The 55,257-nt window shown below is 43.2% G+C and carries 51 protein-coding genes; 46 read left to right on the top strand and 5 right to left on the bottom strand.

Annotation, left to right across the window (positions count from 1 at the left end; genetic code table 11):
* Positions 1-426: 426 nt before the first annotated feature.
* The 11 genes from KHB02_RS17415 (at position 427) to KHB02_RS17365 (ending at position 11,652) form a co-directional block, all read left to right on the top strand.
* Positions 427-912 (top strand): SRPBCC family protein, encoded by a 486-nt coding sequence (locus KHB02_RS17415; RefSeq protein WP_213143957.1) that lies wholly within the window; start codon positions 427-429, stop codon positions 910-912.
* Positions 913-947: 35 nt separating this feature from the next.
* Positions 948-1,334: an FxsA family protein gene (locus KHB02_RS17410; protein WP_213143958.1), complete on the top strand. Its 387-nt coding sequence runs from the start codon at positions 948-950 to the stop codon at positions 1,332-1,334.
* 336 nt (positions 1,335-1,670) lie between these two features.
* A complete protein-coding gene (locus KHB02_RS17405) occupies positions 1,671-2,588 on the top strand; it encodes a DMT family transporter (RefSeq protein ID WP_213143959.1) in 918 nt (305 codons plus the stop codon).
* A gap of 281 nt (positions 2,589-2,869) precedes the next feature.
* Positions 2,870-4,927, top strand: a complete 2,058-nt coding sequence (locus tag KHB02_RS17400; protein ID WP_213143960.1) for a helix-turn-helix domain-containing protein — start codon at positions 2,870-2,872, stop codon at positions 4,925-4,927.
* Positions 4,928-5,149: 222 nt separating this feature from the next.
* Positions 5,150-5,596 (top strand): MaoC family dehydratase N-terminal domain-containing protein, encoded by a 447-nt coding sequence (locus tag KHB02_RS17395; protein WP_277398282.1) that lies wholly within the window; start codon positions 5,150-5,152, stop codon positions 5,594-5,596.
* A gap of 17 nt (positions 5,597-5,613) precedes the next feature.
* Entirely contained in the window at positions 5,614-6,030 is a 417-nt protein-coding gene (locus KHB02_RS17390) for a MaoC/PaaZ C-terminal domain-containing protein (RefSeq protein ID WP_241113924.1), read from the top strand.
* Between the two features lie 36 nt (positions 6,031-6,066).
* On the top strand, positions 6,067-7,230 hold the full coding sequence (locus KHB02_RS17385) for a thiolase C-terminal domain-containing protein (RefSeq protein ID WP_213143962.1): 1,164 nt from the start codon (positions 6,067-6,069) through the stop codon (positions 7,228-7,230).
* An 11-nt stretch (positions 7,231-7,241) separates the two neighbouring features.
* The gene (locus KHB02_RS17380; protein ID WP_213143963.1) at positions 7,242-7,658 is read left to right on the top strand and encodes a Zn-ribbon domain-containing OB-fold protein; all 417 of its coding nucleotides are present in this window, start codon (positions 7,242-7,244) and stop codon (positions 7,656-7,658) included.
* A gap of 31 nt (positions 7,659-7,689) precedes the next feature.
* Positions 7,690-8,883, top strand: coding sequence for an acyl-CoA dehydrogenase family protein (locus tag KHB02_RS17375; protein WP_213143964.1), 1,194 nt, complete (start codon positions 7,690-7,692; stop codon positions 8,881-8,883).
* 23 nt (positions 8,884-8,906) lie between these two features.
* A complete protein-coding gene (locus tag KHB02_RS17370; protein WP_213143965.1) occupies positions 8,907-10,043 on the top strand; it encodes an acyl-CoA dehydrogenase family protein in 1,137 nt (378 codons plus the stop codon).
* Between the two features lie 46 nt (positions 10,044-10,089).
* Positions 10,090-11,652, top strand: a complete 1,563-nt coding sequence (locus KHB02_RS17365) for a class I adenylate-forming enzyme family protein (protein WP_213143966.1) — start codon at positions 10,090-10,092, stop codon at positions 11,650-11,652.
* A gap of 48 nt (positions 11,653-11,700) precedes the next feature.
* On the opposite strand, the gene KHB02_RS17360 is transcribed toward KHB02_RS17365, so the two are convergent.
* Together KHB02_RS17360 and KHB02_RS17355 are read right to left on the bottom strand one after the other, a co-directional pair.
* Positions 11,701-13,317 (bottom strand): MFS transporter, encoded by a 1,617-nt coding sequence (locus KHB02_RS17360; protein WP_213143967.1) that lies wholly within the window; start codon positions 13,315-13,317, stop codon positions 11,701-11,703.
* 315 nt (positions 13,318-13,632) lie between these two features.
* The gene (locus KHB02_RS17355; protein WP_213143968.1) at positions 13,633-14,256 is read right to left on the bottom strand and encodes a TetR/AcrR family transcriptional regulator; all 624 of its coding nucleotides are present in this window, start codon (positions 14,254-14,256) and stop codon (positions 13,633-13,635) included.
* A 252-nt stretch (positions 14,257-14,508) separates the two neighbouring features.
* Between KHB02_RS17355 and KHB02_RS17350 the strand changes: the two genes are divergently transcribed.
* From KHB02_RS17350 to KHB02_RS17285, 13 genes are all read left to right on the top strand, one after another.
* A complete protein-coding gene (locus KHB02_RS17350) occupies positions 14,509-16,080 on the top strand; it encodes a class I adenylate-forming enzyme family protein (protein WP_213143969.1) in 1,572 nt (523 codons plus the stop codon).
* 100 nt (positions 16,081-16,180) lie between these two features.
* Complete coding sequence (locus KHB02_RS17345) at positions 16,181-17,347, top strand: acyl-CoA dehydrogenase family protein (protein WP_241113923.1); 1,167 nt, start codon at positions 16,181-16,183, stop codon at positions 17,345-17,347.
* Between the two features lie 58 nt (positions 17,348-17,405).
* The gene (locus KHB02_RS17340; protein WP_241113922.1) at positions 17,406-17,921 is read left to right on the top strand and encodes a MaoC family dehydratase; all 516 of its coding nucleotides are present in this window, start codon (positions 17,406-17,408) and stop codon (positions 17,919-17,921) included.
* Positions 17,922-17,933: 12 nt separating this feature from the next.
* Positions 17,934-18,374: a hotdog family protein gene (locus KHB02_RS17335; RefSeq protein WP_213143972.1), complete on the top strand. Its 441-nt coding sequence runs from the start codon at positions 17,934-17,936 to the stop codon at positions 18,372-18,374.
* 4 nt (positions 18,375-18,378) lie between these two features.
* Positions 18,379-19,545, top strand: coding sequence for a thiolase C-terminal domain-containing protein (locus tag KHB02_RS17330; protein WP_213143973.1), 1,167 nt, complete (start codon positions 18,379-18,381; stop codon positions 19,543-19,545).
* Positions 19,546-19,548: 3 nt separating this feature from the next.
* Positions 19,549-19,974, top strand: a complete 426-nt coding sequence (locus tag KHB02_RS17325) for a Zn-ribbon domain-containing OB-fold protein (RefSeq protein WP_213143974.1) — start codon at positions 19,549-19,551, stop codon at positions 19,972-19,974.
* 16 nt (positions 19,975-19,990) lie between these two features.
* Complete coding sequence (locus KHB02_RS17320) at positions 19,991-21,166, top strand: acyl-CoA dehydrogenase family protein (RefSeq protein WP_213143975.1); 1,176 nt, start codon at positions 19,991-19,993, stop codon at positions 21,164-21,166.
* Positions 21,167-21,253: 87 nt separating this feature from the next.
* Positions 21,254-22,456 carry a CaiB/BaiF CoA transferase family protein gene (locus tag KHB02_RS17315; RefSeq protein ID WP_213143976.1) on the top strand — a complete coding sequence of 401 codons (1,203 nt, stop codon included), beginning with the start codon at positions 21,254-21,256 and terminating at the stop codon, positions 22,454-22,456.
* Between the two features lie 32 nt (positions 22,457-22,488).
* Positions 22,489-23,724, top strand: a complete 1,236-nt coding sequence (locus tag KHB02_RS17310) for a CaiB/BaiF CoA transferase family protein (RefSeq protein ID WP_213143977.1) — start codon at positions 22,489-22,491, stop codon at positions 23,722-23,724.
* 232 nt (positions 23,725-23,956) lie between these two features.
* Positions 23,957-24,100 carry a hypothetical protein gene (locus tag KHB02_RS17300; RefSeq protein WP_213143979.1) on the top strand — a complete coding sequence of 48 codons (144 nt, stop codon included), beginning with the start codon at positions 23,957-23,959 and terminating at the stop codon, positions 24,098-24,100.
* Between the two features lie 27 nt (positions 24,101-24,127).
* On the top strand, positions 24,128-26,014 hold the full coding sequence (locus KHB02_RS17295) for a CoA transferase (protein WP_213143980.1): 1,887 nt from the start codon (positions 24,128-24,130) through the stop codon (positions 26,012-26,014).
* Positions 26,015-26,066: 52 nt separating this feature from the next.
* On the top strand, positions 26,067-26,846 hold the full coding sequence (locus KHB02_RS17290; RefSeq protein WP_213143981.1) for an enoyl-CoA hydratase/isomerase family protein: 780 nt from the start codon (positions 26,067-26,069) through the stop codon (positions 26,844-26,846).
* Between the two features lie 60 nt (positions 26,847-26,906).
* Positions 26,907-27,638: an enoyl-CoA hydratase/isomerase family protein gene (locus tag KHB02_RS17285; RefSeq protein WP_213143982.1), complete on the top strand. Its 732-nt coding sequence runs from the start codon at positions 26,907-26,909 to the stop codon at positions 27,636-27,638.
* Positions 27,639-27,669: 31 nt separating this feature from the next.
* Here the strand turns inward: KHB02_RS17285 and KHB02_RS17280 are convergent, their stop codons facing one another.
* Both KHB02_RS17280 and KHB02_RS17275 read right to left on the bottom strand, forming a co-directional pair.
* Positions 27,670-28,443, bottom strand: coding sequence for an IclR family transcriptional regulator (locus tag KHB02_RS17280; protein WP_213143983.1), 774 nt, complete (start codon positions 28,441-28,443; stop codon positions 27,670-27,672).
* A gap of 125 nt (positions 28,444-28,568) precedes the next feature.
* Complete coding sequence (locus KHB02_RS17275) at positions 28,569-30,125, bottom strand: amidohydrolase (RefSeq protein WP_213143984.1); 1,557 nt, start codon at positions 30,123-30,125, stop codon at positions 28,569-28,571.
* Between the two features lie 111 nt (positions 30,126-30,236).
* Between KHB02_RS17275 and KHB02_RS17270 the strand changes: the two genes are divergently transcribed.
* The 18 genes from KHB02_RS17270 (at position 30,237) to lacD (ending at position 49,552) form a co-directional block, all read left to right on the top strand.
* A complete protein-coding gene (locus KHB02_RS17270; RefSeq protein WP_241113921.1) occupies positions 30,237-30,989 on the top strand; it encodes an SDR family NAD(P)-dependent oxidoreductase in 753 nt (250 codons plus the stop codon).
* 59 nt (positions 30,990-31,048) lie between these two features.
* Positions 31,049-32,008 (top strand): MBL fold metallo-hydrolase, encoded by a 960-nt coding sequence (locus KHB02_RS17265; RefSeq protein WP_213143986.1) that lies wholly within the window; start codon positions 31,049-31,051, stop codon positions 32,006-32,008.
* Between the two features lie 125 nt (positions 32,009-32,133).
* Positions 32,134-33,609 carry an aldehyde dehydrogenase family protein gene (locus KHB02_RS17260; protein ID WP_213143987.1) on the top strand — a complete coding sequence of 492 codons (1,476 nt, stop codon included), beginning with the start codon at positions 32,134-32,136 and terminating at the stop codon, positions 33,607-33,609.
* A 213-nt stretch (positions 33,610-33,822) separates the two neighbouring features.
* Positions 33,823-34,572, top strand: a complete 750-nt coding sequence (locus tag KHB02_RS17255) for an SDR family NAD(P)-dependent oxidoreductase (protein ID WP_213143988.1) — start codon at positions 33,823-33,825, stop codon at positions 34,570-34,572.
* A gap of 24 nt (positions 34,573-34,596) precedes the next feature.
* Entirely contained in the window at positions 34,597-35,397 is an 801-nt protein-coding gene (locus tag KHB02_RS17250; protein WP_213143989.1) for an SDR family NAD(P)-dependent oxidoreductase, read from the top strand.
* A 73-nt stretch (positions 35,398-35,470) separates the two neighbouring features.
* Positions 35,471-36,736, top strand: coding sequence for an MFS transporter (locus tag KHB02_RS17245; RefSeq protein WP_213143990.1), 1,266 nt, complete (start codon positions 35,471-35,473; stop codon positions 36,734-36,736).
* A gap of 109 nt (positions 36,737-36,845) precedes the next feature.
* The gene (locus tag KHB02_RS17240; protein WP_213143991.1) at positions 36,846-37,259 is read left to right on the top strand and encodes a MarR family winged helix-turn-helix transcriptional regulator; all 414 of its coding nucleotides are present in this window, start codon (positions 36,846-36,848) and stop codon (positions 37,257-37,259) included.
* 141 nt (positions 37,260-37,400) lie between these two features.
* Complete coding sequence (locus KHB02_RS17235) at positions 37,401-38,135, top strand: GntR family transcriptional regulator (RefSeq protein WP_213143992.1); 735 nt, start codon at positions 37,401-37,403, stop codon at positions 38,133-38,135.
* Between the two features lie 209 nt (positions 38,136-38,344).
* Positions 38,345-39,394, top strand: coding sequence for a LacI family DNA-binding transcriptional regulator (locus KHB02_RS17230; RefSeq protein WP_213143993.1), 1,050 nt, complete (start codon positions 38,345-38,347; stop codon positions 39,392-39,394).
* A gap of 88 nt (positions 39,395-39,482) precedes the next feature.
* The gene (locus tag KHB02_RS17225) at positions 39,483-40,757 is read left to right on the top strand and encodes a Gfo/Idh/MocA family protein (RefSeq protein ID WP_213143994.1); all 1,275 of its coding nucleotides are present in this window, start codon (positions 39,483-39,485) and stop codon (positions 40,755-40,757) included.
* Between the two features lie 252 nt (positions 40,758-41,009).
* Positions 41,010-42,260, top strand: a complete 1,251-nt coding sequence (locus KHB02_RS17220) for an ABC transporter substrate-binding protein (protein ID WP_213143995.1) — start codon at positions 41,010-41,012, stop codon at positions 42,258-42,260.
* A gap of 61 nt (positions 42,261-42,321) precedes the next feature.
* The gene (locus tag KHB02_RS17215) at positions 42,322-43,269 is read left to right on the top strand and encodes a carbohydrate ABC transporter permease (protein WP_420848093.1); all 948 of its coding nucleotides are present in this window, start codon (positions 42,322-42,324) and stop codon (positions 43,267-43,269) included.
* A gap of 89 nt (positions 43,270-43,358) precedes the next feature.
* Positions 43,359-44,117, top strand: a complete 759-nt coding sequence (locus KHB02_RS17210) for a carbohydrate ABC transporter permease (RefSeq protein ID WP_241113925.1) — start codon at positions 43,359-43,361, stop codon at positions 44,115-44,117.
* 187 nt (positions 44,118-44,304) lie between these two features.
* Positions 44,305-45,207, top strand: coding sequence for an ROK family protein (locus KHB02_RS17205; protein ID WP_213143997.1), 903 nt, complete (start codon positions 44,305-44,307; stop codon positions 45,205-45,207).
* A gap of 21 nt (positions 45,208-45,228) precedes the next feature.
* Positions 45,229-46,398, top strand: coding sequence for an SIS domain-containing protein (locus KHB02_RS17200; RefSeq protein WP_213143998.1), 1,170 nt, complete (start codon positions 45,229-45,231; stop codon positions 46,396-46,398).
* Between the two features lie 41 nt (positions 46,399-46,439).
* On the top strand, positions 46,440-47,618 hold the full coding sequence (gene nagA, locus KHB02_RS17195; RefSeq protein ID WP_213143999.1) for an N-acetylglucosamine-6-phosphate deacetylase: 1,179 nt from the start codon (positions 46,440-46,442) through the stop codon (positions 47,616-47,618).
* Complete coding sequence (gene lacC, locus KHB02_RS17190) at positions 47,615-48,553, top strand: tagatose-6-phosphate kinase (protein ID WP_213144000.1); 939 nt, start codon at positions 47,615-47,617, stop codon at positions 48,551-48,553. Before nagA ends, lacC begins: the two co-directional genes overlap by 4 nt.
* 12 nt (positions 48,554-48,565) lie before the next feature.
* Complete coding sequence (gene lacD, locus KHB02_RS17185; protein WP_213144001.1) at positions 48,566-49,552, top strand: tagatose-bisphosphate aldolase; 987 nt, start codon at positions 48,566-48,568, stop codon at positions 49,550-49,552.
* 65 nt (positions 49,553-49,617) lie between these two features.
* Here the strand turns inward: lacD and KHB02_RS17180 are convergent, their stop codons facing one another.
* Complete coding sequence (locus KHB02_RS17180; RefSeq protein ID WP_213144002.1) at positions 49,618-50,484, bottom strand: helix-turn-helix transcriptional regulator; 867 nt, start codon at positions 50,482-50,484, stop codon at positions 49,618-49,620.
* 170 nt (positions 50,485-50,654) lie between these two features.
* Here KHB02_RS17180 and KHB02_RS17175 point away from each other — a divergent pair, with 170 nt between their 5' ends.
* The 4 genes from KHB02_RS17175 to gnpA all read left to right on the top strand — a co-directional run.
* Positions 50,655-51,989: a carbohydrate ABC transporter substrate-binding protein gene (locus KHB02_RS17175; RefSeq protein ID WP_213144003.1), complete on the top strand. Its 1,335-nt coding sequence runs from the start codon at positions 50,655-50,657 to the stop codon at positions 51,987-51,989.
* A 77-nt stretch (positions 51,990-52,066) separates the two neighbouring features.
* Positions 52,067-52,957 carry a carbohydrate ABC transporter permease gene (locus KHB02_RS17170; RefSeq protein WP_213144004.1) on the top strand — a complete coding sequence of 297 codons (891 nt, stop codon included), beginning with the start codon at positions 52,067-52,069 and terminating at the stop codon, positions 52,955-52,957.
* 14 nt (positions 52,958-52,971) lie between these two features.
* Entirely contained in the window at positions 52,972-53,853 is an 882-nt protein-coding gene (locus tag KHB02_RS17165) for a carbohydrate ABC transporter permease (protein ID WP_241113920.1), read from the top strand.
* A 17-nt stretch (positions 53,854-53,870) separates the two neighbouring features.
* Positions 53,871-55,257: 1,3-beta-galactosyl-N-acetylhexosamine phosphorylase (gene gnpA / locus KHB02_RS17160; protein WP_241113919.1), on the top strand; the 1,387-nt coding region annotated here is incomplete at its 3' end.

Below are 55,257 nucleotides of genomic sequence, written 5' to 3'. Positions count from 1 at the left end.
CCCATGTGGTTCCAAAAAATGAGGGGACGGTAAAAATAGAAGCCTTATTTTACCCGTGAGGTCTCCGAAAATGAGAGGACAGTAAAAATAGGAACCTTATTTTACATGTGTGGTTCCAAAAATAGAGGAGGCGGTAAAAATAGAGGCCCTATTTTACCCGTGAGGTCCTCGAAAATGAGAGGACGGTAAAAACAGAAGCCTTATTTTACCCGTGAGGTCCTCGAAAATGAGGGGACGGTAAAAATAGAAGCCTTATTTTACCCGTGAGGTCTCCGAAAATGAGAGAACGGTAAAAATAGAGTCCTAATTTTACCCGTGAAGTCCCCAAAGATGAGAGATCGGAATAAATAGAGTTCTTATTTTTAATTAAACGGCGTTTCTCCTATAATGGAAATAACAATATTTTTTACGGGAGGAAGGAAACCGATGCTAGCAGTCATAGAAAAATCAGAAAATGGCTACATCGCACGATTCGAGCGGCAATTTGATCACTCCGTTGAGGAGGTATGGTCCTGGTTAACGAACAACGAAAAATTAGCCAAGTGGTTTAACGAGCTTCGTGTTGGTGAGCTACGCGAAGGCGGGTTTATGAAGTTCGATATGGGCGACGGAACCTTTGAGAAGATGGCCATCACGGACCTCAAAGATCAATCCGTATTGGAGTTTACTTGGGGAAGCGACATGGCAGTGCGATTCGAACTTTCCACGGAAGCCTCGGGCTGCAAGCTGTTTTTAATAGAAAAGATTGAAAAAATCACCCCTCACACCCCAAAGGACCTGGCCGGCTGGCATGTATGCCTTGATGTGATTAAGGCCCTGATGGAAGGCGAAACCATCGAACGGATGGAAGAATGGAAAAAGTGGTATGAGGAATATAAACAAGCTGTCCGGAAAGTGTCTCCAAATCAATAAAAACTGGAAACAGACACATTAGGAAGGAGAACTTTATGCGGTATTTACTGTTATTAATCATCGCTGTTCCAGCAGCGGACATTGGCTTTTTGCTTCTTTCGGGAAAAACAATCGGGGTCTGGCCTACCATCCTGCTGATTATTTTGACCGGCGTGTTAGGAGCATACTTAGCCAAAAGAGAGGGACTGCAAACCATCAGGAAGGCACAAGAGCAGCTTAGAATGGGACAAATACCGGGCGAAGCGGTTTTGGACGGCATTTGTATCATGATCGGCGGAATCCTGCTGTTAACACCGGGGTTCTTGAGTGACATATTCGGCTTCCTGCTCCTATTCCCTCCAACCCGAAAGCCGGTTAAATTTATTATGATTAACGCACTAAGAAAACGAATAGAAAAAGGCAATATACGAATCATAAAATAGGCAAGGGGCCTGAAACCCTGCTTCTGCAAAAGTTTAATGCGGTAAAGCAGTGGGTTCGGCCCTTGTTTTATTTGAAAAAAGGTATATTTAAAAAAATAAATTGGAGGAATCGAGATGAACGTATCAGGAAGGCTTGGGAAGGATTTTTGAAAAATAACCCCAATTGGCGGGAGTAACATGGCTGAATGCCCCAAAAATGACTCCAACGGTACCAAAATACTAAATTGTGAAAGGCAGTCCTAAATTAAAATCCGCCTCTTCCATATTTTTGAATTGAAACAATGTTATTACCGTGATAACCTTGAGATTATGTAGAAAAAAAGAGGTGAGGGGATTTTGAACATAAAAGCTTTAACCATTGCGTTGTTTACCGTTATGATATGGGGAGCATCTTTCCCTGCCATTCGTGTGATTTTACATGGAGGCTATTCTCCAGGGCATCTAATCCTCACTCGATACCTTATCGCTTCGGCACTATTTGCGATTTACGCGCTATGGCCCGGTGTTAAATTCCGTCTGCCACAAAAAGGGGATATACTGAAAATTGTGATACTGGGGTTTGTAGGGATCAGTATTTATCATATCGGCGTTGCTTTCGGTGAGAAAACCGTAAATGCAGGAGTCGCGGCGATGCTGATTTCGTCAACGCCTATTTTTACTGCCCTAATTGCTCTATTCGTATTAAGGGAACGGCTAGGGTTGTTTGGCTGGATTGGCTTAGGTTTGGGATTTTTGGGAATCGGTATCATTGCACTTGAAACAGCAGGCTCTTCTTTCCATATCTCCAGCGGGGTGTTCCTTCTATTAATCGCTGCCTTGGGGACATCGGTGATGTTTGCCTTTCAAAAGCCTCTCTTGAGACGCTATTCATCGATAGAATTAACAGCCTACTTTACCTGGGTTGGAACGATTCCTTTTTTCATTTACTTTCCGGGATATTTTCAAGAACTACAGCACGCAACCCTGGATGCCCATTTATCGGCTATCTATTTAGGGATTTTTCCAACGGCGATTGGCTATGTCACATGGACTATCGCCCTCTCCTTAGGAAAATCCGGGTCGGTTATGAGCATGATATATTTTGAACCGGTATTCGCCATCCTCATTGCCTGGATTTGGATCAATGAACAGCCAAGCTTCATTTCCATCATCGGGGGCGCAGTTGCCATTGCCGGAGTTATCGTCGTCAACACACTCGGCTCAAAAAATCCTTCCAAAATTGTGAGGCCTGATCCCCAATCAGCTAAAGTTTAGGATTTATAACTTTTGCAAATATACTATAAAAATAGTAGAAAGAGTACCATTTTCGGTACTCTTTCTACTATTTAACCTAGTAAACTCTAATATAAACTGAATTTTCGGGGAATATAATTGATAATACAATGGAGGATATTATAATATGGAATTAGTATTATTGTGAGTTTTTCTAATGCTGCTTGTTGCCTGCAGTAAAATATTTTAAAAAATGAATGCGTTTTCAATATTAATGAAAGGGTGTGAAATCCTGTTTACCTATTATTTAGTAAGCAGGGAAAATGTTTAATCGAAAATTCTTCGAATTATTTTTGAATCAAAAAGGTATCGCAGCCCCTTATCAAATTTGGTTAACTGCACCAGAATTGCCCAATTTTATTCTTATCGAAGGGAGCGGGGAACTGACTGAACAAATCCCGTCTTGTGAACATTCCCAATCTATTCAAGATAATAAAACCTGCCTATCTTTCAACTATCCAGGAAATTACCAGATTACTGTTTGTTTATTTCAACCCCTCACCATTAATGATGCTGATTTTCAACTGATATATCACTTGCTTCATCCTTGTTATGCTCATTATGCTTTGAAAGCCAGCCAATATAAAATCGATAAAATTGTTGAAAGTATCCGTCATACGACCTCGGTACTGGATGTAGAGGATTTATATTCTACTATTCTTGCCAATACCATAGATGTCATCCCTCATGCGGATTTAGGAACATTATGGTTTTATGACCCAGCCCTTAATCGCTATGTATGTAAGGCATCGGTCGGTAATGTGATACCAGGGATCCGGAAAATGCGGTTTGGGGCTGACGAAGGTTTCGTAGGTTATGCATTTAAACTAAGGGTTCCAGAGTTGTTTACTAATCTATCAAAGCTAATGGATCAAGACAAATGGAGAACTTCAGATGAAAATAGCCGCCATTGGGATCATCGGCTTGCTTTTCCTAGAAATGTGAAATCAATGGTGACAGCGCCAATTATGATTGATGGCCGGGTAGAATGCGTGATGATCTTATGTCAGATAAAAACGAAAATGCTGTTGACCGAACAAGATTTACAATTACTGCAAGGGTTTACCGCACAACTCGGGATCGCGATGAGAAATGCACGGCTTTTTACCAACTTAAAAAAGCAAAATGAGTTATTGGTCAAAAGGGATGATATACACTCTACGTTTACCAAACTTTCGCTTCAAAATATGGGAGCGAACAGAATGATAAGGGAATTGAGGCGAATGATTGATTTGCCTATCTTTTTCGTAGATTTGATTGAAAATGAAAGTATACCTGAAACAAAAGGGCTTCCTGACCAGAAAGCTTATAAGGAGTTATATAACTACTTATCATCATTGGGTGAAAAAGCTCCTTATGATGTGGTTGAGTCCGAGTATGGAAGTCATTATTTATACCCAATTCGTACGGGAAATGTCATTCTTGGCTGCTTAATCATCCGGGCTAGAAGGCAGCTAAACACTCTCGACCAAATAGCATTAGAGCAAGCCCATTCTATACTTGCGCTAGAATTAGTGAAGAAGCAAAATTTAGTAGAATTCTATTATAAAAAGAAACGGGAACTATTTAATGAAATCCTCCAGATTAAAGATGTGGAACTCCTCCAACTAAAAGCAAGGGAACTGGGAATCAAAGAAAATGCGGATTTAATTTCTGTCATTTTTCAGTTTTATGATTTTGCAGAGCCTCAGGTTCTCGAGGCACATGTACACCGTTTGATTACCCAAATAAAAACGGAATTGTCACCCTATATTCAAACAGTGTTTGGTTATAACAATGAAGTAACCTTGTTGGCAGGTATACCGAAATCCTCTCAATTTGCGGTTATAAAGAAAAAGCTTACTAAATTACTAGTGGAATGGACAAAGAATAATAATATTCAATTAGGTGCAGGAATGGGATCACTTTATAATGGCATTCATTATATTGAAAAATCCTATAAGGAAGCAAAAAATGCCCTTGCCTACCTGAAGTCCCGTAAGCTGTCTGGGTGCATTGAATATTCCGAGATTGGCGTCAATCGGCTGTTTATCAATCAAAATGGGGAAGATCTCGACCGTTACGTAAAGGACGTGTTTGATCCTCTTAGCTCCAATCAAGGGAATAATAATATACTGGAACAAACTTTACTGACTTATTTTGAGTGTAATCGATCAGCTGCTCAAACTGCCAAGAAACTGCATGTTCATATTAATACTCTATATCATCGCCTGAAAAAAATTGAAGAGACTTTACAGATATCGTTTGAAAGTACAGAAAATGTCCTTCGTCTTCAGCTCGCTTGTTATTTGAGAGAATCGTTCGGAAGGATTGAAAGTTAAAACAGGAGAAGGTTGACCTTCTCTTGTTTTTTTATTGCTTTTTAAATACTAATTCCCCCTTTTATGCCAACAAAAATTGATGATGCGTTGTAGATTTTTACAATGGAGAGGTCATTTTTTTATAAAACTCTACATTGTCTCCTTATTCCAATCTATTTAAAATTATAAATATACCAAATATTCAGGCACTATTTCTAAGAAAATACAAACCGGGAAGTGATAATGGTGAATCTCGATAAAAGTATGGTCGGTGTTAAAGGGGAGCTATTCACTTTTGAAGTAGAGAAACGGCACATCCGCCAGTTTGCTCAGGCGATTGGAGATGGGAATCCTTTATATACTGATCAGGAATTTGCAGAGCAAACATTCTATGGCGGTTTGATCGCACCGCCAACGTTTCCGATTGCGATAGGCTCTGAAGGGGGCGGCTTGCCTATTAAACTAGATGAGCGGAGAATGCTTCATGGTGAACAAGAGTTTATTTATTACCGGCCGATTCGATCGGGAGACTGTTTGTCCTGCCAAATAAAAGTATCGGACTTATATGAAAAAGAAGGCAGAAGCGGTACGATGCAGTTTTTAGTTATTGATACGGAGATGAAGGATGAAGCAGGTAATATGGTCGCTATCAGCCGGATGAACATTGTCTATCGACCATTGCCGAAATGAAAGGAGGCTATTGTAGCGTGCTGGAATTTAAAGAGCTTAAGGAAGGGAAAGTGCTGGAACCGTTAATGAAGGAGCCGGTTACAAAGGTACAATTGGTTCAATATGCTGGGGCTTCTGGTGATTTTAACCCGCTTCATACAGATGATGAGTTTGCTAGAAGGATTGGAATGGATGGGGTAATCGCTCACGGTATGCTGATAATGGGATTTTTAGGCGAATACGTGATGAAGCTGGCAGGAACAAATGCAGAAATAACAAGGTTTCGCATGCGCTTTGCGGGAATGACCCGGCCAGGGGATGTGATCTCCTGCTCCACCGTAGTTGAAAAGGTTTATGAAGAGGAAGGCGGGCAGTATGTCAGCTTGTCCCTAACAGCTTCAAAATCTCCGGAAGAAACCGTTGGATCTGGTCAAGCTGTATTAAGATTTCATTAAAACAAGTTGATTAATAGAAAAAAGGAGGTTTTATAGATGGGTAATATATCTAACCGCTATGCCATTGTTGGCGTTGGAGAAAGTGAACGGTCAAAGAATTCGGGGAGAACACCGCTCCATCTGGCGTTAGACGCCGCCCGGGCAGCGATTGCCGATGCGGGCATCAGTGCTACGGAAATTGATGGATTCATGAGCTATCAGGAGAATGATTCCTGTACTTCCCATCAATTGGCCACTTATTTAGGGGTGAGACCTAAGTATGTCAAAGATATTTCCGGAGGAGGAAGCAGTACGGAGATGTTAATTGCCGATGCGATCGGATTGATTGAAGCCGGCATGTTAAACACAGTCCTCATTTACCGTTCCATGAATGGTCGTTCAGGAGTCAGAATGGGCGGCGGCGGCTGGGATGTCAATATGCTTCAAACAGCTATCGACGGCGGAAGCTTTATTATTCCTTACGGGGCAGGAGGTCCTGGACAGTGGTTCGGCTTATTTGCCACCCGGCATATGCATGAGACAGGCATTAGAAAAGAGCATCTTGGCCATGTGTGTGTCAGCTTTTATGAACATGCACAGCGGAATCCGAAAGCTTTTTTCCATGGCAAACCACTAACGATGGAAGAATATTTGAATACTCCTGATTTAGTGTTTCCTTTTAACCGACATGATTTCTGTCTTGAATCAGATGAAGCGAATGCCATTATTGTTACTTCTGCTGAAAGAGCAAAGGACTGTAAGTCAAGACCTGTTTATATTATGGGAATATCGGCGCGTCAATGTCACCCGCATACCCATTATTGGTCCGATTTATCTCAAGTAGCCTCCGATTATGTAGCTCCGGAAGTCTATAAAATGGCTGGTGTTAAGCCGGAAGACATACAGGTGGCATCGATTTACGACTGCTATAGCTGGGTTGTCTTAAGGCAGCTTGAGGCATACGGCTTCGCACCTCGTGGTGAAGTGGGGGATTTTGTTGCAGAAGGGAATTTGAAAATGGGCGGCAGGCTTCCTTCGAACACAGCCGGCGGAATGTTATCTGAAGGATATACACATGGCATGAATAATGTCCTTGAAATCGTAAGACAAATCCGCCATGAGCACAAAGGGACAGAACGCCAAGTAGAAAACTGCGAAATCGGAATTTGTACAGGCTGGGCCGGTCCGGATATGGCTGGTGCTATGATTCTTAGAAACTAGGAGGGATTTTAATGAGTTATCAAAAGCCAATACCGTTAAAAAATCATGATAACCATCCTTATTGGGATGCGGCAGACCGACATGAACTTAGCTTGCAAAAATGTGAAAGCTGCGGGGAATATGCCCATCCACCAGGCCCAAGCTGTGCCAGGTGCGGGAGTTCCGAGCTCAGCTGGGAAAACCTTGGCAGTGACATTAAAGGAACAGTTTATTCCTATATCGTTTCTTACCGGCCTTTTTTACCAGGATTTCAAGACGATATTCCGCAAATCATTGCCATCATTGAACTGGAAAAGGTACCGGAGGTAAAGATTATCGGTAATATTCTTGAATGCAAACCAGAGGAAGTAAACATCGGTATGCCCGTTCAAATGGTTTGGGTCGATATAACGGAAGACAGAGCACTTCCACAGTGGAAAACGGTTTAATAAAAAAGATCCGGGAGGGGGATGTCACTATATGGATTTTTCTTTTACGAAAAAGGAAGAAAAATTTCGGTCTGTGCTAAGAGAATGGTTGGAGCAAAATTTACCTGAGGGATGGTTAGAGGGGAAGAGAGCCCTTCCTGAAGACGAAAAAGAGTATGCACAGTTTTTAAGAAATTGGCAGAAAAAATTATATGAAGGCGGCTGGGCAGCCATCGCTTGGCCAAACCAATACGGCGGAAGCGACGCAACTTTAATGGAAGAAATCATTTATCAGCAGGAAATGGTCCGTGTAAAGGCACCGCCACTTATTAATTACGTTGGCATTCATATGGTTGGTCCAACCTTGATTCAAATAGGAACGGAGGAACAAAAGCAAAAATACATCCAAAAAATGCTCACCGGGGAAGAGGTTTGGTGTCAAGGATATTCGGAGCCAAACGCAGGGTCAGACCTTGCCGCACTCAAAACAAGCGCGGTGAAGGATGGAGATCGTTGGATCATTAATGGCCAAAAAGTATGGACAAGTTATGGCCATTTGGCTGACAAATGCTTCTTGCTTGCGAGAACCTCTAATCATGAGAAAAAACAAAAAGGCATCACGGTATTTTTGGTAGATATGCATCAGCCTGGTGTTGAAACGAGACCTATCATCCAAATGGATGGGGAACATGATTTTAATGAAGTGTATTTCAATGATGCTGTCGCCTATGATGAGGATATTGTGGGTGAAGTCGATGAAGGCTGGAAGGTTATGATTACCCTGCTCATGCACGAGCGGACGGGGATTGGTGCCCAGCTGTTTACACTGGAACAGCAATTTGGTGATTTTGTAAAGCTTGCAAAAGAGCTTCAGGATAATGGACGCCCATTAATTAAAGACCCCTTTGTCCGCCAAAGGATGATTGACCTTTACACACGAACGCGAGGTGCGCTATTAAACTATTATCGCAATTTAACAACAACGATCAAAAGAGGCTATCCTGGTGCAGAAGGCTCGATGGATAAACTTCTTGTGAGTGAACTGACAAAGGAAATGTTTTCTTACGCAGTATCGCTGCATGGACACCAGGGATTATTGTGGAAAGAGGATGCAATCGTGGATTCATTCTGGCAAAAAAATTACCTTTATTCATTTGGAATGACAATCGGCGGTGGAACGAGTGAAATTCAGAAAAATGCGATTGCCGAAAGAATTCTCGGTCTGCCAAAGGATATGGGACGCTAATCGAATAGGAGGTGCAGAAAGATATGGATTTTTCATTGAGCCAAGAGCAGGAAATGTTTCGCCATTCTGTCCGTAAATTTTTGGATGGACACGGACAAACCAATATCGCTAGGGATTTTATCAAGGAAGAGGTTAAATCATTCGCGAAAGCATTCACGGGTTTAGCGGACCTCGGGTGTACAGCCATCACCATTCCGGAGAAATATGAAGGGGCTGAACTTGGAGCACTTGATCTGGTTCCAGTCCTTGAGGAATTAGGGCGTGCCCTTTTGCCGGGACTTTATTTGGAAACGGTTGCCTTCGCCGCTCCGTTAATAGAAAAGTACGGAACGGAACAGCAAAGGCAAAAGTATTTGCCGCAGATTGCAACGGGATCAAGAACGGTTACACTTGCCTGGCTGGAGCCGAAGAGAGGCTATCATCCCGATGAGGTACGAACTTCTGCTCAAACGTTGGGAAGCTCACTTGTCATTAATGGAACAAAATCGTTAGTCCCAGAAGGGGAAACTGCTGACACATATTTGTTGCTAGTGCGCTCCTCGGACGGAATAGATGGAGCGGGACTGTCGTTAGTATTACTAGACAGGGAAGAAATAAATGCAGCAACACGCAAGCAAAAATGTTTTGATGAAACCAGACAGTTGGCTGAAATAACGTTCGAAAATGTGGCTATTTCGACCGAGCAACTGTTGGGGGAAATCAATCAAGGCTGGTCCATTTTACAGGAGGGTTTGCTTCATGTAAATGCAGCTTTGTGTTCACTGATGGTTGGGGGAATGGACCGGCTGGTCGAAATGACTACAGAATATGCGAATATTCGCGTTCAATTTGGTCAGCCGATTGGCCGCTTCCAAGCGATTAAACATCGAATTGCTGATATGAAAACAGATTTGGAGACTGCCAGGTCGTTAAGCTACTACGCCAACTGGACCCTTGAAACGAATGCGGCAGATAGGGAAGCGGCAATCTTTAGCGCACGTGCTTTTGTTACGGAAGCTTATATTCGCATAGCCTCCCATAGTATCCAAATTCATGGAGGGATCGGATTTACCGAGGAGCTTGATTGCCAGCTTTATTTAAAACGAGCGCGGTACTATGAAAATTACCTTGGCAGTATTCAGCAATATAAGGAAAGAGCAGCAGTGGCTTTAAATTGGTAAAAGTTCATGAATCTATAAAAGATGAATTGGATCGAGGAGGAATATCATGCTGCTGACGGATTTGATTGAACACACAAAGAAACAGTATGGGGAGTATCCCTTTTTATATCATGGTGAAAAAGTCTACACCAACCTGGAAGTTGAGGTAATCGCTAAGAAAATAGGGATTCTCTTAAGAAATCATGGAATTTCCGATGGTGAAAGAGTTATTGTTAGTATGCAAAATAATCCAGAAGTGATTTTTTCTTTTCAAGGCATCCTTCATGCCCGTAACATTGTCATTCCCGTCATGTATGTTTTAAATCCTAATGAAGTGCATTATATTGTCAATGATTCGAAGGCAAAAGCGATCTTTACATCTGCACAAGTTTTACCAAAAATCATAAGTGCTGCTCAGAATTTAACCCACCCTATTAAATATTTTGTTATTGATGAAATAGAAGACAGGGAGGCGTACCAGGGTTACGAGATTATTGAGTTATATCCTGCCATCGAACATATTGATATATCGGAAGAGGTATTGGAAGATGCAAACGAAGAAAACGTTGCTGTCATTCTTTATACTTCCGGTACAACAGGGAGACCAAAAGGGGTCATGCTTACTCATAAAAATCTTACAGTCGGTCCGATGAATGCGTATGAAATGAAATTAACCCAAGGAAACACTGAGCGTGGTACAACCATTGGGGTTTTACCTTTAGCACATATTTATGGTTTTGGAGCTATGATTACTAATCTTATTTTAGGTGATTCCATCGTTGTATTTTCAAAATATGATTTAGAAAAAGTATGCCAAGCGATTGAAACCTTTAAGGTTAAACAATTTGCCGTTGTTCCGGCAATGGTTCATGATTTGGCGTTTAGTTCCATTCCTAACCAATATAATCTTTCTAGCTTAGAATTTGTAAACTGTGGATCAGCTAATTTGCCGCTCTCTGTAATCGAAGGCTTTGAAAAAAGATTTAATGCGGAAATACGTGAAGCGTATGGACTTTCAGAAACGGCAACTGGCGGTGTTTCCGGTCATCGGGACGGTGTGCCGATCAAACGTGGTTCTGCAGGTACACCTTATCCTTATGTGAAAGTTAAAATTGTGGACCAAGCAGGGAATGAACTTCCAAAAGGAGAAATTGGCGAGATTATCGTCCAAGGGGAAGCCATTACACCCGGATATTATGGTTTGCTGGAGGAGACGGAAAGAACGATTAGAGATGGTTGGTTATACACCGGTGATCTGGCTATGATGGATGACGAAGATTACATTTATATTGTAGACCGTAAGAAAGATTTAATCATTCGCGGTGGTTTTAACATTTATCCTCGAGATATAGAAGAAGTTTTAAGTAATCATGATGCGGTTTCGGATGTCGCCGTAATTGGCCTGCCTGATGAAAGAATGGGAGAAGAGGTTGTCGCTTGCGTGGTGATAAAGCCTGGGAAAGAGGTAACAGAGGAGGAAATCATCCGTTATACGCAAGAAAAACTTGCAAAATATAAATCTCCGAGACGAGTTCTGTTTGTGGAAAATCTGCCTAGAAACGGTGTTGGAAAAATATTGAAGAGGAAGTTAAGAGACGAACTTCAAAAACTGGATTTAAGTATCTCTTAATCATAAAAGATGCCGCTAAGCCATCGAGTTAGCGGCATCTTTATATTATTATAAAGCTTCTGTTTCCAAATTATCGTCTATTTTTGGCGGGGTTCCTGCTTTATTTCTATTAATGGAATGGGGACTCGCTTTTTTATTCGGAATAAACAGGCTAATTAGAATGGAAAGGACGAAAAAGCCAATGGTAATGAAAGCGAGAATCTGCAAGGCGTCAGAAAAACCTTCCGTCTTAGCTGCTGTCAGTAAATCTTCAAACTTAATCCCGAGCGATTGTAACTCATTGGTGAGCCCTTCATCGATTTGACTTCCTCCCGTACTTCCTGCTTGCTCAACCGCAGTCATAAGACTTGCCTTGACCCCCGCCTGTTCTGCCTGATTCAGTAAAGCAGTTTGGGTAAAACTAGTGGTCAGGGTTGTAAAGATAACAATCCCCGTAACCTGACCAAAAGGAGCGCCAAAGTCCCTGATGAATTGAAATAGAGACGATCCGGCCGCATATTTTTCGGCTGCCATTTCCCCTAATGCGTATTTGATAATAAGCGGAGTATTCGCTCCCATTCCAAATCCAAAGATGAAGGTTAAGATAAAAATAAAATTAAAGGCTGTTCCTGTATTTACTGAAAATGCGTATACGAATAAGGTAAGAACGGGCAGCAAAAGGATAGAAATTAATAGTTTTTTTCCGTTAAATTTGTCTGAGAGTTTTCCATAAATCAAGTTTCCGAGGAAGGCAGAGCTATAGATAGCCGTGTAAAACCAGCCTGTTTCTGCTACATTCCCGCCAGGTCTTGTCGTAAGAAAAAAGTTCATGGCATAGATGAATAGCTGATAGGCCGCTACAATGACCAAATTGGCTACTACTACTACGGTGAATAATCTGCTTTTTAATAGTGAGACCTCAATCAGCGGATTCGCCTTTCGGTTTTGCGTAACCCATATTAATATGGCTGATAGTATACCGACTGCCAGCGTTCCTAAGGTGATTGCCGATGCTGCGCCGTAATTTCTTACAAGCGTTGAAACCGTCAATAAACATCCAGTCGCAATGATAATCAAGATGGTTCCAATAATATCAACGGATTTGCTGCCTTCACCCTTTGATTCTGGAACTAGCGCCAAAATAACAAAAAAGCCAATGGCGGTCAGTCCTCCGCTCACCCAATACACAATAGGCCATCCATAAATACTGATTAAATAACCGGCAATTACCGCTCCTGTTGTGGAAGCCAATGCTTGAAAAGCAGAAAAAATTCCAGAAGCGGTTCCACGTTTTTCAGGCGGGAACAGGACTCCGATGTAAGCGAGTGCCACCGGCAGGATGCAGGATACTGAAAATCCTTGTACGACACGTGCAGCCAGGAGGAAGGAGAAGGTGGGGCTTAAAGCGGCTGCGAACTCAGAGATGGTAAAGATAATCATCCCAAACAAAATAACGCGTTTCCTGCCAATTCGGTCTGCGACTCTTCCTGCAAGCGGATAGAAGGCCGTTGAAGTGATATAAAATGACAGAATAATCAAGCCGGCCAAAAATGGAGGAACCTTAAAATGCTGAGCGATGATCGGAACTGCCGGGGCTTGAAATACCATGGCTTCGATACAAATAAACGCCCCAAATACTAAAGCAACAAACTGGATCCATTGTTTTCGTGTTACCGTATTTTCCACTAAAATTCCCCCATTAAATAGAATCATATCAGTAAACCACTTTGATTAAAGCGCTTTCAAACGGCGCAAATCTAGGTTCCAACATCACTCTCCTTTCCTTCATTGCTTTGATGATCCCAGAAAAATTATTTCTGACTATTCTGTTAACAGATTATAAATAGGAAATACCTCCTGTATCAATCATTAAAAATACAAGAAATGTTGCTAAATCAATATAAACCCAAAAAATATTGAAAAAAAGCAAGATTTACAACATAAATGAAGGATTTGTTGGAATTCTTCCAGAAGGCGGAATCTTGTTAGGCAAAAGGTCAATTAGCATGAAGTTGAAGGCTGTAAATAGGGAATGTATGGTTTCATGGTAAAGATTTTGGTCAGTTCTTTTGCAATAAATTCTGGAGAGTATTTTAAATCTGTGATAACGACCCAATGATAAATAAATCCAATCACAGCAGAGGTAAGATAACAGGCAAAAAAGCCTTTATTAAGATTAAGTGGATCTTCACGGTCTGGGTGGTTTTCAATTTCCTTTAAATAAAACTTATATAAGGTATCTGAAAGACGCTGAGCTAATTGCGGTACACGCTGATTGTTCAGCATTGTTTTGTAGTAATGGGCATGTTCAGCTACATATGTAAAGAGCTGAATTGTTGCATGGGTGGGTCTGGCATAACCATTTTGGCATGGATCGGTAATGGAGGGGGATTCCTGCATGCTTTTCATCATCCCTTCAATTAATTCATTAATGATGCATGCTAACAGCTCTTCCTTGTCACAAAAATGGGCGTAAAAGGTAGATCGATTTAGATCCGAACGATTGATGATATCCGTTATCGAAATTGCTGCGAATTCCTTTTCGCTTATCAAGGAAATGAGAGCATCCTTCAGCATTTGTCTTGTCCGTGCAACTCTCCGGTCTACTTTTCTTTTTGTCTTCAAATTCATCACTCCTTACTATTCTAGATTTCTGCTAATAATCCCCAAAAGGTTCCTCCGCAATGATTTTGTTTTTTCAAGACGAAAGAGGATTGTTTGTAAGATTTTGTCATTCTGTGTAATTTAATGATTTAAATATTTTTAAAATTTAATATTGCTATATTCGTAATTATATATTATTATAATCGCAATAGCAATGATAATTCAGAAAATTAACACAACTGAGAAACCATTTTTTTAAAAGGAGGGGATAGGGTGAATGCTTATTTGTTATTAAATATTGCCGGCAGCATTGTTCCTGAGCAGGAGATCGTGACGTTTGGCAATCAGTGTCAAACGTACTCACAATTAATGAACCGCACAAGCCTTCTTGCAGCTGCACTTGCTTCATATGGAATCGGACATGGCGATAGAGTCGGCATCATAACAACCAACTGTCCAGAATCAGTTGAGGCCTTTTTTGCGTCCTTTCAAATAGGGGCAGCAATTGTACCGATCAATTACCGTGCAAAGGCTGATGAATTGGCTTTTATGCTGAAGGATTCTGGCGTAAAGGTTCTGATTGTGGAACAACGTTATGCTGAGATGCTTCAGCCGTTGTTAGCTGAAACGGGGATCGAATCCGTCATTTGCATTGGAGGGGCACACCAAATCGGTCCGGATTATGAAGAAGTATTAAAAAGAGTCTCAGAACCGTTATTTGACTTTGCCGATGTTGACTCCAATGATTTGGCCGTCCTTTTGTATACAAGCGGCACCACCAGCAGACCAAAAGGGGTCATGATTACAAACGACCAGCTAACCACCTATGTCATGGGCCATTCGGAGGCAGCTGATGGCACGCCGAAGGGGTCTTCCATCATTTGTGTTCCAAGCTATCATGTTGCAGGTGCTACAAGTATTTGCAACTGTATCTACTCCGGACGGCGATTGATTCTGCTGCGCCAATTTGAAGCAGACGCCTGGTTGCATGCTGTAGAGAAAGAAAAAGCTACCCACTCTTTTTTGGTACCGACCATGCTCAAGCGGGTGATGGATCATCACAACTTTCAGTCAACTGATCTAAGCAATTTAGAGAGTCTCTCTTACGGGGCAGCACCGATGCCTTTTCCAGTTATTCGCCGTGCTATTGATCTATTTCCACCTACGACCAACTTCGCAAATGCATTCGGGATGACAGAAACCACCTCCACCGTCAGCGTCCTTGGGCCTGACGACCACAAGCTGACAGGAACACCTAAGGAAATTAACAAAAAAATCCGCAGGCTGGCATCAGTTGGAAAGCCGCTTCCTGGGGTTGAAATCATGATTCTTGATGATGAAAACAAGCCTGTGGAAACTAATACAATCGGCAATGTTTATGTCTGTACGGAAAGAGCAATGAAAGGGTATTGGAATCGTCCAGATGCCTCTAATGAAACGATTGTAAATGGCTGGATTAACACAAAGGACATGGGGTGGCTGGATGAAGATGGATACCTATTTTTAAGCGGCCGCAGTTCTGACATGATCATTCGCGGCGGGGAAAACATATCACCTCAAGAAATCGAGGATGTTCTCCTCGAGCATCCGGAAGTATCGGATGTAGCTGTTATTGGCACACCATCTTTAGAGTGGGGCGAGGAGGTTATGGCTGTCGTCGTAAGCAATAATCCGGAAGTGCCGCCAAAAGTGGAGGAACTCGCTGAATTTTGCCGGAAGAAGCTGGCGAGCTTTAAATGTCCAGCAAAAATTGAATTTGTTCAGGAACTCCCGCGGACATCTTCGGGCAAGATTCTTAAAAGGGATCTTCGGGAGCAATTTATCGGTGAAACTGTGAAACCATAAACTCGAAATCCTAGGGTCTTAAATTTTTTAGTAGAGGACTAGACCGAGAAGTCATTTAAACTAGCAATCTATTTTTCAAAAATAGGAAAAGAAGGTGAAAATGTTGCGTTTTGATTTAACGGATGAACAGCGAAAATTGAAAGAAGAAATTCGCACGTATTTAGACAGCCATATTACACCCGAACTCCTGAACGAGCTAAAGGAAAATCCGGATGGCGGCCCCTTGTGGAGCCAATACATTAAGGAACTTGGCGAGGACGGCTGGCTTGGGATCGGCTGGCCAATTGAATATGGAGGACAGGGGAGAACTCCGCTTGAACAATATATTTTTTTGGAGGAAATAGAGCGGACTGGTGTAAACATCCCATTTATTACCCTTGAAACAGTAGGGCCTACTCTAATGAAACTGGGGACAGAGGAGCAGAAAAATTACTTTTTGCCGAAAATTCTAAAAGGTGAAGTAGAAATTGCGGTAGGCTACACGGAACCTCAGGCCGGAACGGATCTTGCTTCGTTACAAACAAGGGCGGTTAGAGATGGTGACTCTTACGTCATCAATGGACAAAAGGTTTTTACAACCAATGCTCACATGGCTGATTACATCTGGCTGGCGGCCCGCACCGATCCGGATGCACCTAAACATAAAGGGATTTCAATCTTCTTAGTTCCAACCAGTTTGCCAGGTTTTTCAGTCACTCCGATGAATTTGATTGGGGAAAGATCGAATGTTTCTTACTATGATAACGTTCGGGTTCCGCTAAGTGCACTTGTCGGTGAGGAAAACAAAGGATGGGAATATATTACAACCCAGCTATCGTTAGAGCGTCTGATGTTGTCAACGTATTCAAGGATGGAACGAATGATCGAAGAGACGATTACATGGGCCAGTGAAAATGAGTTTGATGGTGCTCGTGTGATAGACCAGCCGGGGGTGCGTGACAGCCTTGCTGAATTGACTGTTGAAATGGAGATTCTTAGATTGCTAAACTACAGGGCAGCCTGGGGACATTCGAATGAAAAGGCTGCACCTTACCGGCCATCCATGAACAAGGTGTTTGCAGCAGAACTTAATCAAAAGGTGTTTGATACGTGCATGCAGGTTATGGGGATGTTTGGTCAAATGGAGACGGGTTCCGAATGGGCGGTAGCTGATGGATACGCCCCAGAACATGCGAAGAAGCGTTTGGTGTACCTATTTGGCGGCGGCGCTAATGACGTTCAGCGTGACCTTGTTGCCCGATTTGGTCTTGGGCTGCCTAAGAGTTAAGTCTTTTGAAAGCGCTGGCAATCCAGAAAACTTAATAGATTTCAAGGAGGAAGATGAAATGCCCTTAACGGAAGAAAAAATGAGGGAATTTGTTGGTATTGATTCTGAACTGATCGAAGGGCCTGATCAGGTTTGCAAGCAAATGATTCGACATTGGTGTGAGGTAATGGAGGACACTAACCCGTTGTATCAGAATGATGAATATGCTGATAAGTCAAAATATGGCGGGATCATTGCTCCTCCCATGCAGGTTCAAGTATATACTATGAGCCCGCTATGGCCCAAGGCAAACAGGGAGCCGAATTCGATGGAACTTTTGGTGGCGGAATTGGCAAAGCAGGGTTATTCATCCATTGTAGCCACTGAACAAGGGCAGGAATATTTTGCTCCAATGAAGCTTGGGGACCAAATCAGCTATACGATTTCCGTCGATAAAATTTCGTCTGAAAAGCAAACGGTACGAGGTCCGGGTTACTTCGTTACGTTCCTCTACAAGTTCTATAATCAGCGCGAGGAACTGGTCTGTAAACAAACCTTTACGATCTTGGCCTATAACGCCATTTCAAAAGAATAGGAGGGGGATTTAATGAACGTTTTAAGTCAAGCTGCCATTACATGGGATGATGTTGAAGTTGGCTATGAGCTGCCAGTGCATGAGCGAGAGATTACCGCTGCTTTAGTAGTCGGCGGAGCAATTTCAGCGACGCATGATTATGCGGATGTCCACCATGATTACCATGCAGCCCGTAAGGCTGGGGCTGACAATGTATTTATGAACATTCTAACGACAAATGGTTTAATCGGGAAGTATCTTACTGATTGGTCCGGGCCGACCGGTGAACTAAAGAGCATTGTCTTAAGGCTCGCTGTTCCTAATTACCCAGGCGATCGAATGACCATCATCGGAAGCGTGACTAAAAAGTATCAGGAAGATGGACAGAACCTGGTTGAGGTGGAGTTTACCGGTAGAAATTCACTTGGCAACCATGCATCGGGCAAGGCTGTCGTAGCTCTTACGAGGAGGTAATAGTATGGAAAATATTCGTGATAAAACAGCGATAGTAGGTATTGGTCAGACAGAATTCAGTCGTAACTGCGGGCGGACAGAGCTGCAAATGGCGCTTGAAGCCATTTTGGCCGCTGTTGAAGATGCTGGTTTAAAAGTAGAAGATATTGATGGAATGGTTAACTACACGCTTGATTCAGCCGAACAGGTTGAAATTGTTCGGGCTCTAGGGATTCCAAACCTAAGTTTCTTTAGTAAGATCCCATACGGCGGCGGAGCGAGCTGCGGGACAATCGCCCATGCTGTTGCTGCTGTAGCATCTGGTATGGCAAATACGGTTGTATGTGTACGTTCCATCAGAGACGCGTCAGGACCAGTAACATATGGTGATTTTGAACCTAATAGGGTCGCCGGTGATACGTATATGGGAATGTATCACCCGTATGGTTTGCTTACCCCGGTTGCCTGGGTAGCGATGTTTGCCCAACGTTATATTCACCAATACGGTGTAAATGACGGCCAATTAGGGTGGGTGTCACTTGTCAATCGTGAAAATGCCAACCGCAATCCTAACGCGATGTTCTACGACCGGCCGCTGTCGATGGAAGAATATCTAGCTTCACCAATCAATGTTGCTCCGTTAAGAAGACATGACTGCTGTTTAAGTACTGATGGTGCCATTGCGGTAATTGTTACGTCGGCTGAACGAGCTAAGCATTTAAAGCATCGCCCCGCCTATATTTCCGGAGCAATTCAGGGAATGTCTACAAACGGCGAAGTGATGACCAGCTATTATCGCGATGATATCGCATTCCTGCCTGAAGTCGAGGCGTATGGAAACCTGTTGTTCAAAATGGCCGGTGTAACGCCAAAGGACATTGATGTAGCGCAATTTTATGATGCATTTAGTCCACTGGTTCCAATGCAATTGGAAGCACTTGGATTTGTGGGAAGAGGCGAGGGTGTTGCTTATTGTGAAGGTGGACACCGAATTCGTCCTGATGGCGAACTGCCAATCAATACATCTGGCGGACTTATGTCGGAAGGATATCTTCATGGGATGAACCTTATAACAGAAGGCGTCCGTCAAATTCGCGGAACTTCCACAACACAGATTGCAGATGCTGAGCATGTTTTAGTTACAGGCGGTCTAGGTGTTCCAACAAGTGGACTGATTTTAAGAAGGAGGTAAAGAATGATGGTACGTTATAATCCGGAAGCAAAGATTCTCAAGCCTCAAATGAATGAAGACACAAAAGATTATTGGGCGCTGCTTCAAGAAACAAAGAAATTACATTTACAAAGATGTAAGCATTGCCAATCCTATATGCATCCACCTCGCCCGGTTTGCCACAAATGTCGAAAATTTGATATGGAGTGGGTTCCGGCTGATGGCAAAGGAACAATCTATAGCTACGTTGTTTATCAGCGGTCAACCTTTCCTACCTTTAAAGTCCCTTATGAGGTTGTACTTGTAGAGTTGGAAGAAGGGGTACGTATTGTTTCCAATATGATAGATTGTGAGCCTGATGAATTATTCATTGGAATGCCCGTTGAAGTAGTGGTAGACCAGGTTACGCCAGAACTAGCACTACCTAAATTTAAGCGGCGAAACACATGATGAGAGGTGTGAAGCAATGGAATTTGGCTTAAATGAAATTCAAGAAGAGTTCAAGAGTACAGCACACAAATTTTTTAAAGAAACGTGCTCCATTTCTGAGTTAAGAAAAGTTGAAACGCTTAATAATGGATTCTCACCTGCTCTTTATAAGGAAATTGCTGAATTGGGTTTTCTGGGGCTGATTATTCCAGAAGAATATGGCGGAGTGGGCGGAAGCTTAATGGACTTGGCTATAGTGGTGGAGGAGGCTGGGTGGGCAGCGCTTCCAGCTCCGTTTCTTTCAACCATTTCATATGGTGTAATCCCGCTATTAGAAAATGGAACAGAAGAACAAAAGCGAATGCTGCTGCCGCAAATTGCTGAGGGAAAGCTTATTTTTACTGGAGCGATGTCCGAGCCAAAAGCCCATTATGACTTAAGACATGTAGCTGCCTTAGCAGATGCTGATGGTGATGGTTACTCCCTTTCTGGTAAAAAGTTATTTGTGCCTTTTGGCGAATCAGCTGATTACCTGCTTACATTAGCAAGAACCTCCAGTGGCCAAAGCGTTGGAGAGCAGGGATTGAGTCTTTTCTTGGTAAAGGGCAGTCAGCCTGGCATCCATTTTAAGCCGCTCCCAGCCGTTGGGCCAGACCGCCTTTATGAGGTGGAGTACCAGAATGTTACCCTTTTAAGCTCAGACGCCTTAGGTGATATAAATAATGGATGGTCTGTAACGCAGAAGACAATTCAAATGGCTGCTGCTTTACAATGTGTTGAAATGGCGGGTGTACTAAGAAGGGCTCTGGAAGTAACGAATGACTATGTAAAAGAGCGCCGCCAATTCGGACGCCCTATCGGCAGTTACCAATCTGTTCAGCACCGCTTATCAGACATGTTTACCATCGTGGAAGGCGGACGCTTGGCTGCCTATCAGGCCATTTGGCGATTAGAAGCAGGTTTGCCGGCGGAAAGAGAAGTGTCAATTGCTAAAGTTTGGCTTGGTAAAGCGGGACAAAACGTATTAACAGGAGCGCATCAATTGCATGGGGGGATGGGGATTGATCTCGACTATCCGCTGCAATTCTGCTATCGCCGATTTAAGAGCCAGCAGTTGAATTTAGGCAATGCCTCAGCGTTTTTAAAGCAAATCAGTCAATCTTTAGGAAAACAATCAAATCCTGCAATTGATTCAATAGCCGTTCGTTCTTAATCAGGATCTAAAATAAGTTGATTGGGACATATTGTACTCAGCATGAGTGATGTCCCTCTTTTTTATCTAAGAAACGGGGTGAAAAAAGTGACAAAGCAGGCGCTTAATGGACTAAAGATAGTCGACCTATCCTGGCATATTGCTGGACCGTATTGTACGAAGCTATTGGCCGACTTAGGAGCGCAAGTCATTAAAATAGAACAGCCAAAATCCGGTGATCCCTCAAGACAGGAAGGACCGTTTCCAAATGACAATTCTGATCTTAATGCAAGCGGGCTGTTCGCCTATTTGAATAACAATAAGCAAGGAATTACCCTCAATTTAAAATCGGAACGTGCCGTAACAATCCTCAAAAATTTGGTTCGTGAGGCAGATATACTTGTCGAAAACTTCAGCCCGAAGGTGATGGGCAGCTTAGGTTTAAGCTATGAAGTGTTAAAGGAAATCAATCCAAGGTTGGTCATGACATCTATCTCTAACTTTGGCCAGTCAGGAAAGTACCGGGATTATAGGGGAACAGAATTAATTACTCAAGCGATGAGCGGATTTATTAGTTCGATAGGTGAGCCGACAAGAGAGCCACTAAGGGCAGGAGGCCAGCTACGAATCCTGGAATACCTTACTGGTGCATTTGCCGCAATGTCAACCATGGCTGCTTTATTCGAGCGGAGGAGGTCGGGGATTGGAAAACACGTGGATGTATCGATTACCGAATGCGGACTGCTGCAAAGATCGTATCCGACTGTTCAAAACTCTTTTCCTACTAGTCCTTCTAAGTATACAAAGAGATATGTCATGATGCCGAGCATAGAGAAATGCAAGGATGGGTATATCGGGATTAATCTTCTTACAGGGCAGCACTGGCAAGACTTTTGTTTGATGACGGAGATGTACGATTGGATTGACGACCCGCGATTTACAACCCTTTACTATCGATTACAACATAAGGAGCTATTTCGGGAAAGATTCGATAAATGGCTGATGGAGCATACAAGGGAAGAAATTATCCAACTTGGAACGGAATGGCGAATCCCAGTGAACCCTGTTCCCAACTTTGAAGAAATACTCAGCTTTCCACAGTATAAAGAACGGGAATTCTTCGTCGAAGTTGACCATCCTGTGATGGGAAAAGTCTCTCAGCCTGGCGCTCCGTACCGTATGTCCGAAACCCCATGGAGAATAAGTAGTCCGGCTCCGCTGCTAGGTGAACATAATTTGCGTATCTATCATGACCTTTTAGGATTTTCGGAATCTGAGCTTTCTAGTCTGGAGGCTGAAGGGGTCATTTAGTGATCTATATGATAAAAAAAGGGGATAACAACATGTCAACTTTTGCTTTGGAAGGCATTCGCATTCTTGATCTAAGCATGTGGTGGTCCGGCCCGTTGTGTACCTCCTATCTTGGGGCACTTGGAGCCGAAGTGATTAAGGTGGAATCAATACAGTTCCCTGACGGATTTAGATATACAATGGCACCTTCTGGAGAGAAGGATTGGTGGGAATTGGGACCACAATGGAACGCTGCAAATATGAACAAATTAGGGCTGACTCTCAATTTGAATGTACCTGAAGGCTTGGAGTTGTTTAAGGAATTAGTGGCAAAAAGTGATGTGGTAATTGAGAATTTCTCTCCACGGGTAATGGAAAACTTCGGTCTTTCCTATCAAGAACTTCAAAAAGTGAATCCGGAGATCATTTACGTCTCCATGCCTGCTTATGGCAGTACGGGTCCCTATCGCGACAAGCCGGGTTTTGCTTACACATTTGAAATTCTGTCCGGCATTGCCCAGACAAACGGATACGATAATGAGAATCCGTTGATCATTTCAGGAGTGGGGGATGTCATTTCAAGTTTTCATACGACCTATGCATTATTGGCTGCGCTGGAATATCGAAACCGGACAGGCAAGGGGCAGCACGTGGAGGTCGCGCAAACGGAGGCTTGTGCCAATTTTATTGGCCAGCCGATTGCAGATGTCTCCCTGAATGGACGCAATTGGGGACGTACTGGTAACCGTCAGCCCAATATGGCTCCCCACGGTGTCTACCGCAGTAAAGGAGAAGATTCTTGGGTAGCGATTTCGATCACGAATGATGAAGAATGGCGGAAATTTTGTGGGGTTATTGATAAGCCATCATTGGCGACTGACGAGCGGTTTCAAACAGCTTCGTGCCGTTGTCGGCATCAAGATGAACTCGACCAATTAGTAGAAAGCTGGACAATAAAATTAGGTCATTATGAGGCAGCTGATTTACTTCAGCATGCAGGAATAAGTGCTGGGCCTGTACTTGAGGTAGATGAGATGGAGGAGGATCCATTTTTACAAGGAATGTTCCAAGAAGTGACTCGTGATCTCAACGGAACTCATGCTTTTCCTTCCTGGCCGGTAAAATTCTCTGGTACTCGTCTTGAACATCACAGCCCTGCGCCAAAGCTTGGCCAGCATAATGAATATGTATTAAAAGGCCTCATGGGACTGTCCGAAAATCAAATCGAATCGTTGGAAAAAGAGGAAATCATTGGGGTTGAGCCGTTAGGAGCAAAGATAAGTAAATAGCTTTAAACACTATTCATTTCAATATCACCAAGGAGGCAGGGAGAATGTCGGTTAAGATTGGTACTAAATATGTATGTCCGAATTGTCATAGTGAATTTATCATAACGAAAGCAGGGATTGCAGACTTGAAATGCTGCGGTAACCCTTTAGAAAAGAAATAAGCCTGGAAGGTTCTAATGAAGGAACATCTTTTTAAGTGACTCAACTACTGAGTGAAAAAGGAGTGAAGGTAATGGCTAACCAGCTTGGAAAACGCTTGGAATGCAAGGAGTGCGGTAGTGAAGTTCTTTGTACTAAAGCAGGGGAAGGAACGGTCCAATGCTGTGGTGTTGATATGCAGCTGAAAAAACCGGTTGCTTTGCCAACGGCAGACTAATCCATTTTTGAGGGTGTGAAAAGGGTTATGGCAAAGGGGCTCGAAACGGAACTATTAATCGGACTTCGGATTTTGGAATTAACAGCCGGTCCTTCTGGCGGCTACGCTGGAAGGCTCTTTGCCGAAAGTGGAGCCGCGGTAACAAAGATACGGACTAGTTCAACATCTACATCTATTTTTAGGGATTCAAACAAAGTAATGGTAGAAACCACGTGCGAAAAAGAGTTCACCGAGACAGTGATAAGACTTCTAAAGGAACAGTGGGACATTATTCTTTGGGATAGTCATATCTCAGATGATACAAGAAGGCTGCTGACTGATCTACCGAAAACTTGTATCGGAATCTGTATTCAGTTCCCTTCGGGTGTTGACTCAGATGAGGAATATGCACTTCAGGCACTTGGGGGGTGGATGTCCCTTACCGGGGCCCCTGATTTTCCTCCTATGAATGTTGGGGGATATCCGGCTGCTTATTTAGTTGGTGCTCATGCGGCAACAGCAGGGCTGCTTGGTCTGGTTGAAAGGGGTTGGTCCGGAAAGGGGCGATTTGTGCAAATTCATGCCCTTACCATTGCTGTCAGCGCCCTTGAAGGAGCCTTTTCCACCTGCTTGGCCACAGGAATTTCCCGTGGCAGAACCGGCAACCGTCATAACAAATTGGCACCGATGACCATTTTGCCGGCTCTTGACGGCTGGGCCTTTGTCGGGGCGCCTGTCGATGAAAAGTGGGAATTGTTAGCGAGATGGGCGGAACTTCCCCTTCGGAATGAATGGTTGAATAATGAGGGACGCAAGATGGACTGTTCAAGATTGGAAGAAGAATTGGGAAACTGGAGCCGAAGGATGACGCGTGAAGAATTATTTATGACAGGGCAGGCACTCCGGCTGCCATTTTCGAAAGCCCAGACCGTTGAAGAGGTGCTTGCTTGTCCGCACTTGGACGCCCGAGGTGTTTGGGAAGCCACCAGCTCCAAGATAATAGGAATGCGGCTTCCTTGGAAGGTAAATAAAGGACCAGTTCCTACTATTAAACAGGGCACTTTTTTCAACAAACCATCTTGGAAGGGACTTAGGATCCTCGATTTGACCGGTATGTGGTCAGGTCCCTATTGCACTAGGATCTTTGCAGATTTAGGGGCAAAGGTCATTAAGGTGGAGGCACCCCATCGTCCAGATGGGATCCGTTCAAATCAGGGCTCCTCAGCCCCGTTTTTCAGGGAATTGAATCGTAATAAGCTTGGTGTCCAGTTAGACCTCCGTTTGCCGTCTGACCGTCAACAATTTCTCGAGCTAGTTAAGGTAAGTGATGTGCTTGTTGAAAATTTCAGCCCACGGGTTATGCCTAATTTTCAATTATCGAAGGAGGAGCTTTGGAAACATCGGCCGGACCTTACCATGGTTTCTCTTTCCGCCTTTGGGCAGACGGGACCATACTGTAACTTTGTTGGCTATGGGCCAACGTTGGAAGCGATGTCTGGAATGGCGGCGCTGACTAACCATTCTGAAGCAGAAGAAGGACCGTGGCTCCCTGGTTTTTCAGTAAGCGATATTGGAGCGGGGATTCATGGCGCGTTTGCTTTAGCTGCCGCACTTCTTTTTCGAATGGCGGCGGGGAGCGGCATCCAAATAGATGCTTCCCAATATGAAACGGCTTGTCAATTTACGGCTGATTATATACTAAATCAGAAGATACCGGAAAAGCCGAGAACACCTATTAGTGTGAATGGAATAAATGAGCTTGCCAATGATGGTCAGATCCTACGATTAATGATAGACGGCGGCCCACCGGTTCTTGGAATGCCTTGGAGTAGTCCTGACTGGGAGGCACAAACATTTCCCCCTCCAGCACTTGGCCAGCATACGGATGAGGTGATTCAGCTGGTCGGCCAAGGGGCGTCTGGTGCAGATTTATAAGATTAATAGATGTTATGTTATTTAACTTTTCCTATAAGAGGAGGTCTAATGAATGAAATACCGTTTTCTTGACGTGTGGGTCGATGATTGTATCGCCCATGTGCTGCTTAATAACCCTGAAAACCATAATCAATTCAATCCAGAAATGGCTCAAGAGCTTCTAAGTCTTGCCCGTGATGTACAAGAACGAGACGATATTAAAGTCATTGTGTTGGGTGCTCGGGGAAAGTGTTTTTCAAGCGGTCTCCCTGCTCCGGATGACGCAGAGGATTTCAGCGATGAAGCCTATTCAGCCTTGACTCTTGCCTGTGCTGCTCTTGAAGAGTGGGCTCGGTTGCCTGTGCCGATTATTGCGGCCATTAAGGGATATTGTGCGTCACTGGGTCTAAGCTTGGCTTGCATAGCGGATATCCGCTATGCAACTGAGAATGCGGTCTTTTCCGTTCCCGAATCAACCTGGGGGCGGGTACCCGCCGGAGGGATTACCCAGCGGTTACCGCGATTAATTGGCAAAGGTCCTGCCATGTCGATGCTCTTGGGAGGGGATGTGGTCCAGGCACACCAAGCTTTCCATTTAGGTTTGGTCAACAAATTAATAGAAGATGATTTACTTTGGGTTGAGGCTTGTAACAAGGCTAAGCAGCTTGTTAATATGTCCACCCTTTCCTTGCAATATACGAAAGAGTGTCTGTTAAGAGGAAGTGAACTGCCATTAGAACAGGCACTGCGCTTGGAACTTGATATTTATATGCTGCTCCAGACAAGTCAGGATCGGATGGAAGGGGTTAGGTCCTTTCTCGAAAAGCGAACTCCAAATTTTATAGGAGAATAGTGCACTAGATTCGCTTCGTTCCAACTATCTTTAGACTAAATTTAAAAAGGAGGGGGCATTTTGACAGAAAAAGAACATGCGGTCCTTTTGGAAAAAGACGGACAAATTGCAGTGATTACATTGAATAAGCCTGACAAATTAAACGCATTCAGTGTGGAAATAAGGGATCAATTATATGAAGCCTTACTTGCGGTTCGTGATGATCCATCCGTTGACGCTCTCGTCCTTTGTGGCGCAGGGCGGGGGTTTTGTGCAGGAGCGGATTTAACGGAATTTGGAACAGAGCCTGCCGTCATAAGGAAACGAAGGGTAAGATTGCAACGGGATTTATGGGATGAATTTCGCCGGTTTCCGAAACCGATTGCTGCAGCATTGCATGGCTTTGCGGTAGGGTCGGGACTGGAAATGGCGATGCTTTGTGATTTTCGGTTTGCAGCACCGGGAACCGTTCTTTCCCTTCCTGAGGCCGGTTTAGGAATGATTCCAGCGGCAGGAGGGACTCAGAGTCTGCCAAGATTGGTGCACCATGGTTTAGCCTTAGAATTTGCCCTTTGCGGCAATCGGATAACGGCTGAGGAGGGATTCGAGCGAAGAATGATTAGCCGGATCGTACCATCGGAGGATTTGCTCAAGACCACAATTGACTATATGAAAACACTGGTTGAACGTAATCCGCAATCATCGAGATGGATTAAAACATTGGTGGCTAACGGCTTAGAACTCCCGTTATCACAAGGTCTTGCCCGGGAGCAGGTTCTCGTGGCACGATCATGGACAGCAAGACGAACATAGGATTAATCTTATGTTCGTCTTGCGCCCTCGTTTATTGTGTTGTTTCCTGCCTTCTTTTGAATTCGGCAGATATATTGTCAGCAAAATCTACAACAAGTTTAACAAGTTCATCCTTTTTATCGTCAGACAGACGTGACATCGGAAGGAAGAGACCAAGCGCGGCAGTTGGCTCCTCACCGAGACCCCAGATTGGTGCCACGACTCCGCCGGAATCTGGAAAAGCTTCACCAAAACTTGTAGAATAGCTCAATGATCTGATTCTAGCTAGGTCTTCCTCTAAATTTTCGAAGTCAACCGGTGAATTTTTTTCAAAGCCAGTCCGCTTGATGTAGGTTTCCATATCAGCATTCGACATGTAGGCCATATGCAGCTTTCCGGCAGCACCTATAGTTAAATCGATTTCATCGCCAAAGGGGATGGTTACTTTAACGGGATAGATACTATCAATTCCGGTTAAAAAAATGTAGCTGTTTCCTGTTCGAATCGATAGATAAATAGACTCATTTGTCCGTTCAGCCAATTCCTGTATATATGGCTGAGAGATAGTGGTTATATCGTTCACTTGGAACTTTTGCACTAATTGGAAAAGAATCGGTCCAGGGTAATATTGTTTGGATTTTGGGTTTTTTACCAAAAAGCCGCGATCGGTCATGGTGGCAGCTAAGCGAAAAGCCGCCGTCTTACTGATGCCCAATTCCCGTTCCATGTCCATAAGCCCTATAGAGTCATATTTTAGAAACAATGAAAGAATTGAGATAGCATTATCTACCGTGCTTGATCGATGAATCGTCTTTTTCGTATCCATGATGTCCCCCTAAAACCAGTTTCTAAAGTAATCTGGAAATCCTATTGTCTTCCTTCATGAAAGTTACATTCATTATAAGGGAAGCACCTATTTTTTACAAACTATGAAAATAATGAATATCTTAATTATCTATGATAAACAAGGTTTCCGGCAGACCAGGCTGCATGTACGTTTATGCTGCTTAGAGCCTCCAAAGTGCAGGTAAGGGGATTCTGGTCCAACAGAATGAGATCGGCTTGGTATCCTGGGTGAATCATGCCGCGTACTTTCTTCCAACCGCCAGCGAGTGCTGCACCTGTTGTATACATTTCTAAAGCCTGCCAGCGGTTCAGTTTTTCAGCGGGACCAATAGTCCTGCCGGAAAATGAAGTCCGCGTACAGGCCGTTTTCATTCCAATCCAGGGATCGAATGTAGCTACGGGTGCGTCTGATCCGGCCGCAAGTGTGATGTTTTCTGACAGCAAGCTGTTCATCCGATACAGCCATTCATGTTCGAGTGGATCGACATCGATAAGGTATCGGTCGCCATGATCATAAATAAGACTTGGATTTGTCACGACGATGATTCCTAATGCTGAAATTTCTGGTAAAAATGCTTCTGGGCAAAGACTAAGGTGTTCAAGCCGGTGGCGGATGTTGTTTTTCGGATGCCTTTCCCGGGCCGAGCGAATAGCCTCTGTTGCTGCCCAGACCATTTCGGGGTCAACAACATGAACGGCTATTGGTACATTTCGACCAGTGGCTTCAACCGCTATCCGAGAAAGTTCCTGGATAGAGGGATAAAGTTCAGGAAGTGCTTCAAGCACTACTTTGAGCGAACCCATTTCTAAGCGCTTTGAAATCCCGGCCGGCAGTTCTTCTGCCAGGTGTCGAGCCATGGGCATATGATTATGTTCATTTGCCATCATTTGAATGGAAATTGGCCAATTATCCTGCTGAATTCGTGCTGCCCAGAACTCCAAGTCATCAAGCGTATTGGTAGGGGTAGCATCCTGGACTGCAGTAATCCCTTTTTTGAGCAGCCCGTTTAGCAGATGGTTTGCCCCATTTTGCAGTTCGGATGCAGTAATGGGAGGTATCACATATTGAGAAAGCCAAGTATCGCCGCCATATACAATTCCTGTTGGTTTTCCTGTCTTAGGGTCACGGTCCACCCTCATTCCCGGCGGATCTGAGCTATTCGGTCCAATTCCGGAAAGTGCCAGTGCTGCACTGTTGAGGACTGAAGCATGACGAGTAATGTGGCGCAAACGAACGGGATGGTTTGGAGCGGCTTTATCCAAGTCCCAGCGGTTAGGATGACGGTTTTCAGTTAAAAAAAATGGATCGTATCCGGTCGCACGAATCCAAGTTCCTGTCGGTAAACGCTTGGCGTGTTCACGGATGGCCAGGATAATTTCTTCAATACTGTTTATTTTATTTCGACTGCAAGGCACCGCTAAATTCATGCTGGTTTGCGCGCGAAGGTGGCAATGGGCGTCAATGAGTCCCGGCAGCAATGTCATCCCTTCTCCATTTACGCGCATGCCGCCGGGTTTAATCGGCCATTTTTGTTCATTATTGGTTAGAAGTGCTGCAATTTTTCCATTCACAACAGCAACTCCGTTAGCAAACGGGAATTGCCGATCCATGGTAATTACCGATACATTTTCAATTACTAAATCTGCTGGAGTAAAGGGCATAATTGTAAGCTCCTCACAGTATCATTATTTCTTTATTTAATTGTAAATAAAAAATTACGAATATTCAAATCGCTGTGAAAAGTAAAACTACTAGATATGGAGGTTTTGAGATTGAAATTAAAAGATAAAGTGGCTTTAATTACGGGCGGATCTTCCGGTATCGGACGGGGGATTTGCCACGCCTTTGCAAAAGAGGGGGCAGCCGTTGTTTTTGTCGGTTTAAGTGAACAAAAAGGAAAAAGAACAGAGGAAGAATTGTTGAAGCTGGGCTGCAATGCCTTATTCATACAAGCTGATTTAGCTGATCGAAGCAAGCTGCCAAGCATCGTGGAAATGGTGATTGAAAGGTTTGGAAAACTGGATGTTTTAGTGAATAATGCACAGAGCTCAATAAATGTGACCTTTGAGGAAACAACGGAGGAAGTGATGGACTTGGCCTTGAATACAGGTTTTTGGTCCACCTTTATATTAATGAACAGTGCCTTGCCTTATTTAAAGCTAACGAAAGGGAAAGTGATTAATTTTGTATCGGGTGCAGGCATGATTGGACTGAGTAAACAGGCATCATATGCTGCAGCAAAAGAGGCAATCCGCGGAATTTCCCGTGTGGCCGCAACGGAATGGGGCCGATATGGAATTAATGTAAACCTGATATCACCCATTGCAAACTCGCCAGGTGTGGAACGATTACAGGTGGAACATCCGAATGCGTACAATAAAATGGTTTCGCTCATTCCGTTGGGCCGACTTGGAGATTGTGAGGAAGATATCGGGCGGGCAGCGGTATTTTTGGCCAGCAGTGATGCTGATTACATCACGGGCCAGACGATTATGGTTGATGGTGGGACCGTAATGGTCCGGTAAAGAATGGATTGTATCATTAGTAGGAAAATCACCGGTGTTTTAGGTAAGGAGGGAATATTTTGATACAAAAAATTTTAGAAAATGTATATCTGTTGAAAGTTCCGATTCCATATGACTTTGGGTATGTAAATTGCTATCTCATCAAAGGGGAAAAGGGATTTACAGTTATAGATACTGGTGATTATACAGACGAGGCGATCCAAGTTTGGCAAAAAGTCATGAGTGAAGGTGTCCGTGTTGAAAAAGTAGTCATAACTCATGCCCATACGGACCATCTCGGTTTAGCTGGCTGGTTTCAAGAGCAGTTTAACGTTCCTGTTTGGATGGCGTCGAAAAGCTACGTTGAATTAAAAAAAATCCGCGCCTTATTTATCGATAAAACATATTCGAATCCGATTGCTTCATTTTTAGAAAAGCATGAAGGACCGCCTTATCCTAAGGAAGACGATCGGTTTCATCAGTTTATCTCCTACCAGTTTGACCCAGATGAGCTATTTGAAGAAAATGAAGAAATTATCCTGGGTGATTCTGGATATAGAACGATATGGACTCCAGGACACTCGCCTGACCATTTTAGCTTTTATAACAAGAAAGAACAGGTTCTTTTCGTTGGAGATCATATTTTAAACTCTATTAATCCGATTGTTATTTGCAATGGAGAGGGTGATAATCCTTTAAAAGATTACTTTCTAGCAATAGAAAAGCTCCTGCCTTGCAAGGCAAAATATGTTCTTCCGGGGCATGGTGAACAGATTAACGACTTAGGTGCAAGAATCGAATTGATGATGTCACATTATCAAAAAAGGTGGGAGCAAACCTTTCATGCTATTGATGAGGATGGAAGCACCGCGTTTCAGGTTTCACAACGTGTATATGGAAAGAATCTGTCCCCTGAGCGTGCAGGTGCCGCCTTTTTCCAAACGATTACAAACTTGGTTTATTTAGAATCACTTGGCCATATCCGAATGGAAGAATATAATGGGAAAATTTTATTCTATCAATCGGGCAAAAAATACTAAACCCTTAGATTATTTTTTACAAAAATCAATATCTATTTATTGGGAAAATCTACATTGAAGGCTTTAGTTCTATTACTTAAAATTGAATAGAAGGCTATTTCATTTAGTTGAAAGGGTGAGGCATTGTGGCAATTACGAAGGAAATAAAACAGTATCAAAATCTTATTAATGGGAGATTGCTAACGTCTTCTGATGATCGAACAATGGATGCAATTAATCCTGCAACGGGCGATGTTTGGGCAAAGATTCCTTTAAGTACGATTGAGGATGTAGACGCAGCAGTTACCGCAGCACGCACTGCTTTTCCCAAGTGGGCTGCGCTTTCAGCGGGTGAGCGCGCAGAATATTTAAGACGAATTGCAAACGTTTTGGATACGTATGGCCAGGAACTGGCAGAGCTGGAGACAAAGGATAATGGCTGGGTCATTAGGGAAACCATTTATGGATTAATCCCCGTTTTGAAACAGATTTGGTATGATGCAGCTGGTGCAGCGTCTGTGGCCAGCAGGGGCGAAACGGTTCCCCTCGGGCCTACTTCCTTTGGTTATACAATCCGTGAACCATTAGGCGTTGTATTGGGTATTATTCCGTGGAATGCTCCATTATTTACCTTCACCTTAAAAGCAGCCTATGCCTTGGCAGCTGGAAATACTGTTATTATTAAACCTTCTGAGTTAGCTGCTGTGGGATCACTCCGATACGGAGAAATCCTGGCAGAAATATTGCCTCCCGGTGTGCTAAATGTTATTTCTGGATTAGGTAGTGAAATAGGCGATTCCCTCGTTGCTCACAAAGGAGTTAATAGAGTTAGTTTGACCGGTTCAGGCAGGACGGCAAGGGCTATCGTTCAATCTACCGCAAGGGACCCAAAACCATTAACACTTGAATTGGGCGGAAAATCTCCGAACATAGTCTTTGAAGACGCTGACCTTAATAAAGCGGCAGAAGGAATTACAACGAATGGAATTTTTACCGGCAATGCAGGGCAAATATGCGTGGGCGGTTCAAGAATCCTAATCCAGCAATCTATATTTGATGAAATGTTAACGCTGATGAAAGCTAAGACTTTAGAACCACTTAAACTTGGGGATACAATGGATTTTACAAGTACAATGGGGCCAATTGCAAACCAGGCACAATATGAGAAGGTTTGTTCTTATATAGATTTAGGGGTTCAAGAGGGCGGAAAAATCATTTTTGGCGGCAGATACGGAGGCGAAGTTCTATTGCCAGGGCAGCCGCAGTTTTCCAACGGATACTGGGTTGAGCCTACATTAATTCAAGTAGATAAAAACTCATATCGTATTTGCCAGGAGGAAATTTTCGGACCAGTGGCGGTTGTAATCCCATTTGAGACAGAAGAAGAGGCTATTGAAATTGCCAATGATACAGCCTATGGTTTGGGAGCCGGAGTTTGGACAACAAACCTTGGGCGTGCCCAACGAATGATAAAATCCTTGGAATCTGGTAATGTTTGGGTGAATACCTACCGCAGGGTTGGGGTTGAGCTGCCGTTTGGCGGATTTAAAGAAAGCGGCTTCGGCAAGGACTCTATTTTAGAAAATACACGTGAAAAAGCATGTGTGATTGAGATTGGATAACTTGTATATTTGATAAATTTTATTTTTGGCAACGGTTGTGAACGGTCCCCTTATAGTAGACAGATATAAAAAAGCACTTCAATCTGTCTTTATTGAGGGGATTTTTTATAGGGAAAACAACATAACAACGTTGCAAGAGGTAAAAAATATTGATAAAATTAGGTGTCTAATATTTAGATACCTAAATTATTTTAAAGAAAAGAGGTCATACGAATGAAGTTACAAGGAAAAGTGGCAATAGTTTCTGGAAGCGCTTCAGGTATTGGCAGAGGGATTGCTCTTGCTATGGCCAAGGAAGGCGCTCATATCGCCATTGTCGATGTAAATGAAGAAAAGGGAAAAGAAACTCTTGCAGATGTAACCCAATTTACAGAGGGTATGCTTTTTATTAAGGATATCTCAGTCAAAGAAAACGTATATGCGATTGTGGACGCTGTGGTTAAGAAGTTTGGCAAGTTGGACATTATGGTCAATAATGCGCATGCATCTAGACAGGCACTATTTATTGAAACCACCCAAGAACTCTTAGATTTATCCTTTGGGACAGGCTTTTATCCGACATTTCATTTTATGCAGGCAGCCTACCCTGAATTGAAGAAAACAAAGGGTAAGGTGATAAATTTTGCATCAGGTGCCGGCCTTGAAGGACAAGTCACCCAAACTTCTTATGCAGCAGCAAAAGAAGCCATTAGAGCCATTTCACGTGTGGCAGCGAATGAATGGGGCCCTGAAGGAATTAATGTTAACATGATTTCGCCAATCGCCCTTACAGCAGGTGTTGAGCAATGGCGTGATAGTGCTCCACAATTATACGATGAGATGATTAATAAAATTCCTCTCCGCCGCCTTGGTGATCCAGAACAAGATATCGGCAAGGCAGCAGTTTTCTTGGCAAGCAGTGATTCTGATTATATTACTGGTCAAACTATCATGGTAGACGGCGGTTCAATAAAATTACGCTAAACACTTCAGAAAGGGGATTTGAACATGGGAAGAGTTCAAGATAAGGTGGCGCTGGTAACCGGCGGCGCCTCAGGTATAGGATTATCATCAGCAACATTATTGGCTAAGGAAGGTGCAAAAGTTGTCATTGCCGATTTTAATGTTGATGGGGCTAAAGAAGCAGCAGAAAGGATCAAAGCCGAAGGCGGAGAAGCTGTAGGGATTTTCCTTGATGCGGGAGATGAAAATTCAATTAAGGAAGCAGTCGAATTTACAGTTGAACAATATGGTAAGATTACCGTTCTTTATAATAATGTTGGCTCGACAAACCTTCAAAAAGATCTGGATGTAGTTAACATGGATCTCAATGAATGGGACCGGCTCATGAATCTGAATTTAAAAAGTGTACTGCTGGGCAGCAGATTCGCAATTCCACACATGATTAAATCCGGCGGTGGTTCGATTATTAACACAGCATCAATGGCAGGCTTTTTCGGCGATTCAATTCGTGCCGCATATGGAGCATCAAAAGCTGGTGTAGTCAATCTGACAAGATATATTGCAGCCCAATATGGAAAAAATCATATTCGCTGTAATGCCGTGGCACCAGGTTTAATTTTGACACCTGCAGCAAAAAATAATATGCCGCCTGACGTTTTGGATATTTTTGCAAAATATAATGCCCTTCCATATCACGGTGAACCGGATGATATCGGTAATACGGTTTTATTCTTGGCTTCAGATGAATCCAAATTTATTACCGGGCAGACAATCCAAGTAGAGGGCGGCCATTATATTGCTAACCCAACTAGTCCGGATTTTGAAGAATTTATGAAAAAATCTTAAAACTATATTTAGTAATTTATAGGATTTATATATTAAATAATTTATATTGTCGAATTGGGGTTATGGGGAAATCATGGATCAAAAAAAGGGGAAAATTCACTATGCTTGGTGGATATTATTAGGGCTTTGTATAATAGTTGGTTTAGGAAAAGGTGCTTTAAATAATTCGGCGGGGCTATTTTTAACACCTATTACGAAAGACCTTGGAATCGGGATGGGAAGTTTAACTTTATATTTAAGTGTATCAGCAATTGTAACGATGTTTTTTTTACCTATTGGCGGAAAATTAATGGCAAAGTACAATACCCGTTTGCTTCTAAGTATCGCTATTGTATTGCAGGCAGGGGCTTTTGCTATGTTTGGTATGATGGATTCTGTTTGGGGTTGGTATATTTTCGCCATTCCGCTGGCCGTAGGTGGAGTATTTATAACTGTGATTGCTGGCCCAGTTTTAATCAATCAGTGGTTTAAAAAGAATAATGGCCTAGCACTAGGAATCATGAGTGCTGCCGGAGGAGCACTTGGTGCAGTTTCCCAGCCAATTGTAGGAAATTTAATTGCAAACCAAGGGTGGAGAGGCTCATATATAATTGTAGGAATTACGGTCATTGTTATTGTTGTTCCGATCGTATTAATTTTTATTCGAAAATCACCTCAAGACAGTGGCTTGCTTCCGTATGGAATGGCAGAAATTAAAAAGAATGGTAATGATACTATACAGGAATCTAAAAATAAAGGTGTCGCTATGGTCGATGCTAGAAAATCCTACGCATTTTATGCACTTATGATCTTTTTCTTTTTAATTACATCCATTGCCAGTTTTTCGATTCATATTCCCACCTATTTGATGAACAAAGGATTCGATGTTGCTTTTGTAGGCAATGTAATGGGGTCCTATATGCTAGGTGTGTTAGTCGGGTCATTAGTGATTGGATTTTTAAGTGATAAAATCGGATCAAAAAATACAGCTATTTTTGCAATGGCAACAGGACTAATAGCGGTATGTTTATTGTTATTCTTTGCTTCAAGTTCAATTATCATAACGTTTGCCGTTGCCCTTTTTGGATTTATATCCTCTTCTATTGGAACATTGGGACCGGCCCTTACAACCAGCTTATTTGGAAATAAAGAATATAGCCAAATATACTCATCTGCTTCAATGGGGTTGGCAGTTGCATCTATAGTTGCCCTGCCTGCCTATGGTTATGTTTTTGATTTTATAGGAAGTTATATTCCAGTTTTATATGCCATTATCATTATGTTGATTATTAATATTGGATGTGTCATGTTCGCATTCAAAGGCAAAAAGAAGTTAGAACAAGCAGGATTGTGGAATTAGAATATTGGTTATTGATGGTGGATTCTCAGCTAAATAGCGTGTATTCTAAATAGAGCCCCTAATTTAATAATTAGGGGCTCTTATCTATAGGAAGTGAGGATTAACCCTGATGAATGATCAGACCATTTTTGAACTGATTCATAATATGGATAAATTTACAAATAATTTAATTGTTAAATGGAATAAAATGTTCAATGAAGAACTTGGTGTTTCCCATATCCTTGTTCTCGGACACCTTAAGGAAAATGGAAAAAGCCGCCCATCAGATCTTGCGAAAACCTTAGGATTAACTCCTGCTACTTTAACACATTTATCAGAAAAACTTGTTAAAAAAAAATTAGCTGTCAGAGTAACAGATGAGTCTGATCGTCGAATTATCTATTTACAAATAACTGATAAAGGAATCGATACGGTTATAAGAGCAAACAAAGAAGGGCAGTTGCTGCGGAAAACTCTTTTTGAAAAGTTAACCCAGGAAGAAAAAGAATTCATGTTAAAAATTTATGAAAAACTAAATGCTTGAAATGAAAATAAATCTGATTTAATAATCCGCAAAACTGAAAAAAACGGCAAAGAACTCCTTAACAGACTCCTGATGGATTGATGGTACAATTGATGGTATAATGAGCCTAACCTGTCGTATCGTGGAGGAAGGTAGATTACGATGAAACCATTGCAAAGTGATAGTGTCATACCACTGTATCATCAGCTTAAGGAAAGACTAAAACAGTCCATTGATAGTGGTGACTGGAAGCCTGGTGATCAAATTCCGTCAGAGCACCAATTAATGAATGATTATAATGTCAGTAGAAATACAGCAAAAAAAGCGATTGAAGAACTCGTTCAGGATGGGCTTCTTTATCGTGTTCAGGGGAAGGGCACGTTTGTCGCAAAACCAAAGCTGCTCCAGCAGTCCCTAATGGGATTATATAGTTTCAGCAAGGGCTTTAAGGAAAAAGGAATGGTTCCCAATGACATTGTCATTGACATCCGAGAAGTCAAGCCGACCCCGGAGATTATGGAAGAACTGCAAGTAACCAATGAGGAACATGTCATTGAAATGAAGCGCCTTCGCTGTGTCGATGATGACCCGTATATTCTGGAATCTTCCTTTTTCCCAAAAAGAGTGGTCCCGAATATGGAGCCATTGAAGAGGGTGGGGGAGACCTCCCTGTATGATTTGCTTGAAGCGGAATTTAACATCATTGTGAACAGGGCAATTGAGGCATTTGAACCCGTTTTAATTCGTCCGGACGAAAGTGAATTTCTAAAAACAGAAGCTGGGAAGCCCGCTTTGTTGTTAGAACGGACCGCTTTTGACACGAGCGGGAAACCAGTGGAATTTTGCCGTTCGATTGTGCGCGGCGACCGCTGCCGGTTTTATACGGAACTCACGTAGATTCATCCTCATCAAAACAGTCTCACTACAAACAGTGAGGCTTTTTAAAAAATGTATGTATCTCCTAAACTGCTGTGGCAGTTTAATTTACAAGAAAGATTTTATTATAATGGATATTGACTTAAAATTACGAATGGTGCTATATTCTTATTAATTCAAAAAATTTAAGCAATTGCCGTTGTAAGCTTTGACCTCGAGGTGTTTTACTAGTGGTAAGATTAAAAGATATTGCGGAACATGTAGGCGTTTCCATCTCTACGGTTTCGCGGGTCATTCAAAATGACCAAACACGAAATGTGAATCAAGAAACGAAGAATAAGATTTGGCAGGCGGTTAAGGAGTTAGGTTATACACCGAACCAGCATGCCCGCAATCTTGTTCACAATAAACAACAAAAAAGCAATACACGAACGATGAAAATCGGCTGGGTAGCAAACCCAAAGCAAGCGGAAATCAACCCGTACTTTTCCGATATCTATACCGGGATTCGTGATACATTAACGAATCAAGATTACACCCTAATAAGTATTACCAAGGATGAGCTGGAAAATGAATCGCTGCTCCATAAGACAATCCATGACTTGGGGATTGAAGGGTTGCTGCTGATCGACAGGATTGATGACAGCCTGATTGACTACATACAAAAAACAATTCCTGTGGTAGGACTGGACTTTTTCTATACGAATAAGAATATCGCCATTGTCGATTATGACCGTAAGGAAGCCATTAAAACGGTCGTTAAGCATTTGATCAGCCAAGGACATCGAGAAATCGGGTTTATTGGCGGCGGGGCAAATGAAACCTATAAGGATTTACATGATGAATCCCGGTTTAAAGGTTTTCAAGCTGCAATGGACGAAGCGGGACTTGCCATGAGGCAGGAATGGGTCCTCAACACGAAGTGGAAAATGGAAAACAGCTACGATGAAATGAATCAGCTGATTCAAAACAATCCCGGTCATTTACCGACTGCGATGGTATGCGCCAGTGACATGATGGCCATAGCTGCGATGAGAGCTGCAATTGAAAATGAGTTAAGAATTCCGGAAGACATCGCCTTCTTTGGTGTCGATAATATCGAAATGGGGAAATATTCTTCACCGCCGCTTTCAACTGTTGATATCCCTAAATATGAAATGGGAAAAATGGCAGCGAAGACGATCATGGAAATCGTAGAAGAAAAAGTAACGCTTCCCATCAAGCTGATTTTACCATTTGAATTGGTCATTCGTGAGTCATCTGCTATAAAACGGACCTAACCGGTTCCTTTTTTTAAAAGCTCTTGGAAAACGTTTGGATAACACTCGGAAAATTTTCCGAAGAAACCGAAATGAGAGGAGAAGGATTATGAAAACAATGACAGCACTCCTGATTGGAGCGGGTGACAGAGGGGCAAGGGCTTATGCTCCGTATGCTGCGGCTTATCCGAATGAATTGAAGATAGTCGGTGTCGCGGAGCCGTGGGCCGAAAGAAGAGCAAAGGTGCAGGAAGCTCACCTGATTCTGACGGAAAATTGTTATGAATCGTGGGAAGAGGCACTGCAGAAAGACCAGCCGATTGCGGAAATTGCCATCATCTGTACACTCGACCGGGATCACTTTAAGGTAACAATGAGAGCATTGGAGCTGGGCTATCATGTTCTGTTGGAAAAACCAATGTCCCCGGATCCATTGGAATGTATTTTAATGGAACAGCAGGCGAAAAAATATAACCGGCAGCTGACCATCTGCCACGTCCTAAGATATACCGATTTCTGGTCCACGATTAAAAAGGTGATTGCTAATGGGGATATTGGTGAGGTTGTCTCTCTGCAGCTGAATGAAAATGTGGAAGTCATGCATATGTCCCACAGCTTTGTCAGAGGGAATTGGAACAATAAAGAAAAATCAAGTCCAATGATCCTTCAGAAATCCTGCCATGACATGGATATTATCTCGTTTGTGATGGGGAAAGAGTGTAAACGTATAAGCTCCTATGGCTCGTTGATGCATTTCAAAGAAGAAAATGCCCCCGCCGGTGCGCCGCTCCGATGTTTGGATGGCTGCCCTGCCGAGCATGAGTGCCCATTCCATGCGGGAAGATATTATCTTGGCGAAGGAAAGGGCTGGGCAAAGAAATTCACCGAGGACCATACAAACGAAGGGATTATCAAAGCATTAAATGAAACCCCTTACGGAAAATGCGTGTACCGCTCTGACAATAATGTTGTTGACCATCAGGTAGTCAATATGGAATTTGCGGACGGTGCCACGGCCACCTTCAGCATGTGCGGCTTTACAAGAGAGCAGACGCGAATTGTCCAGATCATGGGTACCAAAGGAGAAATCCGTGGAAATATGGAGGAAAATAAGATTTCTATCTTTGACTTCCTGACCAAGCAAGAAACGGTCATCCATTTTGATCGGCCTATAGGCGGGCACGGCGGCGGTGATCAAGGAATCATGAGGACATTCCTCCGGGAGATCCAGTTTGGCAATAACGAGGGCGGGGTTTCTTCTGCTGCTGCTTCCGTTAGAAGCCACCTGATGGCATTTGCCGCTGAAGAATCCCGCTTGCATGAGGGCCAATCTATTAATATCGATAACTATTATCAAAGTTTACAAGAAACCATTAAAGCTTAAAGTTGAAAAAATTGGATTGTCACACCGCGTTTTCGTGGTGATGCAATAATAAATTAAAGGCAAGAAGGAATGAAATAATTAACCTGATTAGGAAAACGTTTGGATGCGGAGGTGGTAAGCGTTATCTAAATATGTTAAGAGAAACCTAAATGGATCAACATGAAGATTTTTTATCATCTAGAAAAACCCTTATGTGTAAAACAGTAATGAATTGAAAAACTACTAAACTATTTTTGAAAGAAGGGCAAAAGGATGAGAAAATGGCTAATCATGCTTCTAACTGTGGTTCTAGGATTATTGGGGCTTGCAGGCTGCAGTGATAGTGACAAAGCTTCTAGTGATGCGAAAGACGGGAAAGTCGAAATAACCTATGGCATTTGGGATAAAAAACAACTTCCAGCCATCGAAGATATTATTAAATTATTTAATGAAAAATATCCAAACATCAAGGTGAAAACGGAGATTACTCCTTACGGACAGTACTTCCAAAAGCTTGAAACAGCAGCAACGGGCGGCGCATTGCCTGATGTTCTGTGGATGAATGGAGCACACGTTACTCAATATGCAGAGGGAAAAGTAATCCTTCCATTAAGCGATATGGCAAAAAAAGATAACTATAGCTTGGATAATTATCCAAAATCATTAATCGACCTTTATACAGTTGACGGAAAAGTTTACGGAATTCCAAAAGACTACGATACGATCGGTTTTTGGTACAATAAAAAGATTTTTGACGATGCCGGTGTAGCGTATCCGGATGAAACCTGGGACTGGACTAAATTAAAGGAAACGGCAAAACAGCTGACAAATAAAGATAAAGGGGTTTGGGGCTTTGCTTCAACCATCGCTAACCAAGAAGGCTATTATAATTTCATTTGGCAAAATGGCGGCTATGTTATTTCTAAGGATGGCAAAAAAGCTGGATTTGATGATCCAAAAACAGTCGAAGCCCTTAAATTCTATACAAGTTTCATAAAAGAAGGTTTATCACCAACACAAGCACAAATGACAGAAACGGCAGCTTCTGAGCTTTTCTCTTCCGGAAAAGTAGCGATGATGCTTGATGGCCCTTGGATGGTACCGGAATATAAGAAGAACCCTGATTTAAATGTAACCGTTCTCCCAAAAGGGGAAACCCGCGCAACAGCGATTCATGGATTGTCCAATGTGATTGCGGCCAATACAAAGCATAAAGATGCGGCATGGAAGTTTGTCCAATTCCTGGGTTCTAAGGAAGCTGCAGAGATCTATGCGAAAACAGGAACCGTCATTCCAGCGTTTAACGGCACCCAGGATACTTGGGTGAAGTCTGTTCCAAGCCTTAATCTGCAAGCCTTCATTGATGCCAGTGAATACTCAGTGCCGCTGCCAAATGCAAAAAGCACAGGGGAGATTTGGCAATACGAGGTCGATATCCTGAAAAAGGCCTGGAGCCAAGAAGAAAGCATTGAAGATGCTGCAAAAGAATTAACGAAAAAAGCAAATGAGGCTTTATCCAAGTAGTTAAAAAAAGAAGAGGAGAATCGATTTCTTCTCTTCCATTTCCTTAAAGGGAGGGAATCGTGTGAAAGAAATTCCTCTACAAACCGAAGTCAAGCCAGCAAAAAAATTAAAGGCTGCGAACCTTGCAAGGACTAGAAAGCGTTCTGATTATTTTTGGGCCTATCTGATGATTGCCCCGACGATGCTGGGGTTGGCTATTTTTTACCTGTGGCCGATCATCCAAAACTTTTACTTTAGCTTCACCGAATGGGGTTCTTTTGGACAGTATGAGTGGACGGGGCTCGACAACTACAAGCGGATGCTTGAGGATGCCACGCTCCTGCAATCCTTTAAAAACACGAGCATCTATATAATCTTTACTGTCCCGATTGGAATCTTCCTATCTATTATTATAGCCGTTCTGTTAAACCAAAATATTAAGGGGAAATCGGTTTATCGGACGTTGTATTTTTTACCCGTGATTACCATGCCAGCTGCCATCGCTATGGTTTGGAAATGGCTGTATAACGCGGATTATGGGCTGCTCAACTATCTGTTATCATTAATTGGAATCAAAGGGCCGCAATGGGTCACCGACCCGCATATTGCCTTATATTCGGTCATTGCCGTCGCGATTTGGAGTGGGATTGGCTATAACATGGTTATCTTCCTTTCCGGATTACAAGGGATTCCGAAAATGTACTATGAAGCAGCCGAAATCGATGGCGCAGGCCCAATTACGGTATTCTTCAAAATTACCCTGCCGCTCCTGTCGCCGGTTATTTTCTTTGTGACCATCATGTCTCTCATCGGGGCGTTTCAGGTGTTTGATTTGATTTTCATGATGATTGGAAAAGGCAGTACGGCATTAGAAAGTACGCAGTCGATTGTGTATTTGTTCTACCAGCATGCCTTTGTATTAAATGATAAAGGGTATGCAGCCGCTATCGCTGTTCTATTATTGATTGTCATCCTAATTATTACCGCAATTCAAATGGTGTTACAGAAAAAGTGGGTTCATTATGATTAAAGGAAGTGGTACCATTGCAAAAAACAAAACAGCTTGTTACAAGTAAAACATTCCTTATCCATTTCATCCTGACTGTGGGAGCGGTGGCAATGGTATTGCCTTTCTTATGGATGATTCTCACCTCGCTAAAAACGTACCAAGAGTCCATTCAGGTACCTCCCGTTTTCATTCCTGAGGAGTTCCAATGGGGGAACTATAAAGAGGTGTTTGGGCTTCTGCCTTTTTTCAAATTTATGTATAATACGGTCATCATTACACTGCTTCGGACTGTCGGCCAGCTGTTTTTGTGTTCGCTTGCCGCCTATGCGTTTGCCCGGATTGAATTTCCCGGCAGAAATGTCCTGTTTTTGTTAGCGCTGACCGTGTTAATGGTACCTGGTCAAGTGTTTTTGCTGCCGCAATATATGATTATGGTAAAGTTGGGCTGGCTCAATACCCTGTCGGCTGTTGTTGTGCCGGGATTGTTTAGCGCTTTCGGAACCTTCCTGTTGCGCCAATTCTTTATGGGGCTGCCAAAGGAATTAGAGGAGGCTGCAAGACTTGATGGCTGCAACCACTTCCAAATCTATTGGAAAATCATGCTGCCGCTCGCAAAACCGGGATTAATTGCACTAGGGATTTTCACGACCCTTTGGAGCTGGAACGAATTGATGTGGCCAATGATTGTCAACAGTTCACCGGAATCGATGACGCTGTCAGTCGGCTTATCCTCCCTGCAAGGCCAATATTTAACCAATTATCCGATTCTTATGGCCGGCTCTTTCTTGGCCATCCTGCCAATGCTGATCCTGTTTATCTTCCTGCAACGGCAATTCATTGAAGGAATTGCCGTTACCGGTGGAAAATAAGGATTTACTCGTAACTGGTCCGGAAGTTTTTTGAAACTGTTGGGTTGACCCTACAAGTGAGCGTGTTATAATAAAATTATGAAAATAATCAACTCATAGCATTCTAGTCTATGAGTTTTTCTTTAATTAAACTTGTACCAACAACCCATCCTTACATAAATACATTTTTACAGTCGAGGTGCTCATTATGAAAAAAGCCATTGGCCTTGATATCGGCGGGACCAAGGTTGCCGCGGGAATCATCTCAGAAAACGGTGAATTGCTGAAGCGCGCCGAAGTGAAAAGTGATCCTTCAGATAGAGAGTACATGTTTACTAGAGTCGTTGAAGCGGTAGAACAGGTTCTGAACGATTCTTCTTTATCGATTACTGACATAGAAGGTATTGGTGTCGGCGTACCGGGCAAGGTAGACAGGGAAAACGGTATTGCTGTTTTTCAAAATAACCTGCCTTGGGCCCAGTTTCCTGTCTCTGACCGTCTTAGGGAACGATTTGGACTCGAGCGAATTGAAATTGACAATGATGTCTATACGGCCGCTTTTGCCGAGTGGAAGGCTGCCGGCGGCAACAAAAATGAAACGTTTGTTTATGTAACGATTAGCACGGGCATCTCCTGTGCAATCCTTCATCAAGGTTCCTTTTTCCGGGGGGCGGGTTTTGCCGGAGAGTTTGGATTAATTCCGATTTTATCAAAGGCAGCCGGTCCGAAATTGGACCGATTGGAAAAAGCGGCTGCCGGGCCTGCAATTGCAAAACTGGCTGAAACAGTGCTGGAGGAGACCCTATCAACTAAAGATGTTTTTGAGCGCTATCAAGCTGGAGTGCCTGAGTATCAGCCAATCATCGATGAAGTAACGGATTATTGGGCACAGGGCCTCTATTCGATTTCCTGTCTAATTGATCCGCATCAAATCGTGTTTGGCGGCAGCGTGATCGCCAATAATCCTTTTTTACTTGAAATCATAAAAGAAAAACTAAAATCCTATCAAATTCCTGAACAACAGCATGTGTTAAACCGGATGTCCGTCAGTACCATCAAGCAGGATAACGGCATCGTCGGCGCGGGCCTCAGAGTATTTGAAGAAATTTAATTTATATAAGGAGTGTCGAGAATGTTTACGTTAAGTTTGGAAAAATTAAAGCCGTTAGGTGCGGAAATTACCACAGCGGAAATTAAACAGCAGCCTGAATTATGGGCAGAAACGTTTACACTTTATAATGAGAAAATTGAAAAAATCCAAACGTTTTTGCAGAACATAAAAGAAAAGCATGGACGGGTTCGCGTCATTTTCACAGGGGCTGGAACTTCTGCCTATGTCGGCGACACAGTTACTCCATATTTAAAAGGAAAAGTCGATGAAAAACAGTGGGATGTGCAGAGTGTTCCAACGACAGCGATTGTGTCCAACCCTTATCAATTTTTGAAAGCCGATATCCCAACTTTGCTGGTTTCTTTTGCGAGAAGCGGCAACAGTCCGGAAAGTGTGGCGACCGTTGAGCTTGCACAGCAAATCGTAACAAATCTTTATCAAATCACGATTACCTGCTCAAAGGAAGGGCAACTGGCACAGCGGGCAGCGGGGGATGACGAGAATCTTCTATTATTGATGCCGGAGAAATCAAATGATCAGGGCTTTGCGATGACCGGAAGCTACACCTGTATGGCGTTAACGGCTCTGCTAATTTTTGATTCCTTGTCAGATGAAGAAAAAGGACAGATTGTCAAAACCATCCGCAGCATGGGTGAAAGTGTTATCTGCAGAGAAGCGGAAATAGAAAAAATGGTTGGAGTCGATTTTGAGCGGATTATATATCTTGGATCAGGCGGCTTTGAAGGCTTGGCGAGGGAAGCACAGTTGAAAATTCTTGAACTGACAGCCGGAAAAATTGCTACCGCTTTTGATTCATCGCTTGGATTCCGTCACGGTCCGAAGTCATTTGTGAATGATAAAGCTGTCATATTCACGTTTGTTTCCAACCAGCCGTATACCCGCCGGTACGATTTGGATATGTTAAATGAATTGAAGCAGGACCAGGTTGCCAGCCTCATTTGTGCGATTAGCGTCGACGGGGACAGCAATTATTCGGGTGACAGCTTCTTATTTGACCGTGAAGCGGGCACTGTACCGGATGCTTACCTTTCACTGCCATTTGTGATGGTTGGGCAGACTATCGCTCTGCTTTCTTCCATAAAAGTAGGGAATACACCGGATACGCCATCACCGAGCGGAACCGTTAATCGAGTGGTTAAGGGAGTAACCATTCACGAGTACAAAAATTAAGAAGGATGTCATCCGCATCCATTATTCATAGAGGTGCAGGTATGGAGCTATTTATTTATGCAGATCAGTTTTTTCTTGAGGATGGGGTGGCAGGACCTGGTTATCTGGAAATTAAAGAGGGCAAATTTTCCTATTACCATCATCAACTGCCGAATCCGTCTGCGACAGTCATCGATTATTCCGGCTATTGGATCGCTCCGGGTTTGGTTGACACGCATATTCATGGCTTCCAAAACCACGATGTCATGGACAATGACCCAGAGGGGTTAAAGGCAATTTCCGAGGGGCTGCTCTCGTGTGGTGTCACATCGTTTTTACCAACCACGCTAACTTCTTCCACGGAGTCATTGAACGATGTAGTGACGATGATAGGCGAACATTATTCTAGCGTTCCAGGAGCGAAAATCCGAGGAATCTTTTTAGAAGGTCCATTTTTCACAGAAAAACATAAAGGTGCCCAAAACACTAAATATTTCTGTGACCCATCAGTGGAAATGCTGGAAACCTGGCAAACGAAATCAAATCGTTTCATCAGAAAAATTGCCCTTGCTCCAGAACGGAACGGGGCACTGGAATTTATCGAACATGCCGTGAAGGAACAGGTGACGGTGGCGTTAGCCCATAGTGATGCCACTTACGAAGAGGCAAAACAGGCGGTTGAAAAGGGTGCATCGATCTTTGTTCATACCTTCAACGGGATGAGCGGACTGCATCATCGTGAGCCTGGGATGGCAGGTGCAGCGATGAGTCTACCAAATGTGTTTGCGGAAATTATTTGTGATGGTCACCATGTCCATCCAGCAGCCGCCCATATTTTAATGAATGCCCGGGGCAGGAAGGAAACGGTTCTGGTTACTGATTGTATGATGGCGGGCGGCATGCCAGATGGCCGTTATCAGCTTGGTGAATTTCCAGTTGTAGTGAAGGACGGGGCTGCCCGTTTGGAGAGCGGAAGCCTAGCGGGCAGTATTTTGCAATTAATCTATGGAGTGAAAAATGTGGTGGATTGGGGAATTGCCACCCCAGAGGAAGCCATCTACATGGCAAGCACGGCACCCGCGAAAAGCATTCAGCTGGACGCGGATTGTGGCAAGATCGCCAGCGGCCTTGCTGCCGATTTTATTGTGCTGACACCGGACCTGGAGCTTGTGGCTACGTATCTTGACGGTGTTTGCCGGTACAAGTCCGAAAACTTCACGCAGAAAGAGGGAGTTCGATGATTTTAACGGTCACGATGAACCCGTCCGTGGATATTTCTTACCCGATTCCTGAATTTAAGCTTGATGATGTAAACCGGGTCGCTGCCGTTAGAAAAACGGCAGGCGGCAAGGGTTTAAACGTCGCCCGTGTCATCAAGCAGCTGGGCGAGAACGTTCTTGCGACCGGCGTCCTGGGCGGAACGATTGGCGACTACATCATTCAGGAATTGACGAAAGCCGAGATTGAAAACAATTTTTTAAAAATAAACCAAGAATCAAGAAATTGCATTGCCATTCTTCATGACGGCAAGCAGACGGAAATTTTGGAATCGGGACCGACCTTGACTGCGGAAGATGGTTCTGCCTTTCTAGCAAAATACGAAACTCTTCTGTCTAATGTTTCTTTGGTAACCATCTCGGGAAGTTTACCGAAAGGTCTGGCTTCTAGCTTTTACCGGAGTATGGTAGAAAAAGGCCGGGACAAGGGGATTCCTGTCATTGTTGATACATCAGGGGAGTCGCTGCGGCAAGTTCTGTTACATAACGTAAAACCATTTGCCATTAAGCCCAATATCACGGAGCTAACGCAGCTGCTCGGCAGGGAAGTGGAACAAAGCATTAGCAGCCTGTCGCAGGCGTTAGAAGACGACATGTTTCAGGGGATCGAGTGGATTGTCGTATCCATGGGAGGGGCTGGGGCCTTTGTTAAGCACGGTTCAGATTTTTACCGGGTTACCATCCCTCCGATTGATGTGGTGAATCCAGTCGGTTCCGGTGATGCAACGGTAGCTGGGCTTGCTGTCGCGTTGAAACACAAGCAGCCCGCCCCGGTTGTGCTGAAAACGGCGATGACCACGGGAATGTTAAATACCATGGAAGCAGCCACTGGCCATATTAATACTGCTTATTTCAGTCGATTTTTCGAATTGGTTAATGTAGAAAAAATAGATTACTAGAGGTGATTGACCATGTTAAAGCTAACAAAAAATAAACAAGATGCCCTTAAACGTTTGTCAGATGAAAATGGGATCATTGGTGCATTAGCGATTGACCAGCGTGGTTCCTTGAAGAAAATGATTGCCTCCGGGAGCAAAAGTCCTGTCGGCGATGAAGGCATCGTCCGCTTTAAGGAATTAGTTTCGCAAGAGCTGACTCCCTTTGCAACTTCCATTCTATTAGACCCGGAATATGGCCTCCCTGCCGCTAAAGTCCGTCATCCAGAAGCGGGCTTATTAGTGGCCTATGAAAAAACAGGCTACGATGCCACCGCTGTGGGCCGCTTGCCTGATTTATTGGCGGACTGGTCAGTACGGCGCCTGAAGGAAGCTGGAGCCGATGCAGTAAAATTCCTGCTGTATTACGATGTGGATGAAGATGAAAAAATTAATGAATACAAGCATGTGTATATGGAACGTGTAGGCTCTGAGTGTGCCGCAGAGGATATTCCGTTTTTCCTTGAGATTGTCACTTATGATGCCAAAATTGATGATGTAAAAAGCCTAGAGTACGCGAAAGTGAAGCCGCATAAGGTGATTGAGGCGATGAGGGAATTCTCCAAGCCGCAGTACCAGGTGGACGTATTGAAGGTAGAAGTGCCTGTTGATATGAACTTTGTGGAAGGGTACTCGGACGAGGAAGTCGCTTATTCGAAGGAAGAGGCAGCCGGCTATTTCAAGGAGCAAAGCGAAGCAACGGACCTTCCGTTTATCTTCCTAAGCGCCGGTGTAAGTGCCCAATTGTTCCAGGAAACATTGAAATTTGCCAAGGAATCCGGCTCCACCTTTAACGGTGTCTTATGTGGCCGTGCCACCTGGAAGAACGGCGTTGCTCCATTTGCTGAACAAGGTGAAGAATCAGGTCGTGCCTGGCTCCAAGAATCAGGCCGAAAAAACATTCAAGAACTAAACGCTGTCTTGAAAGAAACAGCTAGACCATGGTTTGAGAAAATTTCATAATGATGGATTCTAAAGCGCATGGGGACGGTTCTTTTGCTTGAGCAATAGAACCGTCCCCATGTTTTTCACTTTTTGCTTTTTGATTTTTTTCCTTTGTTTTTCATTGCGTTTTTGGCATTACGGTATTGTGTGGGTGATTGGTTAGTTACCCGCTTAAAGGATTGGGCAAAGAAGGACTGGGATGAAAAGCCGGTAATGGTTGCAATGTCGGAAATTGGGTAGTTGGTCGTTTCCAGCAAAATTTTACTTTCCCTGATGCGGGTTTGAATCAGATATTCAATGGGAGAGACTCCGACCGATTTCTTAAAGGAATGGGCAAGGTAGTATTTATTCATATGGCCGACTTCTGCCAGCGTATCGAGATTAATGTCCTCACGAAAATACAGTTTTATGTAGTTCTTAATGAACGCGACATCTTTACTGATTTTCTTCGAAGAAGTTTTCTCCAAGTGGAATACTTTTTTTCTCATCATTCGGAGCAATATCATTTCCACGATGTTCTGAATGATTAACTCATAATCTTCCTTCTGTTTTTCCACTTCCTCCATTAATTGCTGAAGAAAGAAAAGATAGATTTCCTGGTCTTGTTTGAAATTGAGAAAGGTCACCTGGGCCCCTGGGTCATCGGGTGAAGAGAAAGCGAGCCCTAAAATTCCCAATGCGATGTATTCAAGCGGGTGTTCAGGATAGGATTTTTCCGTGTGCTCGACATTAGGATTAATGACAATCACATCATGCTCTTTTACAGGAATTTCCTCTTGAGAGAAAACAAACGTCCCTTTCCCCTTGGTAATATACAAAAGCTCTGTAAAATGGTGGGTATGGTTGGTGCTGTGCCAATCCTTGTCATATTTTGCTTTTGTTACATAGAGAAGTTTTACCGGGAGACGGCCGCGCATCGACTGAGGAATTTCATATACTTCATTGGACAAATTAATCTCTCCTTCTTGCTGGAGCCTATTACCTAATAGTATAAATTTTTTAGTGAATTATTACAATGAAAAGCAAGATATCTAAAAAAGAGAACAAGATGTTTATTGTGGAAGCGCTTTTTATTTTTATATACTTTTCCTATAAATAGTAAAAAAGGAGGATGAGCAAGATGAAAAAGAAAGTTCTGTTGGCTGGTATGTCAGCTTTGTTATCTTTTAGTTTAATAGCCTGCCAAAGTAATAGCGCTAGCAATACTGAGAACGGTAAGGATTCGAAGAAACAAACACTTCAAGTGGCTGCACTGGAGTCCGCTTATGGGAAAGACATGTGGACAAAGGTGATTGAGGCTTACGAAGAAGCCAATCCAAAGGTAGATGTCAAATTAACAGCAGATAAAAACCTCGAAGAAGTGATCAGTCCGAACATGAAAGCGGGAAACTATCCAGATGTAGTCCTGCTTGCAACGGGAAGAAAACTAGCACTTACTGAAACGTTGATCAAAGATAAGGCATTAGAAGATATTACCGATGTCTTTAATAAGAACGTTTATGGTGAGGATGTCAAAGTAAAGGATAAGCTGGTGCCAGGCTTTACTGATACGCTTGCTACGAATCCTTATAACGATGGCAAAACCTATATGGCGCCGATGTTTTATAGCCCAACAGGATTGTTCTATAATGCCGCTTTATTGAAAGAAAAAGGCTGGGAAGTACCAAAGACCTGGGATGAAATGTGGGCGCTTGGGGATAAAGCGAAAGCGGAAGGAATCTCTTTGTTCACTTACCCTACTACAGGCTACTTTGATGCCTTCTTCTATTCGCTGCTATTAGAAGCAGGGGGATCTGATTTTTACAATAAAGCGATGACCTATAAAGACGGCATTTGGGAATCGAAAGAAGCAACGAAGGCATTTGACATTGTTGGCAAGCTGGCCAAATATACAGAGCCAACCACCGTTGCCAATGCAAATGACAAAGACTATACGAAAAACCAACAATTAATACTTGATAACAAAGCACTTTTCATGCCAAATGGTACATGGGTTGTTGGTGAAATGAAAGATGCTCCAAGAGCGGATGGCTTCGAATGGGGAATGACGGCACTTCCGGCTATGAAAGACAGCGGCGACCGTTATGCTTTCACGTTCTTTGAACAAATGTGGATTCCTGCTCAAGCGAAGAATAAAGATGCAGCAAAGGATTTCTTAACATTTGTGTATTCTGATAAAGCCGCTGCTATTTTTGCAGAAGCTGACGCGATTCAGCCGATTGAAGGAATTTCCAAGAATTTAAGCGGCGACAATCAACTTTTCTACAGCATTTATGATAATGGAGCTAAGGCTGGGATGGGCGGATTTGCTGCAACAGAAGCCGTAGAGGGTGTCAGCATGGCAGATACACTATTCAGAACAATCGACAGTATTGTTTCCGGCGATAAGACGGTAAAAGAGTGGCAGGATGCTGTTGAAAAAGCAAGTGATAAATTGCGTGCGGCATTAAAGTAAAAGAGTTTCATAGAGTTTCACTAAATAACGGTGAGCAGCCTTTCTCACCGTTATCTTTATTAATAGAGGTGATTGCCATGAGCAAGACATTAGAAAAAAGGATATTTATCTTTGTTTGTACCGTGCCGGCACTCATTATGTTAGCCATTTTTATGATTGTGCCTACGGTTGAGGTATTCAGGATGTCCTTATATAAGTGGGGCGGATTTTCCAACAATAAGGTATTTGTCGGCCTGGATAACTTCAAAATTCTTTGGGAAGATCTTAACTTCATCCGCTCTCTTCAAAATAGTATCGTCTTGATTGTTTTTGTCACACTCATCACGATGGTCCTGGCGATCTTGTTTGCAACGCTATTAACAAGAGAAAAGATGAAGGGAAACGGCTTCTTTCGAATTATTTTCTATATCCCTAACATTCTATCAATCGTGGTCATCGCAGGGATTTTCTCGGCTGTTTATGACCCCACAACAGGCTTGCTAAATAATCTGCTTGCCTTGTTCAATCTCGATCATCTGCAAAAAATGTGGCTCGGCGATCAAAAGATTGCCATCTATAGCATCGGTGGGGCGCTCATATGGCAGGCAATTGGGTATTACATGGTCATGTATATGGCCAGTATTGCGAATATCCCAGAGAGCTTTTATGAAGCTTCCGCATTAGAAGGAGCAGGACGAATCAGGCAATTCTTCAGCATTACCCTGCCGCTTATTTGGAATAACATTCGGACTACATTAACCTTCTTTATTATCAGTACGATTAATTTAAGCTTTCTTCTCGTACAGGCGATGACCGGCGGCGGGCCAGATGGGGCGACGGAAGTATTTTTAAGCTATATGTATAAACAAGCTTATACCAACTCTTCCTATGGCTACGGTATGGCGATTGGAGTGGTCATCTTCTTATTCTCATTCGCACTATCAGCCATCATCAGCCGTATCACTAATCGGGACGTGCTTGAGTATTAGGGGGTCCATAATTCATGAAAAAACAAACAGGAATGAATGCTGAAAAAGTTTATCGCCTATTTATTTATGTAGCACTGATTACATTAGCGGTTTCTATTATTGTCCCGGTTGCCTGGGTGTTCCTGGCTTCGGTGAAGCAAAACAAAGAATTTTACGGAAGCCCGTGGGCGTTGCCGAATGGATTATATTTGCAAAACTTTATCGATGCTTTCCAAAAAGCAAACATGGGCACATACATGATGAACTCCGTGATGGTTACCGCCTTGGCACTGCTGATCTTGTTAGTTGTGGCCTTGCCTGCCGCCTATGTGCTGGCGAGATACACGTTTAGAGGCAGCAAGTTGATGAATTCTTTATTTAAAGCGGGCCTATTTATCAATGTAAACTATATTGTTGTTCCAATTTTCTTGATGTTATTGGATGGAGATACTTTTTTGCGGGAACAGTTTGGCGGCGGATTGCTGCTGGACAATCTTTTTGTTCTATCCGTAGTCTATGCTGCAACTGCCTTGCCGTTTACTGTGTATCTATTGTCCAGTTATTTTCAAACCTTGCCGTCTACGTATGAGGAAGCGGCGCTGGTTGATGGTGCCGGTTATTTTAAAACGATGATTAGAATCATGATTCCAATGGCCCGGCCAAGTATTGTGGCAGTGATTTTATTTAATTTCCTGGCTTTTTGGAATGAATATATTATTGCCTTGACCTTGATTCCGGGTCCAAACAAGACGCTGCCTGTCGGTCTGATGAACCTGATGGCGGCGCAGAAATCGGCTGCAAATTATGGTCAAATGTATGCGGGAATGGTGCTCGTCATGCTGCCAACCTTAATTTTATATATCATTGTCCAAAAGAAATTAACACAAGGGATGACCCTTGGCGGATTGAAGGACTAGGGTGAGGAGGATTTACAATGAATAAGACTAGAGGGCGCGTTACCCTGCCAAGTGAGGAAAATTTTCTAAACGAAACAAAAGAATTGATGGAGCGATGGGGAGCGGATGCCATTCGCGATAGTGACGGAACGAAATTGGATGACGAAATTAAACAGTTAGATGCAAAAATTTACACGACCTATTTTGTGGCCCGGGGACATAATGAGTTCGCCAAGAAGCATATGGAAGAATGCCAGCAGCTATACTTGATGAGCATGTTCAACACTGCAGTATCAGAAACACTGGAAATTGATATTCTGAAGGGCTATTTTACGGAACAAGTTAAGCCAGATTACATCCATGATCCAAAGAAATACTGGGAGGTCATCGATCGGACGAGCGGAGAAGTAGTGGATACAGACAATTGGGAAGTAAATGAAGAGACCAATTGTGTCATGGTGAAGAAGCCGATACCTTGGCACGAGTATACGGTATCCTTCTTGGTATACGCGATTTGGGATCCGACTCATATGTACAATCATATCACCAATAATTGGGGAGACAAGCCGCACGACATCCCGTTTGATGTCAGGGGGCCGCATTCCAATGAATATATGAGAAACTTTTTAACACAATGGCTGAAGGATAATCCAGATACGGATGTTGTCCGATTCACCACGTTTTTCTATCATTTTACACTTGTGTTCAACAATCTCGGCAAAGAGAAATTTGTGGATTGGTTTGGATATGGGGCAAGTGTTTCTGTCGCTGCATTAGATGCCTTTGAAAAAGAAAAAGGCTACCGGTTACGGCCGGAGGACATTGTGGATCAAGGCTATTACAATACCTCATTCCGCGTTCCAACTCCAGCCTTTTTGGATTATATGGATTTTGTCCAAAAGTTTGTCGCCGAGGAAGCGAAACAGCTGGTCGATCTTGTCCATGAGAGCGGAAAGGAAGCCATGATGTTCCTTGGCGACAACTGGATTGGCACCGAGCCGTATGGCAAATATTTTGAAAGGATTGGCTTAGATGCGGTTGTCGGCAGTGTCGGCGGCGGCGCGACGCTTCGCATGATAGCGGACATTCCGCATGTCCGCTATACCGAAGGCCGTTTCTTGCCATATTTTTTCCCGGATACATTTTATGAAGGGAACAACCCGGTGCTTGAAGCCAATGAAAACTGGTTGACGGCACGGCGGGCGATTTTGCGGAACCCTGTGGACCGCATCGGCTATGGCGGTTACTTGAGTTTAGCTTATAAATTCCCGGAATTTGTGACCTATATTGAAAAGGTAACCGATGAATTCCGTGAAATTTATGACACGATTAAAGGGGTGAAACCTTACAGCGGTTTGAAGGTCGCCATCCTGAATTCGTGGGGCAAACTGAGAACCTGGCAGACCCATATGGTGGCGCATGCCT

Origin of the sequence: Neobacillus citreus (assembly GCF_018343545.2) — a bacterium.
In the GTDB taxonomy this organism is placed as follows: domain Bacteria; phylum Bacillota; class Bacilli; order Bacillales; family Cytobacillaceae; genus Neobacillus; species Neobacillus citreus.
The sequence above is the reverse complement of the archived record's forward strand: the minus strand, read 5'-3'. Positions and strand labels throughout refer to the sequence as shown.

Coding starts and splice junctions, on each gene's coding strand:
- KHB02_RS17205 (WP_213143997.1), top strand. CDS start 44,305: ATGAAAAAAGCCATTGGCCTTGATATCGGCGGGACCAAGGTTGCCGCG.
- KHB02_RS17200 (WP_213143998.1), top strand. CDS start 45,229: ATGTTTACGTTAAGTTTGGAAAAATTAAAGCCGTTAGGTGCGGAAATT.
- KHB02_RS17220 (WP_213143995.1), top strand. CDS start 41,010: ATGAGAAAATGGCTAATCATGCTTCTAACTGTGGTTCTAGGATTATTG.
- KHB02_RS17320 (WP_213143975.1), top strand. CDS start 19,991: ATGGAATTTGGCTTAAATGAAATTCAAGAAGAGTTCAAGAGTACAGCA.
- KHB02_RS17240 (WP_213143991.1), top strand. CDS start 36,846: ATGAATGATCAGACCATTTTTGAACTGATTCATAATATGGATAAATTT.
- KHB02_RS17290 (WP_213143981.1), top strand. CDS start 26,067: ATGAAATACCGTTTTCTTGACGTGTGGGTCGATGATTGTATCGCCCAT.
- KHB02_RS17330 (WP_213143973.1), top strand. CDS start 18,379: ATGGAAAATATTCGTGATAAAACAGCGATAGTAGGTATTGGTCAGACA.
- KHB02_RS17395 (WP_277398282.1), top strand. CDS start 5,150: ATGGTGAATCTCGATAAAAGTATGGTCGGTGTTAAAGGGGAGCTATTC.
- KHB02_RS17235 (WP_213143992.1), top strand. CDS start 37,401: ATGAAACCATTGCAAAGTGATAGTGTCATACCACTGTATCATCAGCTT.
- KHB02_RS17370 (WP_213143965.1), top strand. CDS start 8,907: ATGGATTTTTCATTGAGCCAAGAGCAGGAAATGTTTCGCCATTCTGTC.
- KHB02_RS17415 (WP_213143957.1), top strand. CDS start 427: ATGCTAGCAGTCATAGAAAAATCAGAAAATGGCTACATCGCACGATTC.
- nagA (WP_213143999.1), top strand. CDS start 46,440: ATGGAGCTATTTATTTATGCAGATCAGTTTTTTCTTGAGGATGGGGTG.
- KHB02_RS17300 (WP_213143979.1), top strand. CDS start 23,957: ATGGCTAACCAGCTTGGAAAACGCTTGGAATGCAAGGAGTGCGGTAGT.
- KHB02_RS17380 (WP_213143963.1), top strand. CDS start 7,242: ATGAGTTATCAAAAGCCAATACCGTTAAAAAATCATGATAACCATCCT.
- KHB02_RS17295 (WP_213143980.1), top strand. CDS start 24,128: ATGGCAAAGGGGCTCGAAACGGAACTATTAATCGGACTTCGGATTTTG.
- KHB02_RS17225 (WP_213143994.1), top strand. CDS start 39,483: ATGAAAACAATGACAGCACTCCTGATTGGAGCGGGTGACAGAGGGGCA.
- KHB02_RS17245 (WP_213143990.1), top strand. CDS start 35,471: ATGGATCAAAAAAAGGGGAAAATTCACTATGCTTGGTGGATATTATTA.
- KHB02_RS17410 (WP_213143958.1), top strand. CDS start 948: ATGCGGTATTTACTGTTATTAATCATCGCTGTTCCAGCAGCGGACATT.
- KHB02_RS17375 (WP_213143964.1), top strand. CDS start 7,690: ATGGATTTTTCTTTTACGAAAAAGGAAGAAAAATTTCGGTCTGTGCTA.
- KHB02_RS17325 (WP_213143974.1), top strand. CDS start 19,549: ATGATGGTACGTTATAATCCGGAAGCAAAGATTCTCAAGCCTCAAATG.
- KHB02_RS17275 (WP_213143984.1), bottom strand. CDS start 30,125: ATGCCCTTTACTCCAGCAGATTTAGTAATTGAAAATGTATCGGTAATT.
- KHB02_RS17400 (WP_213143960.1), top strand. CDS start 2,870: ATGTTTAATCGAAAATTCTTCGAATTATTTTTGAATCAAAAAGGTATC.
- KHB02_RS17170 (WP_213144004.1), top strand. CDS start 52,067: ATGAGCAAGACATTAGAAAAAAGGATATTTATCTTTGTTTGTACCGTG.
- KHB02_RS17365 (WP_213143966.1), top strand. CDS start 10,090: ATGCTGCTGACGGATTTGATTGAACACACAAAGAAACAGTATGGGGAG.
- KHB02_RS17335 (WP_213143972.1), top strand. CDS start 17,934: ATGAACGTTTTAAGTCAAGCTGCCATTACATGGGATGATGTTGAAGTT.
- KHB02_RS17255 (WP_213143988.1), top strand. CDS start 33,823: ATGAAGTTACAAGGAAAAGTGGCAATAGTTTCTGGAAGCGCTTCAGGT.
- KHB02_RS17345 (WP_241113923.1), top strand. CDS start 16,181: ATGTTGCGTTTTGATTTAACGGATGAACAGCGAAAATTGAAAGAAGAA.
- KHB02_RS17210 (WP_241113925.1), top strand. CDS start 43,359: ATGGTATTGCCTTTCTTATGGATGATTCTCACCTCGCTAAAAACGTAC.
- KHB02_RS17340 (WP_241113922.1), top strand. CDS start 17,406: ATGCCCTTAACGGAAGAAAAAATGAGGGAATTTGTTGGTATTGATTCT.
- KHB02_RS17310 (WP_213143977.1), top strand. CDS start 22,489: ATGTCAACTTTTGCTTTGGAAGGCATTCGCATTCTTGATCTAAGCATG.
- KHB02_RS17175 (WP_213144003.1), top strand. CDS start 50,655: ATGAAAAAGAAAGTTCTGTTGGCTGGTATGTCAGCTTTGTTATCTTTT.
- KHB02_RS17250 (WP_213143989.1), top strand. CDS start 34,597: ATGGGAAGAGTTCAAGATAAGGTGGCGCTGGTAACCGGCGGCGCCTCA.
- KHB02_RS17385 (WP_213143962.1), top strand. CDS start 6,067: ATGGGTAATATATCTAACCGCTATGCCATTGTTGGCGTTGGAGAAAGT.
- lacC (WP_213144000.1), top strand. CDS start 47,615: ATGATTTTAACGGTCACGATGAACCCGTCCGTGGATATTTCTTACCCG.
- KHB02_RS17280 (WP_213143983.1), bottom strand. CDS start 28,443: ATGGATACGAAAAAGACGATTCATCGATCAAGCACGGTAGATAATGCT.
- KHB02_RS17165 (WP_241113920.1), top strand. CDS start 52,972: ATGAAAAAACAAACAGGAATGAATGCTGAAAAAGTTTATCGCCTATTT.
- lacD (WP_213144001.1), top strand. CDS start 48,566: ATGTTAAAGCTAACAAAAAATAAACAAGATGCCCTTAAACGTTTGTCA.